Source organism: Paludibaculum fermentans (assembly GCF_051172195.1).
Classification (GTDB): Bacteria; Acidobacteriota; Terriglobia; order Bryobacterales; family Bryobacteraceae; genus Paludibaculum; species Paludibaculum fermentans_A.
In genome coordinates, this window is sequence record NZ_JBPJAQ010000001.1 from 4,484,124 (window position 1) to 4,539,659 (window position 55,536).

Below are 55,536 nucleotides of genomic sequence, written 5' to 3' on the forward strand. Positions count from 1 at the left end.
ATCGCGTTTGCTATGCGTGCTGACAATGACAGACCACTCGGGTCCCTTGAGTTGCGAACGGATGTCGGCGATGTCTTTGTCCGTGTACTCGCCTTCCTTGTCGAACTCGTAGCCGCGCACGTAGATGCCCTTCAGCTTCTGCGCGATGCGCTTCACATCCGCCTCGTCCTTTTTGTCGGAGAGGAATTTGGTGGCGAAGGAGAGTGTCTGTGAATCCAGGGTGACGTTCACCGTCTCGGACGCCTTTTCCGCCAACCGTTCGAACGCTGCTGGAAACCTGATCTGCTGCGCGGACAACAGGCCCGCTGCCGACACCATGAGTAATACTGACCGAAACTTCATTGCGATTCTCCCGTAGTTCGATTCCCGAGCCGCCTATTGCGCCTGTTCATCGCGTTCCAGCGACTGCACCCGCACCTGCGCCACGCGCAGTTTCTCACCCGTCATCCGCAAAGCCATCATGAGCTGTGCCTTGGCTGCTTCCCCTTGCACCTGCTGCCGCCGCTGCTGTTCCCAACGCACGCCGCCGAATACCAGGGCCACCGTGGCGACAGCCGCCGCCCAGCGCATCCATCTTCCAGAGCCCAGGCCGCCGCCCGAACCTAGCCAGCCCGCCAACCAAGTCCGCCGCGGTTTCATCCCTTCCGACCTGACTCTCGCCATCACGCCTTCGGCGAACCACTCGGGCGCGTCCTCGCGCTCCAGCGCCTGCCGCAGACTGCTTTCCAACTCTTCGTTCGGTTCCATGGGATCGTAGGGTTCCATCACCGCTCCTTTCCTTGATTGGCCGGTCCTCGATTCGCCGGTCCTTGATTGGCCGGCCCCTGGCTGCCCAGCCGCCGCGCCGCCTTCTCCTGCAGTACGCCGATGGCTCGCCGCAGATGGCTCCACACCGTCCGCTCCGGCAGCTTGAGCATGGCCGCGATCTCATTCACGTCCAGATCCTCCTGGTAGCGGAGGATCACCACGGCGCGCTGCGTCTCGGGCAGGGAAGCCACCAGCCGCTGGACCTGGTCCGACAGCATCGTATCCTTCACCTGGGGCAAGGCTGCCGGTTCCGCCAGTCCCTCCATGGGGATCTCCTGGCGGTTCGACTTCTTGCGATAGTTGTCGATGCAACGGTGGGTGGCCGTCTGCCGGAGCCAGCTTTCCAGGTGCGCCGGGGAGTCGATCGAGTCGAGATTGCGGTACAACTGCAGGAACACGTCCTGCCCAATCTCCTCGGCGATCGCCCGGTTGCGGAAGAAGTGCCAGCAGATGCTGTACACCATACGCTGGTGAGCCCGGACAATAGCTGCGAAGCCCGCATCTCCGCGCGCTTCCAGCCGCCATCCGGTCCCGGGTATTGGTGCCACTGCCTGCCCGACTCCCATTCTGCCCTGTCCTTCACACTCGAATACGAGGAGGCGGGCTGGGATTGTGCAGTTTCTTGCGGGAAAGCCGTCAGCAATCAGCGGTCAGCGGTCAGCTTCCGCTCGTGGGGCGTGGCCCGCAACCTCTGTAACCACTCAAACTAAAGAGCTGATAGCTGAGAGCTGAGAGCTACTCTTCCAGCATCTTCATGGCCTTGGACAGGCTCCGCGTCAGCCGGTTGAAGGAATCCGCCAGCACGGCGATCTCGTCCTTGCCCTTCACCGGTACTTCCACGATCTCGAGATTGCCCTTGCTGATGGCATCGGCCGCGGCAGCCATGCGGCTGACCGGTTGGATGACCGTGATCACCAGGGCCAGGTTCAGCAGGATGAGGCTGATGATCGAGATCGCCGCCAGCCACATGATCAGGTCAGCGAAGGCCTTGTCGGCAATCTGGGTGGGCACCGACATCGGCACCGTGACAATCTGCGCGGCGATGATCTCGTCCACTTTCCAGCCGAACCCGTTGTTTGAGCCGTAGGTCCGCACCATGGCCGCTGGAGCCGCCTCGGGTACGCTATGGCACTCCATGCAGGCCGCGGTCGCCTTCATCGGCTTTGCCAGGAAGAGATTACGGCCCGTGGGCGTATCGCGTTCGCCGATGATCTCCTGACGGTTGCGGTCGTTGCGGAACGTGGTGACCACGTCCGTCTCCCAGTCAGTGGCGCGGTTGGCCAGGTTGGTCGGATTGAGCGCCGCCTCCTTGTAACTGTAGTCGGAGAACTTGGCGTGCAGGTAGCCGAAGATCTGGCCGGCGGAGTAGGCGGGTACGGACTGTGGGAAGAACGTCTTCTCCTGCTTCTCGCGCGGCGTGAGCAGGGGCTTGATCTGCTTGGAGGTGTAGGTGCGCGTGGAGGCAGTGGTCTCCATCATCAGCCGGGCTTCCTGGAGCACCCGTTCACGTGCATTGTTCCTCAGGAACTGCCGGGCGGCATAACCCGTGGCGAGCAGCCCCAGCCCAAAGACCAGGACGAACATCAGGTTGAACTTCAGCAGTAGTTTCATAGCGAATCAATGCGTCCGGTGCCGGGCCAGGAACCGTGCGCGCTCCTCGGGGGATGAGATTTCTGAGGCCAGTGCGGTGAGCAGTTCATTTGGGCCGGCGGCCTTCTTGGCGGCACGGTCCACGATCACACGAGCCATGGGGCCGATCTGCACGGCCAGGTCTTTCTTCAGGTGGTCGAGCCAGGCCGGATCCAGCGAGGCCTGCGTCACGGTCACCGGCGTGGACGGTGTGGGCAGCGGGGTGGCCAGGGGCGCCACCACGGTCTTCGTCTCGGCTCCGAATTCGGCGCGGCAGGCCTGCAGGAACAACGCGCGGTCAGACTCCTTGGCGATCTGGCCGGCCACGGCCTGGCACAGTGCCTCCAGATTCGGAGCGTCGCGGCTCTCCTTCATGACCAGGTGGCGCGCGATGGGCCCCACATACTGGGCCAGGTTGCGGTTGAGCACGGCCAGCGCCGCCGAGTGAAAGCGCGACGAAGACGGCAGTTTCTCCACGGGCAGCATGGTCGCCACGCGCTCGTGCACGCCGGTTTCCGACGGTGTGGCGGCCAACTGAGGCCAGGCCGAGTTGCTGGTGGGCATATAGCCGCTCAGGGCCTGCCGGAACTCCTCAGCCGTCTGGAACCGGTGCGCCGGATTCTTGGCCAGCGCCTTGATGATGGCTGCGGACAATTCCTGGGAGATGGACGGATTGTGCTGAGCGGGCGCAACCGGCTGCTGGTGCACGTGGGCGTTCATCATCTCGTATTCATTGGCGCCTTCGATGGCGCGCTTGCCGGTGACCGCCTGGTAGAGGGTGATGCCGACGGAGTAGAGGTCGGCCCGCGCGTCGGCGTTCTGACCCGTCAATTGCTCCGGCGCCATATAGGCCAGCGAACCCAGCACCATGCCCGTCTGGGTCATGCGCGGGTTGAACTCCGCCAGTGCGATGCCGAAGTCGATGAGTTTGACGGCGCCGCCCCGGCTGAGGACGATATTGGTCGGCTTGATGTCGCGGTGAATGACGCCCTGGCGATGGGCGTAGCCGAGCGCCGACAGGACTTGGGAGACGATGCCGACCGAAAGCTCCACCGGTAGCGGGGCATGCGCGAGCAGCGACTCCAGCGTGGGCCCTTCCACCAGTTCCATCACCATCAGCAACTGGTCGTCCAGCTGGAACGCGGTGTACAGTTCCGCGATGTTCGGGTGGCGCAGGCTGGCGTGGACCCGGATCTCACGTTCAAACCGGCTGGTGATGTCGGCGGACGAAGACCGCACGCTGGGCAGCAGCACTTTCATGGCGTCCAGGCGCTGGGAAATGCGGTTGCGCACCTTGTAGAGCGCGCCCATGCCGCCGCGCCCCAGCACGCCCTCCACCTGATAGTCCCCAACAACCTGGCCGACCTGGAAGCTCATGGAATTGCAGTCTTAATCTGTCCGGGGGTGTACGAAATGAGTTCCAAGTATAGCGCTCTCCAGCGCTTTCCGTGGCTCCATCGGAAGACACCTTTGTCCGTCACAGTATTGTGCCCGAATCCGGCCTGTCCGGGTATACTCCATCCTCCTATTCCAGTTGGAAATCTCACCGTCCGCGAGCCTGTGAGGTTGGTTGCAGCCCCTGCCGGACTGGTAGTATTTGGGAGGAAAAAGTCCGTATGAAACAGCTACCCGTTCTTCTGGTTCTGACCGCCGTTTCGGTCTCCGCCGCCCTCACTCCAGTCCGTCTGGAGTGCGAAGCGCGGGTGAACCCCCTGGGCATCGATACCGCTCGGCCGCGCCTCGGCTGGACGTTGAAGTCGGATGAGAACGGAGCGCGCCAGGCCGCCTACCAGATCCTGGTGGCCAGCAGCGCGGCCGCCCTGAAGCCGGGGTCGGCGGACCTGTGGGATTCGGGACGCATCGCCTCGTCCCGCCAGGGCTGGGTGGACTACGCAGGCAAACCACTGCGTTCGTTCCAGCGCTACTACTGGACCGTGCAGGTGTGGGACGCCGTCGGCCGGGCGTCCGGCTGGACCCCCGCGGCCCAGTGGACGACGGCCATGCTGCAGCCCTCCGATATGCAGGGGGAGTGGATTGCCCACCCCGAGCACAGCCTGCGCTCAGGCCCGCTGCCGCTTTTCCGCAGGGAATTTCAGGTGGTAAAGCCGCTGCGCAGCGCCATCGCCCTGGTATCGGGCGCAGGCTTCCACGAGCTGCGGGTGAATGGCCGCAAGGTGGGTGACCATGTCCTGGCCCCTGCCTGGACCAACTACAAGGCCACGATGCTCTACGAGGCGTTCGACGTCACCTCGGAACTGAAGGCAGGCGGTAATGCCGTGGGTGTGATGCTGGGCAACGGCTTCTACAATGTGGCAGGCGGGCGTTATGTGAAGTATTCCGGCTCGTTCGGCCATCCGCGGCTTTGGGCGCAGGTCCATCTGGAATACGCAGATGGTTCGACGCAGGACATCGCGACCGACAGCTCCTGGAAGACCGCCGAAGGGCCCATCGCGTTCTCGTGCCTGTATGGCGGCGAAGATTACGACGCGCGGCGGGAACAGCCCGGATGGGATGCGCCCGGGTTCGACGATTCCGCCTGGCGCCAGGCCGGCGGAGTGGAAGCACCCGGAGGCGTGATGCGGGCGCAGTCCAGCCAGCCCATCCGCGTGCAGCAGACTTACCCATCTATCCGTGTGACTGAGCCCAGGCCGGGGGTCTTTGTCTACGACCTCGGTCAGAACTTCTCGGGTTGGCCGCGAGTGACGGCCAGTGGTCCGGCTGGCTCGACCGTCAAAATGATCCCCGGCGAGCTGCTGGGCAAGGACGGCCTGGTGACGCAGCGCTCATCAGGTGGTCCGAACTCGTTCAGCTATACCCTCAAAGGCCAGGGCAGGGAAGTGTGGGCGCCTCGCTTCAGTTACTACGGCTTCCGCTACGTGCAGGTGGAAGGACTGAAGCCGGAGAGCGTGGAGGGACAATTCGTCCATCTCGATGCGCCGCGCTCGGGCCGGTTTGAGTGCTCGAACGATACGTTCAACCGCATTCACGCCCTGGTGGACGCGGCCGTACGCAGCAACCTGCAGCACTCGCTCACCGACTGTCCGCACCGCGAGAAGCTCGGGTGGCTGGAGCAGACTTACCTGATGGGGCCGTCGATCCTCGCCAATTGGGATCTGCGCGCCTTCCTCCCCAAGATGGGCCGCGACATGCGCGAGGCGCAGCTCCTCGACGGCCTGGTGCCGGACATCGCGCCGGAATTTGTCACCTTCGCCACAGGCTTCCGGGACTCGCCGGAGTGGGGCAGCGCCGCCGTGCTGGTGCCGTGGCTCGCTTGGCAATGGTATGGCGACAAGCGCATCCTCGAGGACACATACCCGATGATGCAGCGCTATAGCGACTATCTGGAATCCCAGAAGCAGAAGGGGCTGCTGTCCTACGGGCTGGGCGACTGGTATGACATCGGGCCCAATCAGATGGGTGCTTCCCAATTGACGCCGCAGGGGGTGACCGCCTCCGCCACTTATCTGGAAGACCTGCGGGTGATGCGGCAGGTAGCCAGTCTGTTGGGCAAGCCGCTGGACGCGCAGCGCTACGCCGCCCGCTACGACACGCTGCTGGCGGCCTTCCAGAAGGCGTTCTTCCAGCCCGCCGGGCCGTCCTATGCAACCGGCAGCCAGACCTCACTCGCGGTGCCGCTGGCCATGGGTATCGCGCCGGCCGCTGCCCGGCCGAAGCTCGTCGAGAAGCTGGTGGCCGATATCCGCGCCAAGGGCAATCACACCTCCGCCGGCGACATTGGTTACCACTATGTGCTGGCCGCCCTGCTGCAGGCCGGACGCAGCGACGTGATCTTTGACATGGCGAATGAAAAGACAGCGCCCAGCTACGCCGCGCAGCTCGCCGCCGGGGCTACGGCGCTGACGGAAGCCTGGGACTCGAATCCCAGGAATTCCCAGAACCACTTCATGCTCGGTCACATTGAGGAGTGGTTCTACTCCGGGCTCGCCGGCTTGCGAGTGGATCCAGCGGCTCCGGGTTTGAGTCATCTGATTCTCGCGCCGGAACCGGTGGGCGATGTGACCTGGGCGAAAGCCTCCTGGGATAGCCCTCGCGGCCTGATCGCCGTGGAGTGGCGCCTTGACGGCGGCAAGTTTCGTTATACGGTCGATCTGCCGCCTGGTGTGTCAGCCGAAGTGCGCATGCCCGGCGGCGCGCCCAAGACGATCGTGTCGGGGCATCACCTATTGGAAGAAGCCTTCAGGCCGCGGTGACGGAGCCCTACTCTTGAGAAAGGCCTCAACCTTCGCCTTCACCGTGCGCCGGTCCAGGCCCATGCGGCGGGCTGCCTCTTCATAGCTGCCTGTCAGTTGGTAAACCTGCGCCGCGTAGCGCGCCAACAGCTCCTCCGACGTCAGTGTGCCGTTGCGGAAAGCCGTGACCAGATCGTCTTCGGCGGTGCCCGAGGCCTCCAGTGGTCGGTACGAACGGCGAATCACCACATTGCGCACGCACTGCTCCAACTCGCGGTAGTTGCCGGGCCAGGCGTAATCGGACGGCAGGTTCTGCCGGATCCACGACTCCACCTCTGGCAGGCAGCGCTCCGCTTCGTCGCCCACCGTGCGTTTGGTCATGTGCAGCAGCAGTTCGTGCATCACCTCGGGCGAGTCAGCGATCTGCTCAGCCAGGGACGGCGTCCGGATCAGGTCCGCGCACAGGCGGTAGTAGAGATCCTCGCGAAAGCGTCCGGCCCGGATCTCCCGCGGCAGGTCGCGGTTGGTGGCGGCGATCAGCTTGCCATGAAACTGACGGACCGCGGTATCGCCCACCGCCGAGAAACAGCGTGTCTCGATCACGCGCAGCAGCTTCACCTGGATCGCGTGCTCCATCTCGCCGAGTTCGTCCAGAAAGACCGAGCCCGCCTCCGGGCACGCCTCCAGCCAGCCGTGGCGGTCAACGATGGCGCCCGTGAACGCTCCGCGCCGGTGGCCGAAGAGCTCCGATTCGATGAGAGTGGGCGACAGCGCGGCCAGGTTGATGGGCAGGAACGACTCGGCCAGCGGTTCCAGGAACTCCAGCCGGTCAGGGTCGAAGGGAACGTAGCGCGAGCCCGCGATGGCCCGCGCGATCAGCTCCTTGCCCGTGCCGGAGGGGCCTGTGATCAATGTCGGGAACTCGCCCATCTTGCGGTAGAGCGTCCGGTGGTAACGCCGCATGTCGTGGGTGAAAACCGACTGCCAGATGCTGGCGCGCAGCCGGGCGGCGGGCATCGAATTGCCGATGATGCGGTCGTAGATGGCGTGGAAGGCACGCTGGATCTGGCGGAAACAGGCGAAGAGATGATCCGGCGGCAGCGTGTACTCAAACCGTTTGCCCGGCACGTGGCAGAGACGATTCCAGTCGGCCAGGAAGTCGCGGTAGAGGTGCTGCTTGCCGGGATTGGCGAAGCGCGGGTAGTAGCGATGGTAGAGCAGGTAATGGACGGTCTCGGCATAGCCCTCGAGCTCGTCCGCGCTCACATCGTCGGCATCGGCCAGGCACTGCTGCAGCCGGCCGATGGCCGCTTCCACCTTCCGGGTGATGGGCGGAACGTTGGGCCGGGTGGCCGCCGGATCGGAGACCGAAGCGCTCCAGACGGGGCCGCCGGCCTGGAACTCCCGGCCGAGGACCGCGCGTTCCAGGTCCACGCGCTCCGTCAGGAAGGGATTGCAATAACCTAGATTGGCGACGGAATCGATAAAGTGACGATCGGCTTCCTGGAAGGTGCCCATGCATAGAATGTACATCAATGTACAAAAAATGATTCTGATCGTTTTCGTCTTCGTTTAGCGCCATACTCTACGTCATTGATTCCTACGGGCCTTGGCCTTTCCCCCGAATGGCTTTGGACGTGCCTTACAACTACCATGCAGACCATGCAGACCGAATCCGCTCCGACCGGTTACCTTCCGCTGCTCCGCGACAGGAGTTTCCACTCCTTTCTGTGGACTCAGTTCCTGGGCGCCTTTAACGACAACGTCTACAAGATGATCGTGTCCGTCGGAGCGGTGGAACTGGCCGCCGACCAGGCGTTGGGTGGGCGCTACCTCGCACTTTCGGGAGCGGTCTTCGTGCTGCCGTTTCTGCTCTTTGCGGGCTATGCCGGCCAACTGGCCGACCGCTTCAGCAAATCGACAGTCCTGAAGGTCACGAAATCGTTCGAGATCCTGGCCATGATCGTCGGCGCCGCCGCGCTGCTGGCGGGCAGCATCCCGATGCTGCTGGTGGTGCTGTTCCTGCTGGCCGCTCAGGCGAACTTCTTCAGTCCGGCGAAGTACGGCATCCTGCCCGAAATGCTGCCGTCTTCGCAGCTCACCAAGGCCAACGGGCTGCTGGAACTCTCCACGTTCGCCGCCATCGTCCTGGGTTCAAGCGTCGGATCTTTCCTGTTCGCTCACTGGAAGAGCGAGCCCCTGAAGCTGGGTGGCGTCCTGCTGGCCATCGCCGTCATCGGTTCGCTGACCAGCCTGATGATCAAGCATGTAGCGGCGGCGGGTTCGACAGAGAAGTTCCACGTGAATCCGTTCGCGGAAGTCTGGTCAGGCTCCAAAGTGCTGTATGCCGACGCCGGCCTTTGGTGGAGCGTGATGGGCATCTCCTACTTCTGGTTCCTGGGCGCGCTGCTGCAGATGGCCGTCATCCTGATCGGCAGCGAGTCGCTGCACCTCTCCGAGACGCACACGGGCCTGCTGGTAACGGCCCTGGCTTTGGGCATCGGCATCGGCAGCATCGCGGCCGGCTGGTTGTCGCACGACCGCATCGAACTCGGGCTGGTGCCCATCGGAGCCCTCTTCATGGGCGTGTGCGGCATCTTCCTTGGCCTGACGCATACCTTCGCGGGCACGCTGGTCTGGTTGTCGGTGGTCGGCTTTTCGGGCGGCCTGTTCATCGTGCCCTTGAATGCCTACCTGCAGGAACGCGCCGCGCCCGAGCAGAAAGGCCGCGTTCTGGCGACGAACAATTTCATGAACATGCTGGGCGTCATCCTCGCCTCCGGCACGTTGTACGTGATGCACGACTCCCTGCACTGGACGCCGAATTCCATTCTCGGCCTGCTGGGCGTGGTGACAACGCTGTCGGCCGTCGGCATCGCCAAGTTCGCCCCCTCCACGCTCGATAGTCTGCTCGCCTGGTTCCGCAACCGGGCGAATGTGCCCGCGGGTTCTGCCGCGCTGCCGCCGGCCGAGTAAGGCCGCGCTGCGCTTTCTGACGTTTGGAAAGACAGGCAAACTCCGTGAAAATCGACCTTGAACCATCCCTGGTTCGCTGGGTATCGGCGAGCCTTGTCACTGAACAACAAGCGGCTTCCATCCGTGAATGGGAAGCCGCGCGCTCGCCGCAGGCCAAAGGCCGGCTGTTCGCCATCCTGGGCCTGACTTTCGGCGGCCTCATGCTCGCCACGGGCATCCTGCTCTTTGTCAGCGCGCATTGGGAGGAACTCTCGCCGTTCGTCCGCATGTCCATGCTGGTCGGGACCGTAACTGGCTTGCACCTGGCGGCGGCCTTCTTCGCTGACCGGCAGCCGGCCCTGGCGCGCACGCTGCACGCCGTGGGCACCGTCTCGCTGGGCGGCGGGATCTTCCTGGCCGGCCAGATCTTCAATATGGAGGAGCACTGGCCGTCGGGCGTCCTCATGTGGGCGCTGGGCGCCGTCGCCGGCTGGCTGCTGCTGCGCGACTGGCCGCAGGTGGCGCTGGCCGCCCTGTTGGTGCCGTTCTGGCTGATCGGCGAATGGTACGAAGCCGCCCGTCCCACGGTTGCCGCGGCACAGGTGACGGAAGTCGCGGTTGGGTTCCTGGCTCTCTGCTACCTCAGCCTGCGTCACCCCAAGGGACCGTCCGATGATACAGTCCGTGCTCTCGGTTGGATTGGCGGCTTGGTCCTGATCCCGGCGGTCGTCGCCGTGGTGCTCGGCCGCCCGTACCGCTATGGCAGCCTGCCGAAGTTTGAATTCGAGATGGTGGGCTGGGCCGGAGCGTTCCTGCTGCCGCTGGCGCTGTCCTACTGGTACCGCCGCGAAGACACCTGGATGAACGCCGTGGCGGCGGTTTGGGTGGCCGGCTTGAGCTGGATCGCCCCGAGCAACAATTCGCCGGTGCTCTACCTCTGGTGCGCGCTGGGCTGCGCCGGCCTGATCGCCTGGGGCATCCACGAACTCCGGCCGGAACGTATCAACCTCGGTATGGCCGGCTTCGCCATTACACTGATCTGCTTCTACTTCTCCAGCGTGATGGACCGCCTGGGCCGGTCGTTCAGCCTCATCGTGCTGGGCGTTATCTTCCTCGCCGGCGGCTGGTATGGGGAGAAACTGCGCCGCAACCTGGTGGCGCGCATCAGCGTAGGAGGTGCGCAATGACCTGGTCAAGAAATAGTCTCCTGCTGGCGGTGCTGCAGTGCGGCATTGTCCTGAGTATGGCCGGTAAACTCCTGTACGACCGGGCCACCTGTCCGCGCGTCTGGGTCAAGACCGCTCCCTATGATCCTTCTCTCCCATTGCGCGGGCGCTATCTGGCCTTGCGGCTCACTTCGCAGCCCGGTGATCCGCATTTCGTTGAGACCAACGACCAGCGGGTGCTGTTCTTCGTGCCGGAGTACAGCACCTCCATCGAGTACCGGCGCAATCCGGAAATCTGGGCCGAAGTGACCATTCCCCACAAGGGACCGCCGCGGCCCATCCGCCTGGGCTTCAAACAGGACGGGCGCATCGTACCCGTCGAGATCAATTAGCGAGGCTCCCATGACATCCGAAGTTGGCATTCGCGCTCTGGCGCGTCCGCGGACGTGCGCCCCAAACAAAACCGGACCCGCGGCGCTGCTCGTGCTGCTGGCCATCACCCTGTGCGGCCTGCTCTGGGTGCCACCGGTTCACCAGGATCCGGCCTATCACCTGTTCACCGACCAGCGCGGCTGGTTCGGGATCCCCAACTTGTGGAACGTGCTCTCGAACCTGCCGTTCCTGGCTGTGGCCGCTGCCGGTGCTTGGATCCTGCTACGCGGCCCGGTCTTCCTGGTTGGCTGGGAACGTGCGGCGCACTGGCTCGTCACGCTTGGCGCGGCGGCCGTGGCCCTGGGTTCCGGCTACTACCACTGGGCTCCGGACTCGACGACGCTGTTCTGGGACCGCCTGCCGATGACCGTGGTGTTCATGTCGCTGTTGGCAATTACGCTGGGCGAGCGCATCAGCCTGCGGGTGGGCGGCCTTTTGCTGCTGCCGCTCATCGCGCTAGGCGTGTTCTCCGTGTTGAGTTGGCGCCTGACCGGAGATCTGCGCCTCTACGGCGCCGTGCAGTTCTTCCCGATCCTCGCCTTGCCGCTGCTGCTGATCCTGTGCCCCGCGCGGTACATCGGTCAGCGCGGCACGTGGTGGATGATCGCCCTGTATATCCTCGCCAAGATACTGGAACTGAACGATGGCGCGCTCGCCGCCTACCTGCCCGGAGGGGGCCATCCCTGGAAGCATCTGGCCGCGGCCCTCGCGCTGCTGGCGTATTTCGTGGGCGTAGCGCAACGGCGCCTGGACGAGCCGGTTACGCAATCCGCTTAGCGGCTTTGGGATCCGGCTTCTCCATCACATCCACATGGGCGGCGTCCAGGAACAGTTTCAGCCGGGACGCCCAGCCCTCGTCCAGATCCTTGAGCTTGCGGTACTCGGCGAGAGCACCGTCGCGGTCTCCGCCGATCAGCAGGGAGAAGCCGAGGTAGTAATGGGCGGGCGGAAACTGCGGATCCAGCTCGACAGCCTTCTTGTAGCACGCCAGTTTCGCCTTGCCATGCCCGTTCTTACCCTGCGCGAAGGCCAGGTGGTACCAGCCGCGGGCATTCTGCGGATCCTGGTCCACCGCCTTCTGGAAGTAGAACAACGCGCCGTCGAAGTCCTCCATCCAGAGGTAGCCCATGGCGCGCTGGTAAGCCTCCTCCTTCGACGCATCGTGGCTTCGATTCCATTCCGCCACCGACATCCGCGAGGTCTGGGAGATGGCGTCGAAGCGCGACAGCGGCACGGCGAACGCCGTATTGCGGCCATCCACCACCCGTGTCGCATGCCAGCCGGCCAGCAAGCCGTGTTCGTCGTACAACGGTTCACTATCGGGGTCCTTGGGGCCGCCGCAGTCCAATCGCGAAACGAAGCCGAAGCCGCCGGCCTCCTTCGTATTCTCGATATTCGCCTCGTGGTGCCGCATCCGGACGTGGCGCGACATCGTGGTGGCTGCGTCGGGTCCCTTGGGCGCCTGCGCGCCGACAAAGACCTCGGCCACCCCCGCATCCGCATCGTCCGCCGTGATCCACAGCACCGGATGCAGTCCGCCGGTGTCATCCAGGACGTGAGCTGTGGCTGCGCCAAACAGCGCATCTCTCGACACCAGCGCGAAGCCGCCCTTGCGCAGCACCACAGGCGCCTGCTTCAGGAAGTTACCGGTTGCGTCATGCGTCAGCAGGACTGTCTCAGCCTTCAGGCCGGCCACTACTCCAAAAAGGAGTGCCCCAATGTTCAGCCAATGAGACCGTTTCATCGTCAGTTCCAGACGCGCCGCCACGGCGGCCCGTTCCACCCATTTTGTACGATAGAGGCTGCGGTCACAATGAGAGCAGGCACGATGGCACCTCCGGCAGATTCTGGAACCCGCCGCTCCAGCGCCGTCCGCCGGATTGTGGGAGCCTGAACCTTATGCAACGCTGGTGGCCATTCGGGCTCACTCTCCTGATCCTGGCTTTCGACCGGGCCACCAAATACCTGATAGAAACCAGGGTGCAGTCGTGGGATACGGTGGCCGTGATTCCAGGGCTGTTCCAGATCATCCATACCCGCAACACAGGCATTGCTTTCAGCATGTTTGCCGATTCCGCCGGCACGCGCGGCAATCCGCTGCTGGTCATCTTCTCGGCGGCCGTGATGATCCTGGTCACCAGCCTGCTCTGGACGGCCTGCAAACCTGCCTCGAAGGAGCATTGGACCCTCCGCGCCGCCCTTGCCCTGGTGCTGGGCGGAGCAGTCGGCAACCTCTTCGACCGCATCATGTTCGGCAGCGTCACCGATTTCCTGGATTTCTACTGGAGCGGCCACCACTTCCCCATCTTCAACCTCGCCGATAGCGCCATCACCGTCGGCGCGGGCCTGCTGCTGCTGAATTTGTGGATGGTGCGGCGTCCGGCCGAGTCGCAGCAGAGTTAGGCCGGCGGCGGCTCACCGCACTGCGCGCAGATGCCGTACAGCACCAGTTCGTGGGTGCGCACGCTAAACCCCGGCGCCGCCAGCGCTTCAATCGCCGGAACGCAGCCGTGCAACTCGAAGACCCGGCCGCATTGATCGCAGCGGAAATGGTGATGATGTGCCTTGCCCGCAATCTCGTAGCGCGGGGCCTCACCAGGCAGTTCCACGGCCAGCAGCCACTGCTCGTCCACCAGCGCCTTGATGTTGCGGTACACGGTGGCAATGCCCAGGCCATCCACCGCGGTCTGGGCGATCGCCAGCACTTCGTCGGTGGAAAGCGGACGGTCCGCGTGCTCGAACGCCTCGCGAATGGCGGCCTTTTGCCGCGTGTTGCGTGTCACCATCCCTACCTCATGATAGCGAGGCTTTCAGGCGTGCGTCCGGACCTGAAACTCGAATAGAATAGCGAACATGAAACTCCGCACCGTTCTGTTGGCGGGCCTGGTCCTCGCCCTCCCCCTGTGCGCCGGGGACAAGCCCGGCAAATGGATCAAAATGTTCAACGGCAAGACCCTGGACGGTTGGAAGGCGAACGAACACCCCGACAGCTGGACCGTGGTGAAGGAAGACGGCAAAATGTGTATCAAGGGTCACGATGCCGCCAGCCACCTCTTCTGGATGACCAAAGAGTGCACTAACTGCGAGTTCAAGGCCGAGTTCAAGATCATGGAAGGCTCGAACAGCGGCATGTACTTCCGCACCGCGTTCGGCCCCGGCTTCCCCAAGGGCTATGAAGCCCAGGTCAACGCCACCCATCGCGATCCGGTCAAGACCGGCAGCCTTTATAACTTCCACAAGAACCTCGAGAGCCCGACCAAGCCCGGCGAGTGGGGCGTCCAGCACATCATCGCCGACGGCAATCACATCATCATCAAGGTGAACGACAAGGTCATCACGGACTTCGTCGACGAGAAGAACACCTTCATGAAGGGCTACATCGCCCTGCAGCAGCACGATCCCAAGAGCTCGGTCTTCTACAAGAACCTGATGTTCCGCGAGATCCCGCCCGCCGCTGCCGCAAAGAAATAACCGGTTCGTTACATCTATCTCGAACATCTTCGCCGAAAGGCCGTCTTTACGGGTTGGAGGTTACGCGATGACTCTTCGCACCATCTCCGCCCTAGGGGCGGCCTTTCTTCTTGCGACGGCCCTGGCGCCGGCACAGGAAAAGAAACTCACCTGTGACGACCGCGGGAACGACAGCCGCCACCGTGTCTGCGACCTGCGCGAGATGAATGTCGCCTATTCCGGACGCCTGGAGGTCGATGCGGCACCCAACGGCGGCATCCGCATTGTGGCCTGGGACCGCAACGAAATTCTGCTCCGCGCCAAAGTGGAAGCCTGGGGCGACAGCGACTCAGAATCGCGCGACCGCCTGAACCAGGTCCACGTTCTCACCAGCGGCTCCACCGTGAAGTCCGATGGCCCCAAGTCCACCACGTTCGGCATCCGGACCGGCGACCAGAAGTGGAGCGTCAGCTACGAGGCCTTCGTCCCCCGCAAAATCGACCTCAAGCTGGATTCCGTCAATGGCGGCATCAACGTCTCCGACGTCCGCGGCAACCTGAAGTTCCAGACCGTCAACGGCGGCATCACCCTCTCCGGCGTGAACGGCACCGTCAAGGGTGAAACCGTGAATGGCGGCGTACATGTCGACATCGCGGGCACCCGCTGGGAAGGCGAAGGGCTGGAAGTCGAGACGGTGAATGGCGGAGTCGTCCTCTCCGTTCCTGCGACTTTTTCGGCCGACGTCCATGCCCAGACCGTCAACGGTGGCATGACCACCAACATCGACGGCGCCGTAGTGGAAGGCAAATGGGGCCCCAAGAAAATGGATCTGCGCGTAGGCGGCGGCGGACCAAGAGTGAGCGTCTCCACCGTCAACGGCGGCGTTCAGATCAAGAGAAAAGCCTAACTCCAGTTCGAAATTGAAGCAAAAGAGGCCGGCCCTGCATGCCGGCCTCTATTTTTGCCCCGCCGGGTTTCTAGGCCCGGAACTTGAACACTGCGTCCTTGATCGGCAGTCCCACCACTTCGATCCGCGACAGGTCACGCGTCCCCACCCCGTGCATCTCGGCCAGCTTCAGCGAGCTGTCGCAGCGCTCAAACGGCGGCGTCCCGCGCTCGGCCATCGGATCGAAACCCATCACCGCCGTACCCACCGCATCCGTACACGCTGCATTCGTTCCGACAATCAGGATCCCCGGATTCACCGCGCGCAGCCTTCCGCCATTCCAGGGCCCCTCGCCACCGGTCATCGTGGAGATGCCGTCGATGATGGCCAGGTGAATGGGCCGCGCCGCCGCAATGTCGGCCACGATCCGCGGCATGCGGTACTTGTCTGCCCTGGGCGACTTCGGATCCCGCTCCGGCTCGGCAATGGCCGCCGGTTGCCGTGCGCCGGCATGCATGATGGTGCCCCGGCCGCCGCGCGCCGTCCCCTCGTCCGCATCGTCCTTGGCGGCATGATCGCCATAAATCGTCAGCGGCGTGGCGCCGAACATATTCTTCATCGAGAGCGTGACGCCGCAGGTCGCATGCTCCTTCAGTTTGGCCAGCGACACCAGGACGTCAACCTCCTCATAGGAGTGGTTCAGCATGATCGACGGGAAGATATGGCCGCCATTGGGAGTCTTGAACCGCGAATACTTGCCGCCCTTGCCCAGCGTGTTCGTATTCTCCATGTCGACCCGCGCGGCCGCATTCAGCAGCGGCGATGGATCCCAACCCACCTCGATCAGGAACTCCTCCATCGGATCATCGCAGGCGAAGCACCCTTCCAGGATGCGGATGCGCTGCGCTCCGGCCTGGCCCATCAGCCGGACGACTGACCCCACCACCGCCGGATGCGTGTACTGCGCCAACTCCGCCGGCGTGTTGCCCAGGCGTTGCCGGGGTGAGCCCGTCAGGTTGATCTTGATCCCCACCGTCTTGCCCGCCACCAGCCGGCTGAGGCCGCCCAGTTGGTCGAACATGGTTTTCAGCGTGGGCGTCAGCGCCGTACCGTAATCGGGACAGCGCGCAATGCTGACAGGAGCCGCCGGTGCGGGCGCAGCCGCGAACAGCGGAAGTGCGGTAGCGGACGCCGCGGCAAAGAAATGGCGGCGTGAAATCCCAGGGGCCATGTGTCTATGCATGGTGAGTTAGCTCCAATTCTACGGCACAGTAGACGGAAAAGGTGGGCAGGTAGACTTCCTGCTGCCCGGGTTCGCGATGGATTTCCAGCGCAACTGCCTGCGGTTTTTCGGGCGTATAGGCCTTGGCCCCCTTAATCGCCTGCCAGGTTTGCAGGCTCACCTGGTGCGCTGGCATGCGGCCCGCGTAGTTCAAGAGATGGGCCAGCCATTTCCCTCCGTCGGTCGATTGTGTCTGGTAGCAGGTGATCGATCCGCCGTTGAACAGGCGCAGCGCGTCATGCCGCCGGCTCATCAGCAGGTGCGTATCCTGCGCTACGACAAACTGGTCGTCCCAGTCCGCTTTGCTCACCGCCACCCGTCCCTTGCCGCACTCCAGCAGCGTATAGCGCGGATGCTGTTCGCGGGACGGTCGCGTGTTCCTGATCGCCGCGGCCGGACCCTTCATGCAGAGCAGCAGCCCGCCGGCTTCGACGAACTTCTGCACCAGCGGCACCATCGACGCCGGCATCGCGTCGCCATCGGCATACAGGACCGCCCGCCGGCCGGCCAGGTCGGACGCGGCCAGTTTCGCTTTCTCCACCGGGAGGAAGGCCAGATTGCGCCGCGCCGACAGATTCAGCACTTCGCCCGAATTGTATTCGTTGGCCCCCGAGAAATCGGAGACGATCAACAGCCGCGCCAGCGCCGGCCATGTGCCCCATGCACTGTGCGACTCCAGCCAGCGCTCGAACTCCATCAACTTCCGCCAGTCCGACAAGGCCGCCGTATTCGCCTTCGCCAGCCCTTCGACCATGGCGTGCGGCAGCCAGATGGGCCGGCGCGCTCCATACGCGGACGCTTCGCAGGCGGCCAGAAGGTAGGTGGAGAAGTTCAGCGTCTCGGGCTTCTCGGGCGGCGGCGCCTTCATCCAGACCGGACGGCCGGCTGCGCGGCAGCGCGCCAGTTGCAGCATCCACCCGTTGGCATCCAGCCAGGGTGCGCCCGTGGGCCCGCCCTGCACGCCGTCAGCGGAATTGGACTGCGATTTGATCGACAGGTCCGGCCACACCCCGTCATTGATGGCGACGATTTCGGCGCCCGAGCGCCAATTTACTTCCTTCCACGAACTCCAGGGGATTTGTGCCGGGCATTCCAGCTTGCGTCCCACAGCGGCCGTGCGGATTTCAGGTGCTGCGCCTTCTGGCAAAAGTAGGGTATTAATGGGGCCGCCATCCAGCAGTTTGAGCAGATCCGGGCTCCGCCACGACGCCGGCCATTCGAACGGAATAGATGAGGATAAAGACATCTGGTACCGCAACAATTGTATTGCGGTACCAGCCCGGTTGCACCGGGTCGAAAGTTACTTCTTCTCGAAGCCGGGCGCAATCGACAGCGCCAGGTAGTTCATCACCGGACTCTCGTTGCGGCAGGCGTCGAGATACGCATTGCGCAGCAACTGCTCCTTACGCGTCCTCAACGTCTCACGGATGTTCTGCTGCACGCGCGGATCGTCCAGTTCGCGCTGGCCCGCCGGTTCGCGCGCCACCATCTTCAGGATGTGATACCCGCCCGCATTGCGGATGGGCGTCGAGACCTGTCCGGGCAGCAGCGTCATGATCGCTTTGCGCGTGTCCGGATCGGCCTGCGCCAGGCTCGATTCCTGCACATAGCCGACGTCGCCGCCATTGGCCGCGCTCTGCGGATCCTCGCTGAACGCCTGCGCCAGGGTCGAGAAGTCCTCGCCCTGCTTCAGCCGCGCTTCAATCATGAGGATCTTCTTGCGCGCCTGGTCTTCATTCTGCGCCTTGTTCCCCGAGAGGTTTCTCACGTTCGGATCCGGTCCCGGCGTCACCACAATGCGCGCCACGTGGTACATCGTCTCCGGGAACCGGAAGCTCGCCTTGTTGGCGGCATAAAACTCGTTGACATCCTTGTCGCTGATGTTGATCTGGTTTCCGATCTCGCGGTTCACCAGCTTCTCAATCGTCAGCCGCCGCCGGATCTGCGACTTCAGCTCGTCCATGTTCATGCCTTGGGCGTCGAGCTGCTTCTGGAACTCTTCCTGCGTGTACGGCGCTTTCAACTGGCTCAGCCGCGAATCCACCTCGTCGTCCTTCGCCAGCAGCGACAACTTCTCGGCGCGTTGCAGGAAAATTTCCTCGTCGATCATTGTCCGCAGCAGTTCCAGCTTCTGAAACTGCACCTGGTCCGGGGAGGCGCCCTCCGGCTGTTGCGGGAATTGCCGCTTGAACTGGCGATCGAGATCCGCAAAGGTGATGGCCCGGCCGTTCACGGTGGCGGCCACGTTCGGCGGCACTCTCGACTTACAGGCCGCTCCCACCAACCCGAGTGTCAGCAGGAGTAAAGACGCGTTTCTTCTCGTATTCATGAACTGTCTCATTGTAGCCGAGCCTGCATGAGCGGTTTCAGCTTCAGATTCCGAAACTCGATCCGATACCCTTCACCTTCCAAACCTATGTAGCCGCGATCCAACTGGCAGTATTTGTACTGGTTGACTACCGCGCCGTTCACCCACGAGGTGAGCACCGGGCCCTGGGCGGTGACTTCCAGAGTATTCCATTCGCCCGCGATCTTCACCCGTTGTTCCACCAGTTGGCCGCTCAGGTCAAACCGCCGCTTCAGCCCGCCCACGTGGATGTAGCCGAAGAAATAGCCGCCCTGCTTGCTGCCGATCTGGTTCTGGTACCACAGGCTGTAGTCCCCCAGCGTCCGTACGAAGACCCCGCTGTTATACCGCGGGTTGCCTTCTACCGGGACATAGCGGAACTCGACATGGAACACGAAATCGCCCTGTTCCTGGTCGTACCGCAGCCAGTCGTGCCCGCGATTGCCTTCACACTCCAGCACGCCGTCCGCGCGCATCTTCCATTGCGAAGCCTCGGCCCGCGGATCAGGGGTGATCCCCAGCCGGGTCCAGCCCTGCAATTGAGGGCCGGGCGAAACATCCACCCAGCCCTTTGGTTCGCGCTCCAGCGCGCTCTGCTCCTGTGCGGGCAGGAGAAGCGCGCTGACGGCGAATATCAGGAAACTATGCGAGTAACTCACGGACTTTCTCCAAATCGGCGGGATCGCCGAACTTGGCCGTCTTGATGCCTGGTTCGATCTGCCGCAGCAGACCGCACAACACCGCCCCGGCGCCCACTTCCACGGCCCGGTCCACACCATACGCCGCCAGCTTGTGCATCGCATCGGTCCAGCGCACAGCGCCGGGCACCTGCAGGTACAAGCCCTGGCGGGCGTCGTCGCCGGCCAGGATCTCCCGCGCTTCCACGTTATTGATCAGCGGCACGGCCAGATAGGCGAATTCGCAGCTGTCCAGGTCGCCCTTCAAACGCTGCTGGGCCGGTTCCATGAGCGAACAGTGGAATGGAGCGCTCACCGGCAGCGGCACCGCGCGCTTCGCCCCGGCCGCCTTGAAAGCTTCGCTGGCGCGCGCCACCGCCCCGGCATGGCCCGCGATCACCAACTGGTCCGGCGAGTTGAAATTGGCCGCGGAAACCACTTCCCCTTGCGCCGCTTCGGCCAGAATCGCTTCCAGTTTGTCCAGCGGCGGCTTGAGGATCGCCGCCATCGCCCCCACCCCCGCCGGTACGGCTTCCTGCATGTACAGCCCGCGCTGGCGCACCAGCCGGACCGCATCGGCGAACTTCAATGAGCCCGCCGCGACCAGGGCGGAATATTCGCCCAGGCTGTGGCCCGCCACAATCGCCGGAGCGTAGCCGTTCTCGCGCAGCACCGCCAGCGCCGCAATCGATACCGTCAACAACGCCGGTTGTGTGTTTTGAGTCAGTCTCAGCTGATCGTCGGGGCCCTCAAAGCACAGCTTCGAGATCGGATAGGCGAGCGCGTCGTCGGCTTCCTGGAAAACCGCTTTTGCGGCCGGGTAGGCATCAGCCAACGCTTTACCCATGCCGGTGGCCTGTGAGCCTTGGCCCGGGAAGAGGAATGCGATTTTGGACATACGAACCTTTTATTCTAGCCGATGGAGTATGCGCGCATCAGGAATCTATACGATCTGTTGCAGGCAAATGACTTGTGTGGGCCGGTCCAACACCTGGCCGTCCTAAACTCCGGCCAGCATGCGCTGGATCGAGGCCACCAGGTCGCTGGGATTGAATGGCTTCTGGATCATCGGCAGGGCACGCGCCGCCTGCGCTTCCTGCTCCTCGCCCATCGATTCCTGGTCCACGAAACCGGACATCAGCAGCACGGGGAAGTCTTGGCTCTGCTGCCGTACCCAGGCGGCCAGTTCGATCCCGCTGCGGCCTGGCATCACCACGTCTGTCAGCAGCAGGTCGATCGGCTCCGGTTGCTGCCGCCAGATCTTCTCCGCCTGATCTACATTGCCCGCTTCCATGACGGTGTAGCCCGCCTGCTCGAGAATCGTCCGAACCAGGAAGCGGACGTCCTTCTGGTCTTCCACCAGCAGAATCCGGCCCCCCATCACACCCGTGTGGGCAGTCGCGGGCGGCGCCGCCTCGAGAGTCGCCTTCTCCCCTGTCGGTGCCGCCACTGCGGGAAAGAGAATCTTGAACGTCGTACCCAACCCCGGAACCGACTGCACCACGATGTGCCCGCCGCTCTGGGTAACGACCCCGTATACCGTGGCCAGTCCCAGGCCCGTGCCTCGTCCCTGTTCCTTGGTCGAGAAGAAGGGCTCGAATAGCCGCCGCTGTGTCTCCTCGTCCATCCCTTCACCCGTGTCCGCCACGATCAGTTCGACAAAGGCGCCAGGCGGTACGTTCGGGTAGTTCTGGGACTGCGCTGCATTCACCTCTACGTTTCTCGTGGCAATCCGCAGGGCCCCACCCGCCGGCATCGCATCGCGCGCATTCAGCGTCAGGTTCATCAGCACCTGCTGCGCCTGGCCCGCGTCACCTTCGATGCGGCACAGGTCCGTGCCCGGTTCAATCACCAGCACCACGCTTTCGCCCATCAGGCGGCGCAGGATCGTCTCCAGTGAGGTCACGATTTCATTCAGGTCCAGGATCTCCATCCGCAGTTGCTGCGAACGGCTGAAGGCCAGCAATTGCTGGGTGAGCAGGGCCGCCTGTTGCCCGGCCCGCCGGATCTCCGACAACATTTGCATGCGCCGCGGATCCATGTGGCCGCCGCGTTCTAGCACCTCCGCATAACCGTTGATCACTGTGAGCAGATTGTTGAAATCGTGGGCGATGCCGCCGGCCAGCCGCCCCAGGCTCTCCAGCCGCTGCGCCTGGCGCAACTGCTCTTCCAGCCGGTGCCGGTCCGTGACATCCTGCGAGAACGACACAACCCCGATGGTCTCGCCCATGGCATCCCGCCGCGGCACTTTGTCGGTGAACAGCAACCGCACCTCGCCATTCGCCGCGTTTACCTTTTCCAGGATGCCCAGCTTGGGCGCACCTGTGCGCAGAACCTCCAGGTCGTCCTGGAAATAGCGGCCCGCGAACTGCGGGAACAGCTCCTCCAGGGTCCGGCCCTCCACCGCCTCCGGCGCCAGCCCCAGGTCCAGCGTCACCTGGCGGTTGATGCGCAGGCACCGGTTCTGCGTGTCCTTGATCCAGATCTGCGTGGGCGCCAGATTGAAGATCGTCTCGTAATCGTCCTTCTGCCGCCTCAGCTTCTCCTCAATGCCGCGCCGTTCCGCAATCTCCGCTTTGAGGATGTGATTCGCCTGGTCCAGTTCCGAGGTGCGCTCGACAATCCGCTGCTCCATCTCCTGATAGGCCACGCGCATCGCCGCCGCATGGTCCGCCGCCCGGCCGCGGGCTGCCCTGATGCGGGCAAGCCAGACGCCCAGCAGGATCAGGCCCAGCACGGCCAGGCCCCGGAACAGCAGCGTCTCGTAGAAATGGGGCTTCAGTTCCACCGCCGTGATCGGCCCGCCGCCCACCCAATCGCTCTCGTTGCTCGCCACTTCCACGCGGAAGACATACCGGCCCGGTGGCAGATTGGTGTAGAACGCAGACCTCCGGTTGCCGGCCTCCACCCACTCACTGTCGAAGCCGTCCAGGCGATAGCGGAACCGCAGCCCCTCAGGAGCCCGCAGGCTCAGCGAATGGTACCGGAACTCCAGATCTCCGGCGCCGGGGGCCAACGTCACCTCCTGCCCCGGCAGGTAGCTGCGCTGCCCGGTCCAGATCTCTTCTACAACGGCCGGAGGAGGCGGGCTTTGGATTTGCAGGCGGCTGGGGTCTACCATCGCCACTCCGCGTACCGTGGGAATCCACAGGCGGCCATCCCGGCCGCGCCACCCCATGGGATGGCCGCCCCCGCCGCCGTTGCACTCGCTGCTGCGCAATCCATCGGCCAAGCCATACAGCCGGAACCGGACGCGTTTTTGCGGATGCCCCGCGGCCTCCAATAACTCCTGGCGGGACGCCCTCAGCACGCCGCGATCACTCGTCATCCAGAGTTGGCCCTGGGCGTCTTCGAGGACCTGATAAAGCACCTCGACCGGCATCCCATTCGCGCCGTCGATCTTCTGCCAAACCCCGTTGAGCTGAATCCGCAGGCCCTGCCCGTTCGTAGTGGCCCACAACACGCCGGCGCTGTCTTCATACAAGGCATGCGATTTCGGCAGCCGGGCGCCAGTTGCATCCCGTTGGAACTCCAGCCGAGAGCCGGTCAGCCGCGCGATTCCGTCCGAGCCCGCGGTCCAGACACTGCCATCGCGCCTCACCAGCAGGTCGCTATGATGCAGATCCGACCCATCCGCCACCGGCGCCACCGGGTTGCTCCAAACCCCGTTCCGGCGCACCCGCAGCCCCGCATTGGTGGTCAGCCACAACGCACCATTGCCATCTTCCGCCATGGCCAGGACGTCCGCCTGGTCGGCCTCAGCGTCCATAGGGATCCGCAGGAACCGGCCATTGCGCCACGTCCATAGACCCTTGTGATTGAACCCTGCCAGCGGCGTGCCGTCCCTCTGCTCCCCAATCGAGAGCGCCACGTCCGACGGCATCCCGCTTGCGGCTCCGAAGGGCGTCACCACGCCGTCCGTCAGCCGGCTGAGCCCGCCGCCGTTGGTCGCCGCCCAGATTTCACCGCTCCGCATCTCGCGAATCGAGAAGACGAAATCACTGGCCAGCCCCTCTTCCCTCGACCAGTTCACAAAACGGCCGTCCTTCAGCCGGTCCAGCCCTCCGCCAAATAAACCCACCCAGAGGCTGCCTTCCCGATCCTCCAGCAACTGCCGGATGTAGTTGTCGCCCAGGCCATTCGCGGTGGTGAACGACTCGAATCGCCCCGCGAAGTAGCGGTTCAGCGCGTTGCCCGTGCCCACCCAGAGATTCCCGTCGCGGTCTTCCACAATGCTCCGGACGACAGTGCCTTTCAGGCCTTGCGGTGCGCCGAAGTACTCCAGCCGGCCGCCCGTCCAACGCGCCAGGCCCTTGCCGCCGGTCCCAATCCAAAGCTGCCCGCGCCGGTCTTCCAGAAATGCATTGATCAGCACCGGTCCCAGTTCTGTCGCGAATTCAGGCCGTATCACCCGGCCATTCACAATGTGCGAGACGCCCTTGTCCGTGCCGATCCAGGCTCCGTCAGCCCGTCCCAGCACCGCGCGAACCGTATTGTCCGCCACTCCCTCGGCTTTCGCGAAGACCCGTGCCTTGCCGTCCTTCAGCGCCGTGACGCCCGCCCCAAATGAACCTATCCACAAGGTGCCGTCCGGACCCATCGACAGCGATCGGACAGAATCGCTGGCGAGCCCCTCATTCTTTCCGAAATGATGCAGTTCGCTATTCCGCCAGGAAGTGACCCCGCCCTCCGATTGCCCGATCCACAGAGTCCCGTCTTTCCCTACGGCCAGGTCCGAAATGTTGTTGTGCTTGAGGGCCGGAGTGTCGGCGGTTCGAAACGTACGAAAACGTACTCCATCAAACCGCACAATACCGTCGCGCGTGCCCAGCCAGAGGTAGCCGTCCGGCGTTTGGGCCAGCGCCTGCACTGTGCCTTGCCTGAGCCCTTCCTTGACGTGCCAGTGCTCCAATACATACTGGCTGATACTCTTGGCAGGCGTCAGGGCCCAACTCCTGTCGATTGTGCATACTACGCCAATCGCCAGGCCGAGTTTGATAGCGGAAAACAAGCGCAGTTTCACCGGCTTTGAACTCGCAACTCCCTTATGCCATTTCCATCGGCGGAACGTGGACTGTACGACATAGGGGCCCGTCTGCCCGTCCTCACCATACACGATTCGCTGCTGAGATGGCAGGTTTGCTCGTTCCGGGGTAACTTCGGATACCCTGGGAACACCATTTACTTCCAGGAGCACTGTCTTCGTGCGGTTAAGTGAAATTTGCGTTCAGCGGCCCGTCTTCGCCTTCATGCTCATCATGTTCCTGGTGGTCATGGGCTTCTTCAGCTTCGTGGATCTCGGCGTTGATTTGTTTCCACGTACCGATCCCGCCACGGTCTATGTGAATTTCCGGTTGCCCGGCGCAAGTCCGGAAGAAGTCGTTTCCCAGGTGGTCATGCCTCTCGAAGAGGCGGTTTCCTCCGTCAGCGGAATCGATGAACTGCGCGCCGTGGTGAGCGAAGGTGGCGGCTTCGTTATTGTCACCTTCACCCTCGAGAAGGACATCAACGAAGCTGTCGACGACGTTCGCGAGAAAGTCTCTTCCGCCGTCCGCCAGATGCCGCAGAATGTCCTGCCGCCCGTCGTGCGCAAAGCCGACCCGGATTCCGATCCCGTGGTCACCATCGCCTTGAGTGGCGATGTCAGCCTGCGCGAACTCACGGAAGTGGCCGACAAAATCGTGCGCCGCGACATCGAGACCGTGGATGGCGTCGCTTCGGCCGACATCTACGGCGGCCGCAACCGCCAGATCAACATGATGCTCGACCTCAACAAGCTGAATGGCTACAACCTGACAGCCCAGGAGGTGGAGCGCGCCATCCAGACGGAAAACGTCGAATCCCCCGGCGGCCGCATCGTCCGCGGGCCCAGCGAACTGGGCGTCCGCACCATGGGCCGCGTCGAGACCGTCGAGCAGTTCAATAACATCATCATCAAGAATGCCAACGGCGTGCCCATCCGGCTGAAGGATGTCGGCTACGCCGAAGACGGCATGGCCGAAAAGCGGACGTTCGCCTACTACCAGGGCAAACCCGCCGTCCTCATCGATATCAAGCGGCAGACCGGCACCAACACCGTGAAGGTGGTGGACGCCGCGCTGGAACGCATCGGCCAGCTCGGCAAACGCCTGCCGCCCGGCCTGAAACTCAGCGTCATCAAGGAAACCGCTACTTACATTAAGAAGTCCGTCGAGAGCCTGGAAGAGCACCTGGTCCTCGGCAGCCTGCTGGCCTCGTTCATCATCTGGCTGTTCATCCGCGACTGGCGCACCGTACTCATCAGCTCCATCGCCATCCCGACCTCCATCATCACCACCTTTACCGTGATGCGGTATCTCGACTACACCCTGAACTCGATGACACTACTGGCTTTAACACTAGCCGTAGGTATCGTTATCGACGACGCGATCATCGTTCTCGAGAACATCTACCGCTACATGGAGGCCGATCCCGACATCGATCCGAAACGTGCCGCGGTGGATGCCACCAAGGAGATCTCGATGGCCGTGGTGGCCACCACCATTTCCCTGGTCATCATCTTCGTGCCCATCGCCTTCGTAACGGGCTACGCCAAGCGCTACCTCAACCAGTTCGGCTGGACCATGTCGGTTTCGATCCTGGTGTCGATGTTGGTCGCCTTCACCCTCACGCCCACGCTCAGCGCCCGCATCCTGAAGATTAAGAAACACAAAAAGTCCGGCGAGCCCCACCACGGCCACCAGTCCACTGTCCTGGAGCGCGGTTATGTCCGCCTGCTGGACTGGTCACTCGGCCACCGCTGGGCAATCGTCCTACTCTGCGTCATCACCTTCAGCTCAACCTTTGTCCTGAACCGCTATATTGGCCGCGACTGGATGCCGCAGGAAGACCAGAGCGAACTCGGCCTGCAGATGGAACTGCCCGAAGGCTCGTCTCTCGAAGCCACGGAACGCCTGGCCATGGAAGTCACGCGCAAGGTAGAAAAGGTGCCGGGCGTCATGACCGTGGTGCCCTCCAGCGCCGGCTTCATCGACCGCGTCACCATGGCCCGCTTCACCATCCTGCTGGTGCCGCCCGGCCAGCGCGGCCCCCTCAACGAGACCGCCCAGGCCATCCGCGCCATCATGAAGGATTACGCTTACGCCCGTCCGGCGGTGAGTTTCCCCAACGTGCTGGGCGGCCGCGATACGTTCTCACCCATCCGCGCCACCCTGCTGGGCGCCGACTTCGCCAAATTGGCGCCCATTGCGCGCGGCATGCTCACTGAGCTGTTGAAACAGCCGGAGTTGGCCGATATGCGCGCCAACCTGAACTTCAATAATCCGGAACTGCAGGTGCAGATCGACCGCCAACTCGCCAGCGACCTGGGCGTCCGCGTCTCCGACGTAGCCACCGCCGTTCGCCTGCTGATGTCCGGTGAAGACGAGATCTCCACTTACAAGGAGTTGGGCGAACAATACCTGGTCACCGTGCGCCTGATGCCCGGCCAGCGCGACGATCCCGAGGTTCTCAGCCGCCTGCTGGTGCCCTCCGCCCGCCTGGGCCTGATCCGTCTCGACTCCATCGCCAAGCTGGAACGCGGCCTTGGCCCGAGCCGCATCGACCGTGTGGCCCGCCAGTACGGTATCGGTTTCTACGGCAACCCTGCTCCGGGCGTGACGCTCGATGCCGCTGCCAACGCCGTGAACCGCGTAGTCGATCAGGTTGACCTGCCGGTCGGCTACCGCCTGATTTTTGCCGGGCAGGTGAAGATTCTGGAAGAGACTACCATCAATATGATCCTGGCCATTGGCTTGGCTTCGATCTTCATGTACATGGTGCTGGCGGCTCAGTTCGAGAGCCTGATCCATCCGTTCATCATCCTGCTGACTCTCCCGCTTTCGATTCCATTCGCCCTGCTCAGCCTGATTGCGACGGGCCGTTCCCTGAATCTTTTCAGTGCGTTGGGCATCCTCCTCCTGCTGGGCATCGTGAAGAAGAACGGTATTCTTCAAATCGACTGTATGAACCGGCTGCTGCGGGAGGGCATGCCCTTGAAAGAGGCCATCCTGGAAGCCAATCGCATCCGTTTGCGGCCCATTCTGATGACCACGTTTTCGATCATTGCCGGCCTGATTCCTACTGCAATTGCCGTAGGAACCGGTGCGGCCACCCGCTCGGCCATCGCCGTGACAATCATCGGCGGCCAGACTCTGTGCCTGATGCTGACGCTGCTGGTGGTGCCCGTAGGCTATTCGTTTGTTGAAGGTGCGCGGCTTCGCTGGGCCCGGCGGCATAGCGAGCCGGTTCATGTGCCGGTCGCTGGCGATTGATGGAACCTATAGGAGTATCTAGGGATTGCTATTCCGGTAGCACCCATGATTAGCTGAAAGTAGATGAAAAAACCAAGTACCCGCGCGAAGTCTCCTGCCACCCCCCGGCAACCTGTGCGGGCCAAGGGAGCCAAGAAAGGCGCCCGCTGCGTTGTCTGCGGCGCCGATGTCGCTCCGTTCTCCACCGAAGAATTGTGTTGGGTCTGTCGACGCCTTAAAATCAGCGCCTGGCGTGATGTGGAAGGTCAAACCGCAATTCAGGAATAGCCCATCACCCAAGTTCGCAGCCGCGATCCCCTCTGGTTGTGGCCAAACCTGCTGAGTTTGGATGCCCCTCTTGTAGCCGTGGTCTGGCTAGCCTTTGTCTGCCGCTGCTACGCTCTGCCGCTTCGGCCCGTCGCCCATATCGCGCTCTTCCTCACCGTTTGGGCGATCTACCTGGGTGACCGTCTGCTGGATGTCCGGCGGCCCGCCACCTCCACTGAATCGCCCCGCCACCGCTTCTACCGCCGGCATCGCAGTTTCGCCCTCGTACTGCTGGTGCTCGTGCTGGTTTTTGATTCCGCCCTTTGTTTGTATGAGATCCGGCCGGCCGTGCGGCAAGCGGGGTGGCTGGCCCTGGCGGGCGTACTGTCTTATCTCGCCGTCGTCCACCTGTTCCACCTCCAGGCGCTGTTTCCCAAACAGGTTGTGGCCGCGGTACTGTTTGCGGCGGGTACGTTTGTGGCGCCCTGGGCGTTGAGCGGCGATGCCCGCATCCTATTCATTCCCTGGTTGTTCTTCATGCTGCTGTGCCTCGGCAACCTGGTCGCGATCGAGGGTTGGGAATGGCGCGATCTGCATGCCGGCCAGCCGCCCCAGGCCATGACTCGGGCACTGCAGGAACGGCTCAGGTTGTGGATTCCGGCTGTGGGCCTGGCGGCGCTCGCCTTTGCCCGGGAACCGTATTTTCAAGCAGTTGCGGCCAGTGCGGCGGGCATCACGGTCATCTCCGTGTACGAACACCGGATCGGCCTCAACCTGCGCCGCGTCCTGGTGGATGCCGCGCTGCTTACACCCATTGTTTTCTATTGGTTATGAATGCAGACCGCATTGCCTCCCTGTACCGTTGGATCGAGTACTGCGCGTTCGGTCAAGCACTGGAGCGGCGGCGATTCGCATTCCTCCCGTTGGTCCGGGATGCCCGTAAAGTATTGATTGCAGGAGAAGGCGACGGACGCTTCCTGTCGCGGTTGGTCGAGCAGAATCCCGGCGTGAAGGTCGACGTGCTCGAATCCAGCGCCGAGATGATCCGGTTGGCCAGGCAGAGGCTGCCTCCAAACGCCCAGGTCACCTTCCACCAGGGAGACGCGCTGCAACCACCACAGGGCGGACCGTATGACCTGGTGGTGACTCACTTCTTCCTGGATTGCCTGTCCGATGAAGAGACCGTCCGCTTCATTCAGGGCGTTAAACAACACTTGTCGTTTAGCGCAGTTTGGCTCGTCAGCGATTTCCAACAAGTGTCGTTTTGGCCGGCGAACTGGCACTCCTGGCTCTGGCTCCGCGTCATGTACGGTTTCTTTCGCGTCTTTACCGGCCTGCGGACCGCAAAACTGCCGCAAATCGACCGGGCCCTGCACGCTGCCGGTTTCGAACTACAGGCCAGGGAGGAAGAGCGGTTCGGATTGATCGTCTCCCAACTCTGGCGCCTCGAGCGAAAGGGTTCGCAGTTGTAACGCGCCTTATACCTTGATCTTCGACCTATCGCGCCCTAAGCTGAATGGTAGAAGCTTGAGGTATTCATGCCCCCGTCCAGATTCCCCATTCCGCAAGGCACGCTCGACATGCTGATTCTCCAGATTCTCTCCCTGGAGCCGGCGCACGGCTACGGCATCGCGCAGCGTCTGGAGCAGATTTCCCGCTCGGTCGTCCAGGTGAACCAGGGCTCGCTGTATCCTGCGCTGCACCGGTTGGAGCAGAAGGGCTGGCTGCAGGCGGAATGGAAGCAGTCGGAGACGGGCCGCGAGGCCAAGTTCTACTCACTGACTCCTGCCGGACTCGCCCAACTGGCGGTCGAGCGGGATAGCTGGGCGAAGCTGTCCGGCGCAGTCCAGTTGATCTTCGACGAGGGGGCTGCGCAATGAAGAAGATCCTCAACTGGTTCCGGCGCAGGGATCTGGAAAACGGCCTGGATAAGGAACTGCACTACCATTTCGATCGCCGGGTGCAGGACCTGGTGCAGTCCGGCGTATCCGAGGTGGAGGCCAAGCGGCAGGCCACCCTGGAATTGGGCGGACTGGCGCAGGTGCGGGAGGAGGTTCGCGACGTCTGGCTGAGCCGCTGGCTGCGGGACTTCGCCTATGACCTGCGATTTTCCGCCCGCTCGTTTCTACGCAGCCCGTCATTCACGGCAACGACGGTGCTGTCGCTGGCGTTAGGAATTGGCGCCACAACGGCGATCTATTCGCTGGTCGATCAGGTGATGCTGCATGCACTGCCTGTGCGGCAGCCTGAGCAACTGGTGCTGGTGGATTGGAGAGGCGAGCAACTGGCGAACGGGTTCGGCAGCTACAACCTCATGTCGTATCCGATCTGCGGCGACCTGCAGGCGCAGACCCAGATCTTTGACGGCGTGCTGTGCCGCGCGGCCACGACCGTGAACCTGTCGACAGGGTCCGATCCGAAGCCGGCGGGCGCGGAGATCGTCTCGGGCAGCTACTTCCCGATGCTTGGCGTGGGTGCGACGATTGGGCGGGTGTTGGGCCCGGAGGATGACCGGACGGCCGAAGCGAGTCCTGTCGTGGTGCTTTCCTACGACTTCTGGAAGACGCAGATGGACGGTGCGGCCGACGTGCTGGGCCGGAAGGTCCTGATCAATCAGCACCCGATGACTGTGGTCGGCGTGGCTGCTCCGCAGTTTCGCGGTGTGGATGTGGGGGAAGTTCCGTCGTTGTGGATCCCCGCGTCCATGTCTTCGCAGGCGATCCCTGGGTTCAAGGGCCTACAGAATCGCCGTATGCGCTGGATGCAGATTCTGGGCCGGCTGAAACCGGGGATGACGCTGGAGCGCGCCAGGTCGGGATTGGAGCCGTGGTTTCAGGCGATGCGGCTGGAAGACATGGGGCGCCCCGGGTTTCCGCGGATCACGGCGGAACGCCGGAAGCAATATTTGTCCTCGTGGCTGGAAGTGACTCCAGCGCCGCAGGGCCATGCCCCCTTGCGGCGCAGGCTGGCCCAACCGCTGTGGGTTTTGCTGGCGGCTACAGGCGTCTTGCTTGGCTTGGCCTGCCTCAACGTAGCCGGTTTGTTCCTGGCGCGCGGCTCGGCCCGGGAGCGGGAGATCAGCACACGCCTGGCGCTGGGGGCTTCCCGGAGCCGGATCGGGCGGCAGTTGCTGGCGGACAGTGTCCTGTTGGCCTTGGCTGGGGGCCTGTTGGGTGTGGCCATCGCCCCTTCCGCCATGCAGACGTTGATCGCCTTTCTGCCGAGCCAGGTGACGAACAACGGCCTGCATGCGGCTGTCGACAATCGGCTGCTGCTGTTCGCGTTTCTCGTGAGCTTGGCGGCGGGCCTGTTGAGCGGCTTTGCTCCGGCGCTGCAGGCTGGCCGGAAGTCATTGATGACCTCGCTGCGGGAACGCGGGGGCTCCGCCTCGGGTGGAGTGCGTCTGCGAAAAGTGATTGTCACCGTGCAGATCGCGTTCTCCCTGATCCTGGTCGTAGGCGCGATGTTATTCATGCGGACATTGACCGGGCTGTTGGAGAAAGGCCCCGGCTTCGACACCACCAGCCTGGTGTCGTTCCAACTGGACCCACGCCGCAACGGGTACACGCCAGAGCAGTCCAGTCAATTGATCCGGCGGCTGCATGAGGAGGTTCGCACGGCTCCGGGTACGCAGGCCTCGGCGGTGGCGCGGTATGCCCTGTTGACCGGTGGGAGTTGGAACGATCTGATGACGATTCAGGCGGACGAACGGATCAGCACCGACCGGGACGTGAACCTGAATGCGGTGACGCCGGGGTTCTTCTCCACCATGGGCATCCGGCTGATCGCAGGCAGGGATTTCGACGAGCGCGATACGCTTCCGGTGGGCAAGTTCGGTCAGCGAACGGCCATCGTGAGCGAGTCGTTTGTGAAGCGCTACCTCGGCGGGCGCAGCCCCCTGGGCCTGCGGGTTTGCGAATGCACTGGCCCTGACGCCAAGCCGGATGCCGAAGTGATCGGTGTAGTGGCCGACTTCAGTTACCGCGGGATCCGGGACAATGCAGAGCAGGCGTTTTTCGCAATGCTGGAGGGGAACGACACGGGCGGCACTTTCTATGTGAAGGTGCGCGGCACTCCGGAGCAGGCGTCCGCGACGCTGCGGTCCATTGTTCGCAATGCGGATCCGGCCCTGCCCATCTCGTCATTCCGAACCTTGGATGAGCAGGTGAACCGGTCGTTGAATACGGAGCGGATGCTGGCCACGCTTTCGGGTGCGTTCGGTACACTGGCGCTGCTGTTGTCGCTTGTGGGGTTGTATGGCGTGATGTCGTTTGTGGTGACGCAGCGAACTAGGGAGATCGGGATCCGGCTGGCGTTGGGCGCGACAGGCGGCTCGGCGATCTGGTTGGTGCTGAGGGACGCGCTGCTGATGGTGGGGGTGGGCATGGCGATCGCGCTGCCATGTGTGGCGGCCCTGGGGCGGCTGGTGGAGTCGCAGTTGTTTGGAGTGAAAGCGACGGATCCGTGGACGATCGGGCTATCGGCGTTGTTGCTGGCAACGGCGGCGCTGGGAGCGGCGATGGTGCCGGCGTACCGGGCGTCGACGGTGAATCCGGTGGAGGCGCTGCGGCTGGAGTGAGGGGAGTGAGGGTAGGGGTGATGGATTTGCGGGCCATGGGCCCTTGGCTTACGACGGCGGAGTTGCTCACGCCATTGCATCCGGATCAGGACGCACTGATCTCTCTGTTCCAGTCGGAGATAGATGCAGCAATGCGCCGCGAAATCGCAGAGGCCGACTATGGCAATATGGCTGATCATTGCGACGCATTGCTTCGCCGGATCCTGGAGACGGGGCGAGTGGATTCTCGAGATCCTCATCTGCGGGAAGTGCTGGAACTGATCCGTTGGTCGGAGCCGGATGAACGAGGCTGGAGCCCAGGGGGAGAGGGCACGCGGGGCCATTGGATGCGATTGTTCTCATGCACCGTACTGGTGCGGCTGGGGCCCATCGAGAGGAAGATGCTCGGCGGCGAGACCGACACGCTGGCTCAATTGGTCGCGAGTGCAATTGCGTTGGGGCGGCCGGTGGCACAGGCTTCCGTAGGGCTGCTGGCCTGGCGGTTTCTCACCTACCCAGGCGAGGACGGATACCCTCCATTTCTCGCATTCGCTATTCTGCTGCTTGCCGCTCACCTGGGATGGGGGGCGGATTGTGGGTTGTGGCTCCGTCGGATGGCCGAGTGGGTGGAGGAGGAAGAGTCCTGTGCGCGGAACGGCAACTCCGGACCGGAATGGCTTATGGGGTTGGGCGGTTCTTGCGCGAAGGAGTCGCTGTGGCGTTCCCTGGCAGTCCGCATCCTGGTGTCGCCGGAGCGTCCGCACCCGCCTGAGGCGGACGAAGCACTGAGACTGGTAGGGGCGTTGGTCGCGGACCCATGAAGCCGAAGCGGCGATCGCGCTGCCGTGTGTGGCGGCGTTGGGGCGGCTGGTGGAATCGCAGTTGTTCGGAGTGAAAGCGACAGATCCGTGGACGATCGGGCTATCGGCGTTGTTGCTGGCGACGGCGGCGCTGGGCGCGGCGATGGTGCCGGCGTACCGGGCGTCGACGGTGAATCCGGTGGAGGCGCTGCGGCTGGAATAGGCGGAGTGGATTGGTGCGGGCGGTAGCCGGTTCGAGATCTTCAGGAAATCCACTGTTCGTTGTTCGAACCCATGGGAGGCCCTCGAATTGGGCAAGCGAATGAGACATACTCGAAGTACAGTGGCTCCAGACGACACTACCCCGAAAGCCCGCGAGGTCTACTTCAATCGGCTGAAGGAGTTATCCCCATCCGAGCGAGTGCGCATTGGCGTCAGGCTGTGGGAAGCGGCGAACACGCTGCAGTGGGCGGCGGCACGCCGAAAGTACCCGGGCGCAAGCGAGGAGGAACTCGCTTTCCGCATTGCTTGTACGAGGTTTGGGCCTGAACTCGCGCGAGCCGCTTATCGCAGAACATGATGCCGCGCCCGGATGCCTTTGATCTTCTCCGCACCACATTCGAGCGGGTTGGAATCCGCTACGCCGTTGGCGGCTCGTGGGCCAGTACCGCCTTCGGTGACCCTCGGTTCACCAACGATGTCGACGTTGTGGTCGAGTTCGGGGAGGAGAGCCTTTCGGCATTTCTGGACGCCCTGCCGAGTGAATTCTATGTGGATGCGGAAGAAGCCGTTAACGCGTTGAGTCGCGGCAGGTCGTTCAATGTCATCCACATGCCTTCGGTGCTCAAGTTCGACTTGTTTCCTTCGCGTGCGTTTCCACTCGGCGTGGAGGAACTCGATCGGGCCCTATCGCTGGAAGACACCGGACTATCGAAGAGCCCTGCGCGGTTTGTGACGCCTGAGGATATCCTACTGGCGAAACTGCACTGGTTCCGCTCGGGCCGGGAGATCTCCGAGGTTCAATGGCGGGATATCCAAGGGATTGTTCGGGGGTGCGCAGCGGGGTTTGACCGCGGATATCTGGAATACGGGGCTGCGAAACTCGGTGTTCTCGATTTGCTGCACCGAGCGCTCAGCGAAGAGTAATCGGCCCCAGTGCGGCTGGGTGCCCTGTCCTATAGCCCGGACGACTCGACCGCGCGCATCAGGACACCGGCAGCGTCAGGCGCGCTCGCAGTCCCCGTTGTGGCGATTCCTCCAGGGCTATGCTGCCCCCATAGAGTTCCGCCAAATCTCTAACAATCGCCAAGCCGAGGCCGGAGCCGGGTGCGGCTTCGTCGGCCCTGACTCCACGCTCCAGGACCGCGGCGCGCAGCTCCGGCGGAAGGCCGGGGCCGTCGTCGTCCACTGTCAGCGTCAGCACTTCGTTCGATTGATTGCCTGCCAGGCGGATTGTCGATGCGGCCCACGTACAGGCGTTGTCCAGCAGATTGCCCAGGATCTCGTCCAGGTCCTCGCGCTGCATGCGGGCTGTCAGGCCGGGGGCAGGTCGGCGGTGATCTCCAGGATGCGGGCGGCGTGCAGCTTGCGGAGCGTCCGGATCAGGCCTTCCGCCGAATCCGCCACCAGAGTGCGCGCCGTGCCCGCGGCTCCGGAGGAAGCGGCCCGCGCGCGGGCCAGATGGTAGTCGACCTGGCGGGCCATCTTCTCCACCTGCTGATTGATGGTTTCGGCGGTATCGGCGTGGCCTTCGGCGCGACAGGCGGTTCGGCGATCTGGTTGGTGCTGAGGGATGCCCTGATGATGGTGGAAGCCGGGCATGGCGATCGCGCTGCCGTGTGTGGCGGCGTTGGGGCGGCTGGTGGAATCGCAGTTGTTCGGGGTGAAGGCGACAGATCCGCGGACGATCGGGCTATCGGCGTTGTTGCTGGCGACGGCGGCGTTGGACGCGGCGATGGTGCCGGCATACCGGGCGTCGACGGTGAATCCGGTGGAGGCGCTGCGGCTGGAGTGAAGCCGTTTCGCGGCTCAGCCAAACCCTGGCCTTTCCTCCAAGCCCGCGCGACCGGGGGGCCGCTATACTGAAGTCGGAGCATTCCGGGGCAGGATGGCCCACAGGGAGATACGTGGATGGCAGGCTCGGGCAAGAAGCTAGACCAGGGAGCCGTGAGTTTTGAACCACCGGCCGCTGCGGCTGTGTCGGAGTGCCGCGTGGCGACAACCGATCCGGACCTTGTCGTGCTCCGGACTGGCAATCCCGTCAAGAAAGCAATTGTTCCGGCGCGCGAGCGGGCTTCCGGAGTCCTCAAACGCGTGGGAAAGGCGATGATGAAGCCTGGCGCTGACCGTGCGCGGGTCTTTGCCAGCAGCTCGGGCAAACCGGTTTATGCGTACTCGCTCTACACGAAGGATCCAACGAAGATCGTGCGGGAGGACGCTTCGGGCCGGAGAACGATCGGACGATTTGTAGGTGGGCGCTTTCGTCCCACTACTTCCACCGAATGAGACGCTGAGCCGTGCCAGCGTCTAGCAGGACTCCTCCCACTCTCACGGCCCTTCTACGCAGGGACGCGGCGGATAGCAGGCCTGTCGCGATCGTGCTTGCCGGCCACAACGGTTCCGGCAAATCCACTCTCTGGTATGAGCGTCTGGCGGACGAACTCCAGATGCCGCTCGTCAACGCGGATCGCTTGACGCTCTCCCTGTTGCCGCCAGTTGGAAGCGACAGGATGATGAAGGACTGGGCAAGCCGGTTGAGAGACGAGGATGTACGCTGGCAGAAGCTCTCTCAGGAGGCCGTAAAGCTCTTCATGGGCCTGGTGATGGAGCAGGGTATGCCGTTTGCGTTCGAGACCGTATTCTCACATCTTCAGGCGCAAAGAGATGGGTCTTACCGGTCCAAGATCGATGTGATCAGGGCGCTTCAGGAGCACGGATACTATGTGATCCTCCTTTTTGTCGGGTTGGCGACCGCCGACCTGTCTGTTTTGCGCGTCCGGACCCGCAAGACACAAGGTGGGCACGATGTTCTGGAAGACAAAATCCGCAGCCGCTTCCCTCGCACTCAGCAGGCGATCCGGATGGCCTCCGCCGTCGCTAATCTCACCCTGATGTTTGACAACAGCCGCGACATTGACAACGCGTTCACGCTGGTGAGAGCCCAGCGTCGCGAGCAGGTGTTGTACGACTGTCGGGACGACGGTTTCCGGCAGGATGCTGAACTATTGGCGGCTGCGGACGTATGGCTGGCCCAGGTTGCGCCGCGATGATCGTCGAGCCTGTCATTGGGCGTGAGAGGGCAGGAGTCCGGAAGCGTTGATTCGCAAATGACGCGCTCGGTCCAATGGTTCAGTCGATGGGTGCGCGGACCATTCGTTGGGTGGTGAAAGGGTGTCAGGCGGGATCTTCACGCGACGCGTAGCGTCAGGCGGGCACGGAGCCCGCGCAGGGGGGACTCTTCCAGGGCGATTGAACCACCGTAAAGCTCGGCCAGATCCCTCACAATCGCCAAGCCGAGGCCGGATCCCGGAGCGGCTTCGTCCGCCCGGACTCCTCTCTCCAGGACAGCGGCGAGCAGCTCCGGCGGCAGGCCGGGGCCGTCATCGTCCACTGTCAGCGTCAGCAGTTCGTTCGATTGATTGCCCGAGAGGCGGATTGTCGATGCGGCCCACGTACAGGCGTTGTCCAGGAGATTGCCCAGGATCTCGTCCAGGTCCTCGCGCTGCATGCGGGCTGTCAGGCCAGGGGGTAGGTCGGCGGTGATCTCCAGGATGCGCGCGGCGTGCAGCTTGCGGAGCGTCCGGATCAGGCCTTCCGCCGAATCCGCCACCAGGGTGCGCGCCGTGCCCGCGGCTCCGGAGGAAGCGGCCCGCGCGCGGGCCAGATGGTAGTCGACCTGGCGGGCCATCTTCTCCACCTGCTGATTGATGGTTTCGGCGGTCTCTTCGTGGCCCTCCGCGCGGAGGCGGTCTGCTTCCTGAGTGAGTAGCGCCAGCGGCGTCTTGAGGCCGTGAGCGAGATCGCCTGCTGTCGCCAGGGCGCGGCGGATGGACGCTTCGCGGTTTTCCAGGAGCCCATTCAACTCTTCGATCAAGGGGCGGATCTCGGTCGGGTAGATGCCCTGGACTCGTGCTTCCTGGCCGGTTCGCACGGCCGCGAGACGCGCCTGCAAGCGCCGGAAGGGGGTCAGGCCGCGGCGCGCCGCCAGGACGCCGGCCGCCATCATGGCGAAGCCGATCAGGATGGCCGCGAACGAAGCCCTGCCTCGGACGGAGGGGAAGACATGGATGACCAGGATCGACAGCATGTGCATGATCATCAGGAGCCCGGCCGTCCACAGGATGGAGGCCACGATCAGGCGGGTGCGCAGGGATGAGAGCATCGTCAGACGGCTCCAATGCGGTAGCCGAGTCCGCGGACGGTTTCGACGCAGGCAGGCCCGAGTTTGCGGCGCAGGCGGGCGATGAAGACCTCGACGGTGTTGGAGTCGCGGTCGAAGTCCTGGGCGTAGATGTGATCGATGAGTTCGGTGCGGGGGACGACGCGGTCGCGGTGATGGAGCAGGTAAGAGAGGATGCGGAATTCGTAGCTGGTGAGTTTGACGGGTTCTCCGGCGAGGGTGACGCGGGCGGTGCGAACGTCGAGGGTGAGGGCTCCGGAGTGCAGTTCAACGGAGGCCGCTCCACTGGCGCGGCGGATGAGGGCGCGGACGCGGGCGAGCACCTCCTCGACGCGAAAGGGTTTGGCGACGTAGTCGTCGGCTCCGCTGTCGATGCCCTCCACTTTTTCGTGCCAGCTTCCGCGGGCGGTGAGGATGAGGACGGGCCAGCGGAGGCCGGCGCCGCGCCAACGGCGGAGCAGCGTGAGCCCGTCAATCTTAGGCAGGCCGAGGTCGAGCAGGACGACATCGTAGTCGCCTGAGTAGGCCAGGAAGTCAGCGCGTTCGCCGTCGGCAGCCGTATCGACGGCGTAGCCGGCCTGGGTCAGTTCCTGGGCCAACCGCTCGGCGATCAGTGTTTCGTCCTCGACAATCAGAACTCGCAATCCCCCTGTTATAACGCACGAAGCTGAACGGCACCTGAACAAGCTGTTCAGCATCCGTTCAGGTGGACGGGTGCATGATGGGTCTACCGATATGCACGCATCTCTCGATTTTGGATATCCGTGGTGGCTGAGCTACGGACATTTGGCCTTGGCCGCGTCGGCCGGCGCCGTGATTCTACTGGGGTTTTGGCGGAAGTGGTCGAAATGGCTGCTGCTCGTCCTGGGAGTGTTCGCGCTTTGGGCGGCGAGTGTCTTTCTGATGGTCCGGTTTGGAGTGAATATCGATTCGGTGGCTGCGCTGCCGACCGAGAGCTTCCTGCGAGCGGGTACAGGCAAGGTGTTGGACTTGGGGGCTGGGACAGGGCGGTCGACCATCATGGTCTTAACGTCGCGTCCGAAAGCCACGGTGGTGGCGCTGGATCTGTTTGGCGCGTCGTTTGATCAGCACTTCGGGCACGCGCATACGCCGGAAGAGATCCTGGAAGGGAATCTGCGGGTGGCCGGTGTGGAGCAGCGGGCCACGATTGTGAAGGGCGATATGCGGAAGTTGCCTTTCGAGAACGCGAGCTTTGACGGGATTATCACGTGTTATGCGATTGACCATCTGGGGCGTGACGGGATCAAGGAGAGCCTGGCCGAGTCGTACCGGGTGCTGAAGCCGGGCGGGGAATTCCTGATGATGATTATTAATGGGCGGGATCCGTGGCTGCGGTATGCGTTTGGGCCGCTGCTGGCGCATGGCGGGTTCCGGGGGCAGGAGTGGTGGGCGGAACGGGTGAAGGAGTCCGGGCTGCAGGTGGTGGAGTCCGGGACGGTGCGGGCGTCGTTTTATTTGGTGGGGCGGAGGTAGGAGCGGGGCTAACAACGATGACGACAAGCGAAACGAATTGATCGTCCCGGCGATGAATCCACGTGTCTCTTCGATTCACTCAACGGGCTGGGGGGATCGTGGGGCTGCCAGCGCCGCGTTCCCAGGAGCGAAGATAGTACCACCGCGCGCCCAGCGCACCCTTGCGCACGGCCAGGTGTATGAGATCGCCGGGTTGAACGCGTTGAAAGGTCAGCTGCCCGACTCGAATCCGGGTTTCTTTCCGGGATGGTCCCCATGGCGCCAGATCCAGTTGGTACGTGATGGATTTCCCTGAGGAGACACGCTTTTCTTTCATCACCGCGTCATAAGCAATTTCCGGGCTGGTGTCCAGCATTGCGTTGGTTTGGACTGCGGTTCCATAGCCGTGGCCCAGCGAGACTGCCAGGATGGCAACCGCCGTCGCGCCTTTCGCGCGCGAGCTAGGATCGATCGCGCAGAGCAAAAGCCATAGGAGGATTCCTGCTATAACAGCACACCAGGCGATTGGGATCGAGTTAAGCAGGTCGTAGTCAGACAACGATCGGAGCGCGAGACTCATCGACGGGAACAGGATGGCATAAGCGACATGTGGGTGGTCGTCATCTCGAAATCCATCAATCCGGAAGAGGCCACGGGACAACTTCACCGCTCCACCAGCTATCCAGGGTGACAGGATCAACGAGATCATCAAAGGCTCGTACGGAACTGGCCGCAGGAAGGCCCAAAGAGAAAGAAGGCTGGCGACTGCGTTAATGGCGAGGGCGATGCGTCGGCCGGTCGCCAGCGCCCTCATCCTCACTCCTGGTGTTGACCCCAATCGAGTGTTGTTTCGAATTTCTGCGCGGGAGGACTTGCGGTTGTTGGCGTCGAGACAGGGCAGCGTGTACAACCATTGGGCGAACGTCGTATCAATTGGAAACAACAGTGCGAAGCTGATGGGTGAACGCGCGGATTCCTTCGGGAAGAAAACGAGGCCGGGCGCCGGGTGCGTTTTCCACCCGCGGATTTCTTCGCGTCGCAAAACCTTCGTATTGGTAAGTTCAACAACTTCGATCCGATCCTCGAACAGAACGATGCGAGAGAGGAAAACACTCAGAAGGAGATAGACGCCCAGGGCAACGAACGCGCAGCAAATGCAGGGCAGCCAGAAGCGCCCGGCCGAGTCTCGAGGAGGCTCCACCACCACAAACCACCACGCACCGATGGAACCAGCCAGAGCGGATACGGCTCCGCCCAGTGAGAGGAAAATCAGCCATCCCCCGGAAGCGCGGTAGGTGCGCGGGTACTGTGGTGAGGATTCTTGGCTTTTTCTGGAAAACATCGAAAAACAAATACTGTTGACGCCGCAATTGTAGCATTGCGCCCCTTGCTGGCATGCGTGCTCTTGTGCCGGCAACCCCCAGAACTCGGCGCGCGTTTGGACCGTGGCGTGTTTTTGGCGGGGTTCGGAGCAAGGAGAGGTGGGCGGAGCGGGTGCGGGAGTCCGGGCTGCAGGTGGTGGAGTCGGGGACGGTGCGGGCGTCGTTTTATCTGGTGGGGCGGAGGTAGGGGTCTCTGAGGCCCGAGTTCACGGCGAGGCAGTAGCCGGATTGAGAATACACTGTACATATGGACTGGAGTCGCTGTAGCGCCGTCGATCGCAACGCGGAGAAGCTCGGCGGAGTATGGTGTTTCCGCGGGACGAGGCTGCCTGTCGCCACGTTGTTCGAGCACCTGGACCGGGGTGCGACTATCGACGAGTTCCTGGAGTGGTTCCCGGCTGTGCACAGGGATCAGGTCCATGCTGTTCTGGTATTCGCCAGAGAGTCGCTCGATCAATCTGTGGCCGTGGCGTAAGGATCCTATTCGATGCCAACACGCCCGCACCGCTTGCGCGGTTCCTGCGAGGGCATGACGTTGTTCGCGCGGACGATCTGGGCTGGCAAGGGCTGGAGAATGGTGCCTTGCTCGATGCAGCGGAAAAGCAGGGTTTGATTTGCTAATGACCTGCGACCAGAATGTCCGGTATCAGCAGAACTTCACTGGCCGGAATTTGGCGCTCGTTGTCCTCTCTTCGAATCACTGGCCCACTCTGCGAGGGAAGGCCGCGCGGATTGCCACCAGCATCGATTTTGTGCAGACGGGGCAGATTGTCCGGGTGGATGTGGGGGGATTGTAGGAGGGGGCGGTTGCTGGGTGGACATCCAGTGAAGCCATTCCGCCGCACAGGGCGGCCACCCTGATCCTGCCAGGAGTTGAACAGGCTGCGTCCGTTACCCGGAGCGCCGAAGCTCATCCCGAATCACTCGCCGCAGGGTCGATTCCAGGGACTCCTGTTTCCGGTGCATGAAGCTGCGCAACGCCTCGTTGATGAGTGTCTGGTAGTTTCCACTGCCCGCGTCATCGACCTGCTGGCGAAACCAGTCCAGAACATCATCATCCAGGCGGATCGTGACCCGGGTCTTGCCCGGCGGCACCTTCAGCACTGGTCCGCGCTGGCCCTGGCTGAAGTCATATTCTTTCTTCATTCGGCTTCTACAGTGTGTACGATTGTACACCGGGCCGAATGGTCCGTCTGAGAAGGCGCACTTGTGCCGTCTCGAGGTTCCGTCGTGGTCAGTCCAGACTCTCCGGCTGAATCTCGATATTCTTCTCGCCAGCAGCCTTCTTTTCGTAATACTTCCGGACCCAGGCTTCCCAGCTTTTGCCGGCCGCTGTGTCACGGCCACTGAACGTCAGACCCGCGATCTCCGCATAAGGGATCGAGAGGCGCGTCCGGGCGTCCTTGGGGATCACCCTGACTACCGAATCCGCCAGCGTCTTGCCCGTGCGGCGGTCGAAGATGTAGCCCTCCAGCACCGTGCCGTCGCGGCGGGTGATGGTGACGTCTCCGCGATAGTCAAAAGCCTGCTCCAGGCCTTCCAGGATTTCCGCTTCCGTGGCCATCGGCCATTCCGTGCCCTGGACGCTCACTTTCCACCGCCGATCTGGACCAGTTCGTGCTTCGCCGGGGCCGGTGTCGCCAGGTCGGCCAGCGCCTGGGGATTCGAATACGACGAGGAGAACGTTGCCTTCACCGTGCTCCAGAAGCCTTGCCAGGTGTGGAAGGTGTCGTGCACGGCCGAGGCTTCATAGCCGCTGTGCACCATGCAGTTGGCGCACTTGGGGTTGCCCGACTCGGTGCCGTACTTCTCCCATTGCGTCGATTCCATCAGCTCGGCGAAGGTGTCGGCATAGCCGTCCTGCAGGAGGTAGCAGGGCTTCTGCCAGCCGAACAGATTGTAAGTCGGCATGCCCCAGGGGGTGCAGGAATATTCGCGCAGGCCCATCAGGTATTCCAGGAAGAGCGGCGACTGGTTGAAGACCCAGCGGTCCTTGCGATTCGACAGGAACGTCCGGAAGAGCGAGCGGGTGCTGTCCTTGCCCAGGAAGTGTTGCTGGTCGGGCGCCTTGTCGTAGGAGTAGCCCGGCGAGAGCATCATGCCCTCGACGCCGAGCTCCATCATCTCGTCGAAGAAGCCGCGGACGCTGTTCGGGTCGGCGCCATCGAACAGGGTCGTGTTGGTGGTGACGCGGAAGCCGCGCTTCACCGCTTCCCGGATGCCCTCAGCGGCGAGTTCGTAGCCACCCTCCTTGCAAACCGAGAAGTCGTGGTGGTCCTTCTGGCCGTCCATGTGGACGGAGAAGGTCAGATACTTGCTCGGGGTGAAGAGGTCGATCTTCTCCTTCAGGAGCAGGGCATTCGTGCAGAGGTAGATGTACTTCTTGCGGGCCACCAGGCCGGCTACGATTTCGGCGATCTGGGGGTGCATCAGGGGCTCGCCGCCGGGGATGGAGACCATTGGGGCTCCGCACTCGTCGACGGCGTTAAAGCACTCTTCCGGCGTGAGTTGCGACTTCAGGATGTGGGCCGGGTACTGGATCTTGCCGCAGCCGGCGCAGGCCAGGTTGCAGCGAAAGAGCGGCTCTAGCATGAGCACGAGGGGGTACTGGCGCCGGCCCTGAATACGCTGTTTCAGCACGTAGGTGGCGACGGTCCACATCTGGGAAATCGGTACGGGCATAGGTTGATCGGCCTCTGATCGCGAACGCGAACTCTCTTTCGCGTTTTACCAGGAAAGCTGGCATACTGTCAATGAGTCTTATGTCCGGCCCGATTTCCAACGATCCGCCCGCAGTGCAGGTTCGACGCCGTCCGGTGCAGGAACGCAGCACCGACACCGTGAATCACATCCTGTCGTCGGCGTCCGCCCTGCTGACCAAAGTGCCGTTGGAGGAGATCACGACCAGCCGGATCGCGGCTGAGGCGGGCATCTCGATCGGCGGGCTGTACCGCTTCTTCCCTGACAAGCAGACGATTCTGGACGCGATCGCGGTCCGGCATATGGACGATTTCCGAGCAAGCCTGGTGGGCGCGGTGGCGAAATCTGTCCTCTCCGATGGGCCGGGATTCCTCAATCGGGTCATCGACGCCTATATCGCCTACCTGGACGCGCACCCCGACTTCCGCACACTGGCCTTGGGCCGGCATATCAGTGCGGTGACCCGGCAGGTGCAGGCGGGTCCGGACGCGGGTCCGGCGAGCCTGGTGAAGTGGTTCATCATGTGGCGGTTAGGGGTGAGGGAACCGGCGTTGCTCGACCTGAAGCTGCGGATTGCGATTGAGGCGGGGGAGCGGCTGATCGGCTACGCGTATGAGCAACCGGCGCAGGAAGAACGGGCGGCCGTCCTGACTGAACTGAAGGCCCTGCTGGCGGCCTACCTCTTCTAAGAACATCCTCAATAAAAATGGGGCCGGACACGCCCTGTGGGAAGCGCGCCCGGCCCTGTTAGCACCAGATTGCGCTACACCGTTACTGTGAACGAGTAGTGCATCTGGTTGAAATAGCTCAGGTGGCCGTCGCAATTGGCGATATTGCGCTTCCAAACCGTGAGCTCAACCAAATAGCAGCAGGTTTTGGGGAAGACCAAAGCCGCGTCGTTGACGTGCAGCCGCATGGTGCCGCCGTTCCAGGTGGGACGGACAGCGGTTTGCGGCGCGTTCACGGCATTGGAGTAGTCGGGGCCCTGCGGACCGCCGGCGAGCGGCGTGAGGGTGAAGGCTCCGACATCGGCCGCGCTGAGAAGGTTCTTGATCGAGCCGAGGTCGTACTTGACCACCAGTTCGTAGTGGTCGAGGTGGCCATCGGGATCGGAGACAAAGAAGTCGATCTCGAGCGGGACGCCGTTGGGGAGCTGCTGGGCTCCGCAGGGTAGGACCGTGGCGCCGCCGATACGGACCGAGTTGATGCCGCAATCGGGCTCGGTAGTATCGACGTGGACGGTGTTCGGTACCTGCGGGCCTACAACGCGGTTGTCGAGACGCAGGGTGAGCAGGTTGTTCTCGGGCTCGCCGCCACAGCCGTCCATGACCTTGCGGGTGGCGAGGTCGGGATTGCCGGCGCCGTCGGCACGGTAGCCGATGACACGGAAGTCGTAGGCGCCATCGGAGAAGAAGCCCTTGGTCTGGATGTTCGCCATCACGTTGATGTTGTTGGACCAGACACGGCCCGCGATGGCGTTGCCCCAGGCGGCGGGGTGGGTTGCTTCGTAGTGCTGGCGGCTCTCATAGACATGGATTCCGCCGAAGTCGATCACCGGGAAGGTGGGGAAGACGAACTGATTCGGCCACGGGAGCGTAGCGTCGAAGTAGCCGCGCCAGAGGTCGATGAGGCAGCCGGCAGGCACGGGCGCCCAGCCGGCGGAGCCGTGCGGGGTGTACTCGATCTCGTAGAAGTCGGCTTGCGCGGAGGTTCCGAAGAGGCCGTAGAAGCTGACTGATTCGGAGAACGGCCGGTCGCGGCCGCCGGGGTCGAAGTATCCCGCCGTGACACCGGTCTTGCCGATGGTGGTGACAGGGATCCCGGGATCGCCGCAAACGCTGGTGAAGAGCGAGCAGTCGCCTTCCGGCTGATCGTCATCATGGGGCAGGCAGCAGGCCTGGTTGTTGGCGACGAGGGTGACGTTGAGGTTGGTGGGAATGTCCCAGCGGGTCTGGAAGACGTTTTCGCTGAACACCACTTTGGCCGGGCCGGCGCCGCAGGGCTGGGTGACTCGGAAGATGATGTCCGGATTGCAGTCGAACCAGGGATTCCAGGGCCACCAGGGCCAGATGCGAAGCTTTTCGAGCTCCGGCACGTGCGGCAGCAGGGAAACCAGCTTGTCGCGGACGGCGGGGATGGTGCTGGGATCGAGGACCTTGCGCGCCAGCAGGCTGGGGTGAAGAACAGGCGTAACAACAGTCGGCCGGGTGGGCGTGAGGGGGCCGAGCGGCGGCAGCGGCTGAGGGTTCAGGGCCGCGATGTCGAGGCGCGGGATGGGGTCCGGTTCCGGGAAGCGGATAGCCGGATTGAGCTTGAGGACAGGCCGGATCTTCTCTATGAGATCGTCGTCCAGGCGCCATTGACGCAGCCGCCACCACCACCAGGGCCACCAGCCGCAGCACCAGCGGAAGCGGATCGTGAAATTACCGGCACCGTCGGTGACAGCGGAAGGTCCAACCTGCTGGATGGAGGACCACCACCAGAAGAAGTCGACGTCATAGGCGCGGACCTCGGCTCCGGGGACGGGGCTGCCATCGGCGCACACGACGCGGCCATGAATCGTGAATACGCGGCACCAGCGCAGCCACCAGACCCACCATTGCGGGGTGATGACGATCGCCGGGATCGCCAGCGTCCGCTCGTTGGCCCACTGGGCGGGCGTCACCTTGGCGGTGAGCGTTTGGAGATGGAACATGTCCTCGTCGCTGGCGGATTCCGGGCCGACGGCGATGTTGAGGGTTTGCTTGGGGTCGACGTCGAGTTTGATTTCTCCCTTGCCGGCGTCGAGCGCGATGATCTGGGACTTGACTCCGTTCTTGTCCTGAACGGCGACTTTTACCTTTTGCTGCTTGCGATCGGTGTCCGCAATCTGCGACGCATCGATAGGGATCCTGAGTGTACTCACGGTCTTGTGCCTCCGGGAACGTTATTTGTTTTGTTATTTGTTTTTTGTTGACACACGAATAGCGCGGGCGGCACCGCGCCTTCATTGACGGTTTCGATTGCTCTGAATCGGCTGGAGCTAGCGCACCAGTTTGAGACCCGGCACGGAGACGAGCGAAGGCGCATCGGAGCCATGGACACTGACACGCCCGGCGCCGCCTCCAAACCGGTAGACCATGCCTGTCAGCGGTCCAGTGACCACTAGTTGACCCTGGCCCGAGTACTCGAACTGCACGCCGCCGGAGTTCCAGTGGCGGGCTTCGCCCGAGGGGCCGGTTTGCGCTGGGCGCGCGGCGGCCCGCTGACTACCGCAACAGGACATGGTGGTGTTCCTCCTTTGAGACGACTGGCGGATCGGTGTGATCCGGCAAAGGTTCTACGTGCCACAGCGCAGGTGGCGCGGCGGGGGCAGCCGGGGCTCGGTGAGTGGCGCGTTCCACGAGAATCGCGCCACCCGAGAGGCCCAGCCAGAGCAGGGACCGGTCGAGCCAGTTGCTTCCCAGAAACCAGGCGGCCGGTGCTGCCACCCACAGGCTGAGGCAGTAAAAACAGTCCAGCATTCGTCCGAAGAAGCCGTTCCCGAGAGCCCTGCGCAGCCGGGCGAAGAGATCGCCCGGACCGTCCTCCTCGCAGAGCAGATGGGTGACGCGCCACACTGCCAGAACGGACACAATCAACCAAGTGAGTGGCAGCGCGGCGAGCACGACGTTCTCCGTCCTCCATGGCAATAGTGAGGAACAGGGGATCTCCGTTTCAGCAGGAGGTGAAAAGTTCTCAACTTTGTTGGGCACGGCGGAATAGGCCGACGGGCAGGCCCTCGGCGTCGAGCACGATCGCCATCTCGTCGCCATCGGGGAGCATCTGAGGCGGGAATACTACGTGGCCGCCGAGGGTTTTACACTTTTCGACGGCAGCAGCGACGTCGTCGACCTCGACGTAGAGCGTGACCATCGGCTTGCCCTCGGGCGGGCAGGGCCAGATGCCACCCTGGATGCCGCGCTCTGAGCAGGTGTCGACCATGCGGTAGCCCAGCGCGTTGTTGGCGTTGATCTCCCAGCCGAACAGGCCCGAGTAAAAGCGGGCGGCTTTTTCAGGATCCTTGGCCAGGATCTGCCATTGCATGACGGGTTGTCCCATTGTGTGAAACCTCTTTCTCGGACTTTGGCGCCGGGGCGGTGGTGACGGGCCACAGGCTGATATCCAGCCGGTAGACGTCATCGCGCAGGCCGGCATTTTCGAACAAATGACCCAAGTCCTGGCGGAAGCGGTCGAGCAGTTGGCGGAGGGCGGGCAGTTGATCGCGGTTCACAGCCAGGGTGGTGGAACTGAATTCGCGCCAGCGTCCATCCGGTGCTGGGGGCGCGGCCAGGCGGCGGACCTCGGCCGCCAGGCGGTCGACGGCAGCCTGGGTGAATTCGCCTTCATCGGCGATGGCAGAGCCGGTGGTGTCGACCCAGCCGGAAGGCTCCATGCGGAGCAGGCCCAGGCGCAGCAGGCGCTGGACGGCGACGTTGACCTCATCGACAGGGATGCCCAGGACCCGGGCAATCCAGCGGCTGTCGGGGCGGAAGGCGTCCAGATGGAGAAGTTCCAGGATGGCGTGATGCTGCCAATCGGCGAGCAGGCGGGCGGTCTCCTCCGTCATCTTCGACGCGGCGTCCTGGGGCTGGGTAGTCTGGGTGACGAACTGGGCGCGGGTTTCCGTGTCGATGCCCAGCCGGATGGACAGACGCTGGATGGCCGTTTTCCCAAAGGTCCGGCGGCCGCGCAGGAGTTGGGAAAGTGTGGAGTGGTCGACGCCGAGAAAGTTCGCGAAGGCGCGCAGCGAGTATTGCGGATTCCGGGCGCATCGCCGGGCCAGTTCCTGCTGCAGGAAGAGGCGGAAGTCCAGGGCGGGGCGGCCTGTGTCAGATGAGCCGGTGACGATCTTCAAGTGGCCAGTGTAGGGGCTACCGGACAGGCGGACAAGAGCCGGGGGGCAAATAGTGGGGCAGGGCGTTGCCCCGGCGCCCACCGTCTAGTCATATGATTGATCTCGCAGGAGGACGAGATGAGCGAACTGACACGACGCGAACTGGCGATGGGGGGCTTGGCCGCGGGGGTGAGTGCGACGGCGGCGGCCGCCAAGCCGCTGGCTCCGCTGACTCCGGGTATCAAGATCTCGATGCAGGTGGGCGAGGAGGTCACGGACGACGACCTGGCCTGGATCCGGCAGATGGGCATCGACTATCTGAACGTGCAGACCGGCAAGGGCCGGGCCACCCTGGATAACTTCCAGGCCATCAAAACCAAGGCCGCGGCGGCGGGCCTGCAGGTTTGGAACATCTCGAACAACGACAACCGGAACATCGAAGAGGTGACCCTGAACCTGCCGGGGCGGGAAGAAAAGATCGCGTGGCTGAAGCAGTACATCCGCGATACAGGCAAAGCGGGCATCGGCTACATCACCTACGCCCACATGGCGAACGGCATCTGGTCGAGCGCCACCGAGAAGACGCGCGGCGGCGGGACCGCCCGGGCGTTCCGGTTGGAGACGGCCAAGGGCACCTGGAACGGCAAGACCTACGAGGGCGCGTTGACGCACGGCCGGAAGTACTCGAAGGAAGAGCTCTGGGAGAACTACACCTATTTCATCCGGCAGATTGCTCCGGTGGCGGAAGAAGCGGGCGTACGCATCGGAATCCATCCCGACGATCCGCCGGTGCCGGAGCTGGGCGGCATCCCGCGGCACATCTTTGGAACCTACGACGGGTACGTGAAGGCGCTGGAGATTGCGAACTCCCCGAACATCGGGGTGTGCCTGTGCTGCGGCACCTGGATGGAGGGCGGCAAGAGCATGGGCAAAGACGTGTTCGAGGCGGCGCGCGGCTTTGCGAAGCTGGGCAAGCTGTGGAAGATCCACTTCCGGAATGTGACGGCGCCCCAGCCATATTTTGTCGAGACCTATATCGACGGAGGCTACACGGATATGTACAAGCTGATGCGCACCCTGGTGGAGGTCGATTTCCGCGGCAACCTGATTGCCGACCATGTGCCGGCGATGAGCGGGGCGCGGCAGTCGGGTTGGGCCTACAGCATGGGTTATATCCGGGCGCTGTATCAGGCGGCGTTGGCGGAGAAGAAAGGGTAGGGCGATATCCGATGAAGAAGGCGGCGACGGGCGGACCCTCGGCCAAGGCAGCGGAGGGACTGGCGGCGGTGGAGGCATACCTGGCGGCAGTCCCGGAACCGGGCCGCGGCACGCTGGAGAAGATCAGGGCCGTGATCCGGTCAGCCGCTCCGGCGGAGGCGACGGAGGCCATCAGTTACGGCATGCCTGCGTTCAAGTACAAGGGCGGCCTGCTGGCCTATGCCGCCTTTAAGAACCACTGCAGTCTCTTCCCCATGAGCCTGGCCGTGATCGCGCAGTTCGAGAACGAGTTGAAAGCGTTCCAGACTTCCAAGGGGACGCTTCAGTTTCCTCTCGACAAGCCGCTGTCCTCCGCGCTGGTGAAGAAGCTGGTCAAAGCCAAGGTGGCCGAGAACGAGGCAAAGAAAAAATAGGGGCGGCTCCCGGTCACTCCGGGATTCGGCGGCCGCCGGCCAGGGCCTGCTCGTACTGTTCCTTGTTGACGTCGATGTATTCCTGATAGGGGTGCGGCGCCACTGACGCGGCCAGGAAGATCTCCCGCAGGCACTCGTCAATGTCGCCTTCAAAGCCGGCCAGTGAGACAATCTCCGGGTGACGCGGGCGGATCAGCCACTTGCGGCCCATCCGAACGGCACGCACATAACCGGGGACGCGCCCCTTGCCGAAAGCCACCGACGAGAGGTCAAAGACGATTTCCACTTTGTTGGGCCCGGTCTCGAGAGAAGCCTGGTAGGCCACGTCCTGATTGAAGAGCACGATGCGAATGCCGGCGATGCGGGCTGGCTTATTGCAGCCGGGCAGCGGCTCGCCGCGATGCAGCGAGTCCATCAACTCCTCCAGCCTGGAGTCGAAGTGGAAGATCTCCCCGGAAGCCGGTTCGCGTCGATCGAAGGCGCCGAAGACGTAGTGATGCCTGACGGGCGGCACGCCCTCCTGCCCGGAGGGATCACTGACGATCAGGTCCAGCGAGTAGTCTTCCTTCAACCACCACTGCCAGAGTTCGAGGAGAGTGGAGAGCTCCTGGACCGGCGTGGCCGCGCTGCGTTCTTGTCTTGGCATTCGATTCGAGCGTAGCTCATGTGGAGCATGGATGGCGGTGCACCGTCCCTGCGCATGTGCTACTGCTCAGTTTCCGGCGGCCTTGAATTGGTAGTCGTTGAACTGCCAGGCGCCATTGATATAGGACCACAGGCGGACGTAAACGGCCTTGCCATTGGCCGGCACGGTGACCGTGGCGGACTGGCTCAGGTTCTGGTCGGCGCCGTAAATATCGTTATTGCCGACTGAGGATCCCAGGAACAGCCAGTAGCGCTGGACAGCGGTACCTGCATTCCACGTAAAGTTGACGCTGGTTCCGCTGAAGGTACTACCGGCGGTCGGAGCGGTGAGTGCCGCCTTCACTGCCGCCGGCGCGCTGCCGGAGGCCTTGTAGGTGTAATCGTTATACTGCCAGGCGCCGCCGATGTACGACCACAGGCGGACATACACGGTGCTGGCGTCGGCCGGCAACCCGGTGACCTGCGCGCTCTGGCTGGTGTTCATGTCCTGGCTGAAGATCGAATTGCCGCCCTGCCACAGGCCGACGTGCAGGAAGTAATGCGTCGCCCCGGATCCGGCGTCCCATTGGAACGTAGCGCTGGTGCCCGCCAGCGTCGAGCCCTGGGCCGGAGACGTGATCTGCGCCTTGACGGGATTCAACGTACCAGCGGCGGTCAGCGTGTAGTCGTTGAACTGCCACACTCCGTCGATGTACGACCACAGCCGCACATACAGCGTGCTGCCGTCGGTGGGCAGTCCGCTAACGGACGCCTGCACCGCCTCAACCATGTCCTGGCTGTAGATCGTGTTGCCGCCCGCCCACTGGCCGATAAAGAGGTAGTAGCGGTTGACACCGACACCCGCGGTCCACTGGAACGTGGCGCTGGAACCGCTCAGCTTGGAACCCGGCGCGGGTGCGGTCAGGACTGCCTTGGTGGGCGTCGAGCCGTTCGGAGAATACGCACGATACTGGTAGTCGTTCGAGACCCACTGCGAATTCACATACGACCACAGCCGCGCGTAGATGGTGCTGCCATTGGTCGGCAGGCCCGTAACCGAGGCGGACGTGAGATTGCCTTGCGACTGGCTGTACAGCGTATTGCCGCCCAGCCATGAGCCAACCATCAACCAGTAACTGGTGGCGTCCTGCCCGGCATTCCACTGGAACGTGGCGCTGGCGCCAGTGAGCTGCGAGCCCGGTGTGGGGCTGGTCATCTCGGCCAGGGCCGCTGACCGTGTGCCGGTCGAGAGCGCCTGGAACGATTCGCCGACAGAACCGGCAGTGGCGAGTTGGATGCCCGGATCCGCAATCGCCGCACCCAGGTCGAGCACGACGCTCGCCATGGCGGCCAGGCGCATCTCCAGTCCGCAGTCGTCGCAGGCGATCACCTTCGAGCCGGGGACACCGGCTTGCAGGCCGAGCGCCAGGGATTCCGAGGCGCCGGATTGAGGACCTTCCGTGGAGTAGTAAATCAGCGGGATCCGCGTACCGGAGGCGCGCAGTGTGACCAGGGCAGAGGCTCCGGCCCAGTTGGCGAACAACGGGCGGCTGGCCTCGTCGCCCTGCGCCAGAATCTCCACAGGCAGGCCGAGTTCTTTCAGGTAGGCCAGCGCGGATTCCCGCCATTTGTCAGCTCCGGATTCGCCGGTGCCCGCGTACTTGTCCAGATTGCGCGAGCCCAAAACTTCCATGCCGCGCGAGGACAGCGATTCCCGGATCGTCATCGCGAGTTCGGCGCTACGCACACCCTCGGCATCAAAATCACCGGAATCGGGATTGAGCACGACGACACTCGCGGCAGGCGCGCCGCCATCCGAGGCAGCGGCCCTGCGAGCGCTGAGCTTACTCTGTGACGGCAGCACGGCCATGTCTCCACGCGCGTCGCGCAAGGGCAGCCCATCCACCAGGATGGTAAGGCGAAAACCGGTGGATTCGGCGGGCAGTGCGGCGATGGAGGCGGCCAAACGGCGAATCGCGCTATCAATTACAGCGGGCCGGCCGAGATCCAGAATCTGGCGGGAGAGATCCAAAGTGACACGATCGCCGTCAACTCGGGCCGCATTGAGCGTAACTGTGGAAAGTGCGGGCGACTCGGACAGGGTAGAGGTGACTGCGTCGCGAACCTGATCGCTGGTCCAAAGGCCGGGCGCGTCCTGCGCCAGCAGGCTTGCGGCGCATGCCGCCAGAGTCAGGATGGTTCGTTTCAAAGTCCTCATGAGCGCTCCTCCCGGACAGTGCCGTACTGATGACAGCTTCCTCTCCATTCTGAACCAAATTTCCCAGCAATCTTGAGCATTTTCGAGTTCTTTGGTTCTGGTACCCCCATTACCAGGCCAGAACCGAGCGCCGCTGCGCCGAGTGTGAAATGATAGCCTCGAAATGCGTATTCTCCCCCCGATTCTCTGTCTTCTTACTATTCCCCTGTTAGCCCAAACTCCACTCCGTCCACCGGCGACGCCCCTCATCACGCACGATCCCTATTTCAGCGTCTGGTCGGCCTCCGATGAATTGACCGCGCAGAGTACAAAGCACTGGACCGGCAGCGATCAGCCGCTGGGCGGCCTGGCCCGCATCGATGGGAAGACCTTCCGGTTCATGGGGACGGCGCCCCGCGAAGCCGAGGCGATGAAGCAGACCAGGCGGACTGTGACCCCCACTCGTACCGAGTATGAGTTTGCGGCCGGCGGAATCAAGCTGGGCCTCACCTTCCTCACCCCGGCGCTGGCTTCGAATCTCGACCTGCTTTCGCGGCCCGTCACCTATGTCACCTGGAGCGTGTCGAGCACCGACAGTGCGCGGCATGCCGTGGAGGTCTACCTCGATGCCACTTCGGCATTGGCGGTGAATGCTCCGGAACAGCGCACACAGTGGTCCCGCGTACGCGCCGACGGCGTGCAGGCCTTGCGCGTGGGCAGCACCCAGCAGGAGATGCTGGCGCGCAGCGGCGACAATCTGCGCATCGAATGGGGGCATTTCTACCTGGCCCTGCCGGCCGGTTCGACAGCCGATCTCGCGGTCGGCCTGCCCCGCATGCGCGGCGAATTTGCGAAGTCCGGCAAGCTGCCGAAATCGGATGAAGTGGAACAGCCGGGCCGTCCCGCGCGTGATCCCTACGTCCTGGCGGCCGCCTGGACCCTGCCCCACGTGCAGGCCCAGGAGTCCACCGGTTGGGCGATGTTTGCCTACGACGACGAGTATTCACTGCAGTACTTCCAGCGCAATCTGCGCCCCTATTGGCGCCGCAACGGCATGGGCCTCACCGAACTGCTGTCAACCGCCGCGCGCGAATATCCGAAGGTGCTGGCCGAGTCGAAGCGGTTCGACGAAGAGTTCACCACCGATCTCGTGAAGACAGGCGGACCCGAATTCGCGGCCATCGCCGTGCTCGCCTACCGCCAGGCCCTGGCGGCGCACAAGCTCGTAGCGGACCTCGACGGCACGCCCTTGTACTTCTCCAAGGAGAACTTCTCGAACGGCTGCATCGGCACCGTGGACGTCACTTACCCGTCCGCGCCCATGTTCCTGCTGCTGAATCCGAAGCTGCACATGGCGTTGATCCGGCCCATCCTGGACTACGGCATGCTGCCCCGCTGGCGCTGGCCCTTTGCTCCGCACGACCTCGGCCAGTATCCGCTGGCGAACGGCCAGGTGTACGGCGGCGGCGAGCAGACGGAGGAGAACCAGATGCCTGTGGAAGAGAGCGGCAATATGCTGATTCTCGTGGCGGCGCAGGCACAGGCGGAAGGCAGCGCCGAGTTCGCACGCAAATACTGGCCGGTGCTCACCAAATGGGCCGTCTATCTGCGCGAGAAAGGCCTCGATCCGGAAAACCAGCTCTCCACCGACGATTTCGCCGGGCACCTGGCCCACAACACGAATCTGTCCATCAAAGCGATTGTGGCGCTCGGCGCCTATGCGCAGGTCGCCGAAAAGCTGGGCGATGACAGGAACGCCAAGCTGTTCCGGCAGGCAGCGCAGGAGATGGCGCGCAAGTGGCCCGCCATGGCCAAAGACGGCGACCACTACAAGCTGGCCTTCGACAAATCGGGTACCTGGAGCCAGAAGTACAACCTGGTCTGGGACAAGCTGCTGGGCCTGAATCTCTTCGATCCGTCGATCGCGCGTACCGAGATCGCCTATTACAAGACAAAGCAGAACATCTACGGGCTGCCGCTCGACAATCGCGAGACCTACACCAAGCTCGATTGGATCGTGTGGACGGCCACCATGACGGAAAACCGCGCCGACTTCGACGCCCTCATCCACCCCGTCTTCCAAATGCTGAACGAGACCAGCAGCCGCGTACCCATGACGGACTGGTATTGGACGCTCGACGGCAAACAGCGCGGCTTCCAGGCGCGTAGCGTCGTGGGCGGAGTCATGATTCCGCTGCTGGCGCAGCCCGAACTCTGGAAGAAGTGGAGGACCCGCTAGCGGGCGCTCAACTGCCTGCCCCTTGTGGGGCGGCATCTATGCTGCGCGGGACTTCAGTCCCGCCTCCAGCCCTCTTAGTTCGCTTCCCGATACGCTTGGCCGCCGCGGTAAAGGACAATACGAGCCTTCACCGCGGCGGCCATTTCCTTGTCCTGCCGAGCCTCCGCCAGTTGCAGCGCCTCACCCGCGGCACGAATCGCCTCCGCAAACCGGCCCGCCTCCGCATACGCCGCGCCCAGCCCGTCCAGGAGAATGGGATCTTTCCGCTGCGAGAGCTGTGTCGCCTTCTCCGCCAGCGTCACGGCTTCCACACCATTGCG

General features: G+C 63.3%; 56 protein-coding genes (2 of these 56 running past the window's edge). 26 read left to right on the forward strand and 30 right to left on the reverse strand.

Features of this window, described 5'->3' with window-relative positions; genetic code table 11:
• The 5 genes from ACR9Y2_RS18020 to ACR9Y2_RS18040 form a co-directional block, all read right to left on the reverse strand.
• Window positions 1-342 carry the 5' portion of a DUF4252 domain-containing protein gene (locus tag ACR9Y2_RS18020; protein WP_435042914.1) on the reverse strand. The gene continues 204 nt to the left of window position 1, outside the view, so the window shows 342 of its 546 coding nt (coding positions 1-342); the start codon lies at window positions 340-342; its stop codon lies off the left edge, out of view.
• A gap of 33 nt (window positions 343-375) precedes the next feature.
• Window positions 376-765, reverse strand: coding sequence for a hypothetical protein (locus tag ACR9Y2_RS18025; protein WP_435042915.1), 390 nt, complete (start codon window positions 763-765; stop codon window positions 376-378).
• Window positions 765-1,355, reverse strand: coding sequence for an RNA polymerase sigma factor (locus tag ACR9Y2_RS18030; protein ID WP_435042916.1), 591 nt, complete (start codon window positions 1,353-1,355; stop codon window positions 765-767). The genes ACR9Y2_RS18025 and ACR9Y2_RS18030 overlap by 1 nt, the downstream gene beginning before the upstream one ends.
• Before the next feature lie 187 nt (window positions 1,356-1,542).
• On the reverse strand, window positions 1,543-2,418 hold the full coding sequence (locus tag ACR9Y2_RS18035; RefSeq protein WP_435042917.1) for a c-type heme family protein: 876 nt from the start codon (window positions 2,416-2,418) through the stop codon (window positions 1,543-1,545).
• A gap of 6 nt (window positions 2,419-2,424) precedes the next feature.
• Window positions 2,425-3,813, reverse strand: coding sequence for a serine/threonine-protein kinase (locus ACR9Y2_RS18040; protein WP_435042918.1), 1,389 nt, complete (start codon window positions 3,811-3,813; stop codon window positions 2,425-2,427).
• Between the two features lie 239 nt (window positions 3,814-4,052).
• On the opposite strand from ACR9Y2_RS18040, the gene ACR9Y2_RS18045 reads away from it, so the two are divergent.
• Window positions 4,053-6,647, forward strand: a complete 2,595-nt coding sequence (locus ACR9Y2_RS18045) for a family 78 glycoside hydrolase catalytic domain (RefSeq protein WP_435042919.1) — start codon at window positions 4,053-4,055, stop codon at window positions 6,645-6,647.
• Here the strand turns inward: ACR9Y2_RS18045 and ACR9Y2_RS18050 are convergent.
• A complete protein-coding gene (locus ACR9Y2_RS18050; protein ID WP_435044881.1) occupies window positions 6,618-8,159 on the reverse strand; it encodes a sigma-54-dependent transcriptional regulator in 1,542 nt (513 codons plus the stop codon). The two genes, ACR9Y2_RS18045 and ACR9Y2_RS18050, sit on opposite strands and share 30 nt — an antisense overlap.
• Before the next feature lie 129 nt (window positions 8,160-8,288).
• Here ACR9Y2_RS18050 and ACR9Y2_RS18055 point away from each other — a divergent pair, with 129 nt between their 5' ends.
• Genes ACR9Y2_RS18055 through ACR9Y2_RS18070 form a run of 4 tightly spaced genes read left to right on the forward strand, consistent with a single transcriptional unit; the run spans window position 8,289 to window position 11,956 of the window.
• Window positions 8,289-9,602 carry an MFS transporter gene (locus ACR9Y2_RS18055; protein WP_435042920.1) on the forward strand — a complete coding sequence of 438 codons (1,314 nt, stop codon included), beginning with the start codon at window positions 8,289-8,291 and terminating at the stop codon, window positions 9,600-9,602.
• Between the two features lie 44 nt (window positions 9,603-9,646).
• Window positions 9,647-10,768, forward strand: coding sequence for a DUF2157 domain-containing protein (locus ACR9Y2_RS18060; RefSeq protein WP_435042922.1), 1,122 nt, complete (start codon window positions 9,647-9,649; stop codon window positions 10,766-10,768).
• Entirely contained in the window at window positions 10,765-11,139 is a 375-nt protein-coding gene (locus tag ACR9Y2_RS18065) for a GDYXXLXY domain-containing protein (RefSeq protein ID WP_435042924.1), read from the forward strand. The genes ACR9Y2_RS18060 and ACR9Y2_RS18065 overlap by 4 nt, the downstream gene beginning before the upstream one ends.
• 10 nt (window positions 11,140-11,149) lie before the next feature.
• Complete coding sequence (locus ACR9Y2_RS18070; RefSeq protein WP_435042925.1) at window positions 11,150-11,956, forward strand: ceramidase domain-containing protein; 807 nt, start codon at window positions 11,150-11,152, stop codon at window positions 11,954-11,956.
• Here the strand turns inward: ACR9Y2_RS18070 and ACR9Y2_RS18075 are convergent.
• Entirely contained in the window at window positions 11,940-12,923 is a 984-nt protein-coding gene (locus ACR9Y2_RS18075; RefSeq protein ID WP_435042926.1) for a tetratricopeptide repeat protein, read from the reverse strand. The two genes, ACR9Y2_RS18070 and ACR9Y2_RS18075, sit on opposite strands and share 17 nt — an antisense overlap.
• Before the next feature lie 155 nt (window positions 12,924-13,078).
• Between ACR9Y2_RS18075 and lspA the strand changes: the two genes are divergently transcribed.
• Window positions 13,079-13,582: a signal peptidase II gene (gene lspA / locus ACR9Y2_RS18080; RefSeq protein WP_435042928.1), complete on the forward strand. Its 504-nt coding sequence runs from the start codon at window positions 13,079-13,081 to the stop codon at window positions 13,580-13,582.
• Here the strand turns inward: lspA and ACR9Y2_RS18085 are convergent.
• Complete coding sequence (locus ACR9Y2_RS18085) at window positions 13,579-13,965, reverse strand: Fur family transcriptional regulator (RefSeq protein WP_435042929.1); 387 nt, start codon at window positions 13,963-13,965, stop codon at window positions 13,579-13,581. The two genes, lspA and ACR9Y2_RS18085, sit on opposite strands and share 4 nt — an antisense overlap.
• A gap of 67 nt (window positions 13,966-14,032) precedes the next feature.
• Here ACR9Y2_RS18085 and ACR9Y2_RS18090 point away from each other — a divergent pair, with 67 nt between their 5' ends.
• Window positions 14,033-14,650, forward strand: a complete 618-nt coding sequence (locus tag ACR9Y2_RS18090; RefSeq protein WP_435042931.1) for a 3-keto-disaccharide hydrolase — start codon at window positions 14,033-14,035, stop codon at window positions 14,648-14,650.
• A gap of 67 nt (window positions 14,651-14,717) precedes the next feature.
• The gene (locus tag ACR9Y2_RS18095) at window positions 14,718-15,536 is read left to right on the forward strand and encodes a DUF4097 family beta strand repeat-containing protein (protein WP_435042932.1); all 819 of its coding nucleotides are present in this window, start codon (window positions 14,718-14,720) and stop codon (window positions 15,534-15,536) included.
• A 70-nt stretch (window positions 15,537-15,606) separates the two neighbouring features.
• Here ACR9Y2_RS18095 and ACR9Y2_RS18100 read toward each other — a convergent pair whose 3' ends face one another.
• From ACR9Y2_RS18100 to ACR9Y2_RS18125, 6 genes are all read right to left on the reverse strand, one after another.
• Window positions 15,607-16,758, reverse strand: a complete 1,152-nt coding sequence (locus ACR9Y2_RS18100) for a DUF362 domain-containing protein (protein WP_435042933.1) — start codon at window positions 16,756-16,758, stop codon at window positions 15,607-15,609.
• Window positions 16,751-18,043, reverse strand: a complete 1,293-nt coding sequence (locus tag ACR9Y2_RS18105; RefSeq protein ID WP_435042935.1) for a hypothetical protein — start codon at window positions 18,041-18,043, stop codon at window positions 16,751-16,753. Before ACR9Y2_RS18105 ends, ACR9Y2_RS18100 begins: the two co-directional genes overlap by 8 nt.
• Window positions 18,044-18,097: 54 nt before the next feature.
• Window positions 18,098-19,126: a peptidylprolyl isomerase gene (locus ACR9Y2_RS18110; protein WP_435042936.1), complete on the reverse strand. Its 1,029-nt coding sequence runs from the start codon at window positions 19,124-19,126 to the stop codon at window positions 18,098-18,100.
• Between the two features lie 8 nt (window positions 19,127-19,134).
• Window positions 19,135-19,803 (reverse strand): 3-keto-disaccharide hydrolase, encoded by a 669-nt coding sequence (locus tag ACR9Y2_RS18115; RefSeq protein ID WP_435042937.1) that lies wholly within the window; start codon window positions 19,801-19,803, stop codon window positions 19,135-19,137.
• A complete protein-coding gene (gene fabD, locus ACR9Y2_RS18120; RefSeq protein ID WP_435042938.1) occupies window positions 19,787-20,719 on the reverse strand; it encodes an ACP S-malonyltransferase in 933 nt (310 codons plus the stop codon). Before fabD ends, ACR9Y2_RS18115 begins: the two co-directional genes overlap by 17 nt.
• Window positions 20,720-20,821: 102 nt before the next feature.
• The gene (locus ACR9Y2_RS18125) at window positions 20,822-24,832 is read right to left on the reverse strand and encodes a two-component regulator propeller domain-containing protein (RefSeq protein WP_435042939.1); all 4,011 of its coding nucleotides are present in this window, start codon (window positions 24,830-24,832) and stop codon (window positions 20,822-20,824) included.
• A 193-nt stretch (window positions 24,833-25,025) separates the two neighbouring features.
• Here ACR9Y2_RS18125 and ACR9Y2_RS18130 point away from each other — a divergent pair, with 193 nt between their 5' ends.
• The 8 genes from ACR9Y2_RS18130 to ACR9Y2_RS18165 all read left to right on the forward strand — a co-directional run bounded on the left by ACR9Y2_RS18130 (window position 25,026) and on the right by ACR9Y2_RS18165 (window position 34,862).
• On the forward strand, window positions 25,026-28,112 hold the full coding sequence (locus ACR9Y2_RS18130) for an efflux RND transporter permease subunit (protein ID WP_435042941.1): 3,087 nt from the start codon (window positions 25,026-25,028) through the stop codon (window positions 28,110-28,112).
• 345 nt (window positions 28,113-28,457) lie between these two features.
• Window positions 28,458-29,192 (forward strand): hypothetical protein, encoded by a 735-nt coding sequence (locus ACR9Y2_RS18135; protein WP_435042942.1) that lies wholly within the window; start codon window positions 28,458-28,460, stop codon window positions 29,190-29,192.
• A 113-nt stretch (window positions 29,193-29,305) separates the two neighbouring features.
• The gene (locus ACR9Y2_RS18140) at window positions 29,306-29,830 is read left to right on the forward strand and encodes a class I SAM-dependent methyltransferase (RefSeq protein ID WP_435042943.1); all 525 of its coding nucleotides are present in this window, start codon (window positions 29,306-29,308) and stop codon (window positions 29,828-29,830) included.
• Between the two features lie 66 nt (window positions 29,831-29,896).
• On the forward strand, window positions 29,897-30,238 hold the full coding sequence (locus ACR9Y2_RS18145; RefSeq protein WP_435042944.1) for a PadR family transcriptional regulator: 342 nt from the start codon (window positions 29,897-29,899) through the stop codon (window positions 30,236-30,238).
• Complete coding sequence (locus tag ACR9Y2_RS18150; protein WP_435042945.1) at window positions 30,235-32,937, forward strand: ADOP family duplicated permease; 2,703 nt, start codon at window positions 30,235-30,237, stop codon at window positions 32,935-32,937. Before ACR9Y2_RS18145 ends, ACR9Y2_RS18150 begins: the two co-directional genes overlap by 4 nt.
• A 35-nt stretch (window positions 32,938-32,972) precedes the next feature.
• Window positions 32,973-33,737, forward strand: a complete 765-nt coding sequence (locus ACR9Y2_RS18155; RefSeq protein ID WP_435042946.1) for a hypothetical protein — start codon at window positions 32,973-32,975, stop codon at window positions 33,735-33,737.
• A gap of 70 nt (window positions 33,738-33,807) precedes the next feature.
• Complete coding sequence (locus ACR9Y2_RS18160; RefSeq protein WP_435042947.1) at window positions 33,808-33,939, forward strand: hypothetical protein; 132 nt, start codon at window positions 33,808-33,810, stop codon at window positions 33,937-33,939.
• 353 nt (window positions 33,940-34,292) lie between these two features.
• Window positions 34,293-34,862, forward strand: coding sequence for a hypothetical protein (locus tag ACR9Y2_RS18165; RefSeq protein WP_435042948.1), 570 nt, complete (start codon window positions 34,293-34,295; stop codon window positions 34,860-34,862).
• 58 nt (window positions 34,863-34,920) lie between these two features.
• Here ACR9Y2_RS18165 and ACR9Y2_RS18170 read toward each other — a convergent pair whose 3' ends face one another.
• Both ACR9Y2_RS18170 and ACR9Y2_RS18175 read right to left on the reverse strand, forming a co-directional pair.
• Window positions 34,921-35,241, reverse strand: a complete 321-nt coding sequence (locus ACR9Y2_RS18170; RefSeq protein ID WP_435042949.1) for an ATP-binding protein — start codon at window positions 35,239-35,241, stop codon at window positions 34,921-34,923.
• 8 nt (window positions 35,242-35,249) lie between these two features.
• Window positions 35,250-35,537: a hypothetical protein gene (locus tag ACR9Y2_RS18175; protein ID WP_435042950.1), complete on the reverse strand. Its 288-nt coding sequence runs from the start codon at window positions 35,535-35,537 to the stop codon at window positions 35,250-35,252.
• On the opposite strand from ACR9Y2_RS18175, the gene ACR9Y2_RS18180 reads away from it, so the two are divergent.
• From ACR9Y2_RS18180 to ACR9Y2_RS18190, 3 genes are all read left to right on the forward strand, one after another.
• On the forward strand, window positions 35,536-35,730 hold the full coding sequence (locus ACR9Y2_RS18180) for a hypothetical protein (RefSeq protein WP_435042951.1): 195 nt from the start codon (window positions 35,536-35,538) through the stop codon (window positions 35,728-35,730). The two genes, ACR9Y2_RS18175 and ACR9Y2_RS18180, sit on opposite strands and share 2 nt — an antisense overlap.
• A gap of 116 nt (window positions 35,731-35,846) precedes the next feature.
• A complete protein-coding gene (locus ACR9Y2_RS18185; RefSeq protein WP_435042952.1) occupies window positions 35,847-36,221 on the forward strand; it encodes a hypothetical protein in 375 nt (124 codons plus the stop codon).
• A gap of 11 nt (window positions 36,222-36,232) precedes the next feature.
• Window positions 36,233-36,985, forward strand: coding sequence for a zeta toxin family protein (locus tag ACR9Y2_RS18190; RefSeq protein WP_435042953.1), 753 nt, complete (start codon window positions 36,233-36,235; stop codon window positions 36,983-36,985).
• 137 nt (window positions 36,986-37,122) lie between these two features.
• On the opposite strand, the gene ACR9Y2_RS18195 is transcribed toward ACR9Y2_RS18190, so the two are convergent.
• Window positions 37,123-38,097, reverse strand: a complete 975-nt coding sequence (locus tag ACR9Y2_RS18195) for a sensor histidine kinase (RefSeq protein WP_435042954.1) — start codon at window positions 38,095-38,097, stop codon at window positions 37,123-37,125.
• 2 nt (window positions 38,098-38,099) lie between these two features.
• The gene (locus ACR9Y2_RS18200; protein ID WP_435042955.1) at window positions 38,100-38,759 is read right to left on the reverse strand and encodes a response regulator; all 660 of its coding nucleotides are present in this window, start codon (window positions 38,757-38,759) and stop codon (window positions 38,100-38,102) included.
• Window positions 38,760-38,850: 91 nt separating this feature from the next.
• Between ACR9Y2_RS18200 and ACR9Y2_RS18205 the strand changes: the two genes are divergently transcribed.
• Window positions 38,851-39,609, forward strand: a complete 759-nt coding sequence (locus ACR9Y2_RS18205) for a class I SAM-dependent methyltransferase (RefSeq protein WP_435042957.1) — start codon at window positions 38,851-38,853, stop codon at window positions 39,607-39,609.
• Window positions 39,610-39,688: 79 nt separating this feature from the next.
• Here ACR9Y2_RS18205 and ACR9Y2_RS18210 read toward each other — a convergent pair whose 3' ends face one another.
• Window positions 39,689-40,930 (reverse strand): hypothetical protein, encoded by a 1,242-nt coding sequence (locus tag ACR9Y2_RS18210; protein ID WP_435042958.1) that lies wholly within the window; start codon window positions 40,928-40,930, stop codon window positions 39,689-39,691.
• 287 nt (window positions 40,931-41,217) lie between these two features.
• Here ACR9Y2_RS18210 and ACR9Y2_RS18215 point away from each other — a divergent pair, with 287 nt between their 5' ends.
• Both ACR9Y2_RS18215 and ACR9Y2_RS18220 read left to right on the forward strand, forming a co-directional pair.
• A complete protein-coding gene (locus tag ACR9Y2_RS18215) occupies window positions 41,218-41,445 on the forward strand; it encodes a DUF433 domain-containing protein (protein ID WP_435042960.1) in 228 nt (75 codons plus the stop codon).
• Between the two features lie 145 nt (window positions 41,446-41,590).
• Window positions 41,591-41,767, forward strand: a complete 177-nt coding sequence (locus ACR9Y2_RS18220; RefSeq protein WP_435042961.1) for a hypothetical protein — start codon at window positions 41,591-41,593, stop codon at window positions 41,765-41,767.
• Between the two features lie 94 nt (window positions 41,768-41,861).
• On the opposite strand, the gene ACR9Y2_RS18225 is transcribed toward ACR9Y2_RS18220, so the two are convergent.
• The 3 genes from ACR9Y2_RS18225 to hpnH all read right to left on the reverse strand — a co-directional run bounded on the left by ACR9Y2_RS18225 (window position 41,862) and on the right by hpnH (window position 43,652).
• Window positions 41,862-42,116 (reverse strand): BrnA antitoxin family protein, encoded by a 255-nt coding sequence (locus tag ACR9Y2_RS18225; RefSeq protein ID WP_435042963.1) that lies wholly within the window; start codon window positions 42,114-42,116, stop codon window positions 41,862-41,864.
• 88 nt (window positions 42,117-42,204) lie between these two features.
• Window positions 42,205-42,534: a hypothetical protein gene (locus ACR9Y2_RS18230; protein ID WP_435042965.1), complete on the reverse strand. Its 330-nt coding sequence runs from the start codon at window positions 42,532-42,534 to the stop codon at window positions 42,205-42,207.
• A gap of 23 nt (window positions 42,535-42,557) precedes the next feature.
• Window positions 42,558-43,652: an adenosyl-hopene transferase HpnH gene (gene hpnH / locus ACR9Y2_RS18235; protein ID WP_435042967.1), complete on the reverse strand. Its 1,095-nt coding sequence runs from the start codon at window positions 43,650-43,652 to the stop codon at window positions 42,558-42,560.
• An 80-nt stretch (window positions 43,653-43,732) separates the two neighbouring features.
• Here hpnH and ACR9Y2_RS18240 point away from each other — a divergent pair, with 80 nt between their 5' ends.
• Window positions 43,733-44,359 (forward strand): TetR family transcriptional regulator, encoded by a 627-nt coding sequence (locus tag ACR9Y2_RS18240; protein ID WP_435042968.1) that lies wholly within the window; start codon window positions 43,733-43,735, stop codon window positions 44,357-44,359.
• A gap of 74 nt (window positions 44,360-44,433) precedes the next feature.
• Here the strand turns inward: ACR9Y2_RS18240 and ACR9Y2_RS18245 are convergent, their stop codons facing one another.
• From ACR9Y2_RS18245 to ACR9Y2_RS18265, 5 genes are all read right to left on the reverse strand, one after another.
• Window positions 44,434-46,575 carry a carboxypeptidase-like regulatory domain-containing protein gene (locus tag ACR9Y2_RS18245; RefSeq protein ID WP_435042969.1) on the reverse strand — a complete coding sequence of 714 codons (2,142 nt, stop codon included), beginning with the start codon at window positions 46,573-46,575 and terminating at the stop codon, window positions 44,434-44,436.
• 117 nt (window positions 46,576-46,692) lie between these two features.
• The gene (locus ACR9Y2_RS18250) at window positions 46,693-46,935 is read right to left on the reverse strand and encodes a hypothetical protein (protein WP_435042971.1); all 243 of its coding nucleotides are present in this window, start codon (window positions 46,933-46,935) and stop codon (window positions 46,693-46,695) included.
• The gene (locus ACR9Y2_RS18255; RefSeq protein ID WP_435042973.1) at window positions 46,919-47,317 is read right to left on the reverse strand and encodes a hypothetical protein; all 399 of its coding nucleotides are present in this window, start codon (window positions 47,315-47,317) and stop codon (window positions 46,919-46,921) included. The genes ACR9Y2_RS18250 and ACR9Y2_RS18255 overlap by 17 nt, the downstream gene beginning before the upstream one ends.
• 70 nt (window positions 47,318-47,387) lie before the next feature.
• Window positions 47,388-47,735, reverse strand: a complete 348-nt coding sequence (locus ACR9Y2_RS18260) for a VOC family protein (RefSeq protein ID WP_435042974.1) — start codon at window positions 47,733-47,735, stop codon at window positions 47,388-47,390.
• Window positions 47,704-48,546, reverse strand: coding sequence for a TIGR02147 family protein (locus tag ACR9Y2_RS18265; protein WP_435042975.1), 843 nt, complete (start codon window positions 48,544-48,546; stop codon window positions 47,704-47,706). The genes ACR9Y2_RS18260 and ACR9Y2_RS18265 overlap by 32 nt, the downstream gene beginning before the upstream one ends.
• 117 nt (window positions 48,547-48,663) lie before the next feature.
• Between ACR9Y2_RS18265 and ACR9Y2_RS18270 the strand changes: the two genes are divergently transcribed.
• Window positions 48,664-49,743, forward strand: coding sequence for a mannonate dehydratase (locus ACR9Y2_RS18270; RefSeq protein WP_435042977.1), 1,080 nt, complete (start codon window positions 48,664-48,666; stop codon window positions 49,741-49,743).
• A gap of 11 nt (window positions 49,744-49,754) precedes the next feature.
• Window positions 49,755-50,156, forward strand: a complete 402-nt coding sequence (locus tag ACR9Y2_RS18275; RefSeq protein WP_435042978.1) for an iron chaperone — start codon at window positions 49,755-49,757, stop codon at window positions 50,154-50,156.
• A gap of 13 nt (window positions 50,157-50,169) precedes the next feature.
• Here the strand turns inward: ACR9Y2_RS18275 and ACR9Y2_RS18280 are convergent, their stop codons facing one another.
• Together ACR9Y2_RS18280 and ACR9Y2_RS18285 are read right to left on the reverse strand one after the other, a co-directional pair.
• Window positions 50,170-50,802: a hypothetical protein gene (locus tag ACR9Y2_RS18280; RefSeq protein WP_435042979.1), complete on the reverse strand. Its 633-nt coding sequence runs from the start codon at window positions 50,800-50,802 to the stop codon at window positions 50,170-50,172.
• Between the two features lie 66 nt (window positions 50,803-50,868).
• Window positions 50,869-52,998, reverse strand: a complete 2,130-nt coding sequence (locus tag ACR9Y2_RS18285) for a hypothetical protein (RefSeq protein ID WP_435042980.1) — start codon at window positions 52,996-52,998, stop codon at window positions 50,869-50,871.
• A 163-nt stretch (window positions 52,999-53,161) separates the two neighbouring features.
• On the opposite strand from ACR9Y2_RS18285, the gene ACR9Y2_RS18290 reads away from it, so the two are divergent.
• Window positions 53,162-55,216, forward strand: coding sequence for a glutaminase domain-containing protein (locus ACR9Y2_RS18290; protein WP_435042981.1), 2,055 nt, complete (start codon window positions 53,162-53,164; stop codon window positions 55,214-55,216).
• 74 nt (window positions 55,217-55,290) lie between these two features.
• Here the strand turns inward: ACR9Y2_RS18290 and ACR9Y2_RS18295 are convergent, their stop codons facing one another.
• Window positions 55,291-55,536: the end of a tetratricopeptide repeat protein gene (locus ACR9Y2_RS18295; protein ID WP_435042982.1), read on the reverse strand. 2,076 nt of this gene lie beyond the right edge of the window; only the last 246 of its 2,322 coding nucleotides appear in the window; its start codon lies off the right edge, out of view; it ends in the stop codon at window positions 55,291-55,293.

Coding starts and splice junctions, on each gene's coding strand:
- ACR9Y2_RS18025 (WP_435042915.1), bottom strand. CDS start 765: ATGGAACCCTACGATCCCATGGAACCGAACGAAGAGTTGGAAAGCAGT.
- ACR9Y2_RS18035 (WP_435042917.1), bottom strand. CDS start 2,418: ATGAAACTACTGCTGAAGTTCAACCTGATGTTCGTCCTGGTCTTTGGG.
- ACR9Y2_RS18040 (WP_435042918.1), bottom strand. CDS start 3,813: ATGAGCTTCCAGGTCGGCCAGGTTGTTGGGGACTATCAGGTGGAGGGC.
- ACR9Y2_RS18045 (WP_435042919.1), top strand. CDS start 4,053: ATGAAACAGCTACCCGTTCTTCTGGTTCTGACCGCCGTTTCGGTCTCC.
- ACR9Y2_RS18050 (WP_435044881.1), bottom strand. CDS start 8,159: ATGTACATTCTATGCATGGGCACCTTCCAGGAAGCCGATCGTCACTTT.
- ACR9Y2_RS18055 (WP_435042920.1), top strand. CDS start 8,289: ATGCAGACCGAATCCGCTCCGACCGGTTACCTTCCGCTGCTCCGCGAC.
- ACR9Y2_RS18065 (WP_435042924.1), top strand. CDS start 10,765: ATGACCTGGTCAAGAAATAGTCTCCTGCTGGCGGTGCTGCAGTGCGGC.
- ACR9Y2_RS18070 (WP_435042925.1), top strand. CDS start 11,150: ATGACATCCGAAGTTGGCATTCGCGCTCTGGCGCGTCCGCGGACGTGC.
- ACR9Y2_RS18075 (WP_435042926.1), bottom strand. CDS start 12,923: ATGAAACGGTCTCATTGGCTGAACATTGGGGCACTCCTTTTTGGAGTA.
- lspA (WP_435042928.1), top strand. CDS start 13,079: ATGCAACGCTGGTGGCCATTCGGGCTCACTCTCCTGATCCTGGCTTTC.
- ACR9Y2_RS18085 (WP_435042929.1), bottom strand. CDS start 13,965: ATGGTGACACGCAACACGCGGCAAAAGGCCGCCATTCGCGAGGCGTTC.
- ACR9Y2_RS18090 (WP_435042931.1), top strand. CDS start 14,033: ATGAAACTCCGCACCGTTCTGTTGGCGGGCCTGGTCCTCGCCCTCCCC.
- ACR9Y2_RS18095 (WP_435042932.1), top strand. CDS start 14,718: ATGACTCTTCGCACCATCTCCGCCCTAGGGGCGGCCTTTCTTCTTGCG.
- ACR9Y2_RS18100 (WP_435042933.1), bottom strand. CDS start 16,758: ATGCATAGACACATGGCCCCTGGGATTTCACGCCGCCATTTCTTTGCC.
- ACR9Y2_RS18105 (WP_435042935.1), bottom strand. CDS start 18,043: ATGTCTTTATCCTCATCTATTCCGTTCGAATGGCCGGCGTCGTGGCGG.
- ACR9Y2_RS18110 (WP_435042936.1), bottom strand. CDS start 19,126: ATGAATACGAGAAGAAACGCGTCTTTACTCCTGCTGACACTCGGGTTG.
- fabD (WP_435042938.1), bottom strand. CDS start 20,719: ATGTCCAAAATCGCATTCCTCTTCCCGGGCCAAGGCTCACAGGCCACC.
- ACR9Y2_RS18145 (WP_435042944.1), top strand. CDS start 29,897: ATGCCCCCGTCCAGATTCCCCATTCCGCAAGGCACGCTCGACATGCTG.
- ACR9Y2_RS18150 (WP_435042945.1), top strand. CDS start 30,235: ATGAAGAAGATCCTCAACTGGTTCCGGCGCAGGGATCTGGAAAACGGC.
- ACR9Y2_RS18155 (WP_435042946.1), top strand. CDS start 32,973: ATGGGCCCTTGGCTTACGACGGCGGAGTTGCTCACGCCATTGCATCCG.
- ACR9Y2_RS18165 (WP_435042948.1), top strand. CDS start 34,293: ATGATGCCGCGCCCGGATGCCTTTGATCTTCTCCGCACCACATTCGAG.
- ACR9Y2_RS18170 (WP_435042949.1), bottom strand. CDS start 35,241: ATGCAGCGCGAGGACCTGGACGAGATCCTGGGCAATCTGCTGGACAAC.
- ACR9Y2_RS18180 (WP_435042951.1), top strand. CDS start 35,536: ATGGCGATCGCGCTGCCGTGTGTGGCGGCGTTGGGGCGGCTGGTGGAA.
- ACR9Y2_RS18175 (WP_435042950.1), bottom strand. CDS start 35,537: ATGCCCGGCTTCCACCATCATCAGGGCATCCCTCAGCACCAACCAGAT.
- ACR9Y2_RS18185 (WP_435042952.1), top strand. CDS start 35,847: ATGGCAGGCTCGGGCAAGAAGCTAGACCAGGGAGCCGTGAGTTTTGAA.
- ACR9Y2_RS18195 (WP_435042954.1), bottom strand. CDS start 38,097: ATGCTCTCATCCCTGCGCACCCGCCTGATCGTGGCCTCCATCCTGTGG.
- ACR9Y2_RS18205 (WP_435042957.1), top strand. CDS start 38,851: ATGCACGCATCTCTCGATTTTGGATATCCGTGGTGGCTGAGCTACGGA.
- ACR9Y2_RS18210 (WP_435042958.1), bottom strand. CDS start 40,930: ATGTTTTCCAGAAAAAGCCAAGAATCCTCACCACAGTACCCGCGCACC.
- ACR9Y2_RS18215 (WP_435042960.1), top strand. CDS start 41,218: ATGGACTGGAGTCGCTGTAGCGCCGTCGATCGCAACGCGGAGAAGCTC.
- ACR9Y2_RS18220 (WP_435042961.1), top strand. CDS start 41,591: ATGACCTGCGACCAGAATGTCCGGTATCAGCAGAACTTCACTGGCCGG.
- ACR9Y2_RS18225 (WP_435042963.1), bottom strand. CDS start 42,116: ATGAAGAAAGAATATGACTTCAGCCAGGGCCAGCGCGGACCAGTGCTG.
- ACR9Y2_RS18230 (WP_435042965.1), bottom strand. CDS start 42,534: ATGGCCACGGAAGCGGAAATCCTGGAAGGCCTGGAGCAGGCTTTTGAC.
- hpnH (WP_435042967.1), bottom strand. CDS start 43,652: ATGCCCGTACCGATTTCCCAGATGTGGACCGTCGCCACCTACGTGCTG.
- ACR9Y2_RS18240 (WP_435042968.1), top strand. CDS start 43,733: ATGTCCGGCCCGATTTCCAACGATCCGCCCGCAGTGCAGGTTCGACGC.
- ACR9Y2_RS18250 (WP_435042971.1), bottom strand. CDS start 46,935: ATGTCCTGTTGCGGTAGTCAGCGGGCCGCCGCGCGCCCAGCGCAAACC.
- ACR9Y2_RS18260 (WP_435042974.1), bottom strand. CDS start 47,735: ATGCAATGGCAGATCCTGGCCAAGGATCCTGAAAAAGCCGCCCGCTTT.
- ACR9Y2_RS18270 (WP_435042977.1), top strand. CDS start 48,664: ATGAGCGAACTGACACGACGCGAACTGGCGATGGGGGGCTTGGCCGCG.
- ACR9Y2_RS18275 (WP_435042978.1), top strand. CDS start 49,755: ATGAAGAAGGCGGCGACGGGCGGACCCTCGGCCAAGGCAGCGGAGGGA.
- ACR9Y2_RS18280 (WP_435042979.1), bottom strand. CDS start 50,802: ATGCCAAGACAAGAACGCAGCGCGGCCACGCCGGTCCAGGAGCTCTCC.
- ACR9Y2_RS18285 (WP_435042980.1), bottom strand. CDS start 52,998: ATGAGGACTTTGAAACGAACCATCCTGACTCTGGCGGCATGCGCCGCA.
- ACR9Y2_RS18290 (WP_435042981.1), top strand. CDS start 53,162: ATGCGTATTCTCCCCCCGATTCTCTGTCTTCTTACTATTCCCCTGTTA.